This is a genomic window from Mycobacterium sp., from assembly GCF_049608025.1.
Classification (GTDB): Bacteria; Actinomycetota; Actinomycetes; order Mycobacteriales; family Mycobacteriaceae; genus Mycobacterium.
The window spans coordinates 1-56,785 of record NZ_JBMYXC010000013.1 but is presented as its reverse complement, the minus strand read 5'-3'; the positions used below and the strand labels follow the sequence as shown (position 1 = coordinate 56,785).

Genomic DNA, 56,785 nt, shown 5'->3' with positions numbered 1-56,785 from the left:
CAACAGCGCCGTCTACGGCCCCTGGTAAATCACTCGTCAGAACGTCAAACCGAACGGATACTTCGGTTCCGAAGCCGCGATTTCGATAAGACGGTTGTACTTTGCGACGCGCTCTCCCCGTGCCGGCGCACCGGACTTGATCTGGCCGCATCCCGAACCGACGGCAAGATCAGCGATGAACGTGTCGTCGGTCTCCCCCGAACGATGCGAGATCATCGCCGCATATCCTGATTCACGGCAAACGCTCAGCGCCTCTTGAGTTTCCGATACCGTCCCGACTTGATTGACCTTGATCAGCGCGGCATTGCCGATGCCGGCGTTGACCGCCGCGGCGATCAAGTCCGGGTTGGTGACGAAATTGTCATCACCGACCAGTTGCACGCGTTCACCGAGCGCGTCGGTGAGTTTCCGCCAGCCTGCGGTGTCGGCTTCGCCGAGGCCGTCCTCGATGCTCCAGACAGGGAACCTGTCGATGATCTGCGCGTACCGCTCGATCAGGTCCTCACTGGACAACGATTCGCCGCCCACCGAGTACCGGCCGCTGCGGTGGAACTCGCTGGCGGCCGGATCGAGGGCGATCGCGATGCCGTCCTTTCCGGGGGTATAGCCGGCATCACTGATCGCCTGCACCAGTAGTGCCAAAACTTCCTCCGGTAAGGCGATCTCGGGCGCGAACCCACCCTCATCCCCCAGCCCTGTCTCGAAGCCGCCGTCGGCCAAGAGCACCCGCAGCTTCTGATACACCTCAGCTCCGGCCCGCACCGCTTCAGGTAGCGACGGCGCCCCGATCGGCGCGATCATGAACTCCTGAAAGTCGAGCTCATTGGCCGCGTGCACCCCCCCGTTGACGACGTTGAAGTGGGGTACCGGCAGGCGCGGAGGCACTCCGTCCGGAGTCAGCCACCGCCAGAGCGGCTTTCCCGACTCGAGCGCAAACGCCCGGGCAGCAACTATCGACGCACCCACAATCGCGTTTGCGCCCAACCGCGACTTGTCGGCGGTACCGTCCAACGCCCGCAGGGTGTCATCCACCTGGCCGAGGGACGCGAAGGTACGACCGGTCAAGGCGTCCGCAATCGGTCCATTGACGTGCCCGACCGACTGCTGGACGCCCTGGCCCGAGTATCGGCGCGCGTCGTGGTCGCGCAACTCCACCGCCTCCCGGCTACCCGTCGAGGCCCCCGAGGGCACCCCCGATCGCACGGTCCGCCCGTCCGGCAGGGTCGCCTGCACCCGCAGGGTGGGCCGACCACGCGAGTCGAGAATCTCAATCGCCGACATCGACGAAATGGTCATGGTCATCTGCACTCCTTTGATTCATGTCCGACCGGACACAGCCGATGCTCCCCAGAAAGAAGATCGGCCGTCGCGTCGTTCAAATTGCGTTGCGCCCCTGGCGTCAAACCCATTTCGAGTTCGAACTCGAATCCCCTGATCGCTAGGACGTGCACCTCCGGCACCCGATCGAAGCACTGCTGACAGGTCGCCATGATGGCGGGTATCGAGATGGCGTGTGAGGTGAACGTGAAGTCCATCTTCGGCACCGCGCGCGCCCAGGTGAACGACGTGACCGTCTCGTCTTTGGTGGCATCGATGAACAACACGCGTTCCTTTGTGCTGATCAGTTCGGCGTCCTCGAGCAGCAGCTGATAGTTACGCTGCAGCTGGGCGTTCGGGCAGCGGCCCTGCGCCTCCAGCCAATCGATGAAGGCCCAGCCCAAGCCGTCGTCTTGACGACCCACGTTGCCGATCCCATAGATCAGGCAGGAGTCATCGTCGAACTCCGCGAGCCTCACCGGTGGCATGTCAACGCACGCGTTCGTTGAGCACATTTCCCGCCGAATCAAGCACCGTCACGATCAGCGGCATCTGCCCAAAGGCGTGGGTCGCGCAGCTCAGGCATGGATCAAAGGCGCGAATCCCCACCTCGATGGCGTTCATCATCGCCTCGGTGATCTCACCGTGACCCACCAGATAGTCTTCGGCCACCGAACGCACTGTGCGGTTGAGGATTTGATTGTTCTGGGTCGTGGCCACAATCAGATTAGCGAAGGTGATGTCGCCTTCGGCGCCGGCGCGGTAGTGGTGAAGCAGCGTGCCGCGCGGGGCTTCGACGACACCGACACCTTCACCCACCCACGCTCCCGGCGCAGCAGTGACGACAAGATCCTGCTTCTGCAAGTCCGGATCTCGCAGCAACTCTTCGATCAGTTCCGCAGCATGGAGAACCTCGATGGCCCGCGCCCAGTTGGTATGCAGCGTCATGTTGTTCGATGCACCGTCGGTGTAGGCGTGGAACTTCTCCAACGCCTCTTGAGCGAGCGGTGTCGACAGCGAATTCGTGACGTTCATCCGCGCGAGCGGGCCCACCCGAACCGAGCCCCTCTCCCGTCCCAGATCTTTGAGAAAGGGGAACTTCATGTAGCTCCACGGTTCGACGGCTTCGGAAAAGTGGTCGAGGTAGTCGTGATAGTCGATCTCGCGGACCACCTTCTTGTCCTCGCCCACGATCCGCAACGCGCCGTGGTAGTAGTCCACGTTGCCGTCGGCGTCGGCCAGCGACATGCTCAGGACGGGAACGTTGGCAAAGCCGTCCACCTGACTTCGGTTCTTGGCGTGGAAGTCGTGGAACAGGCGCAGCCCGTCTTGTGCGTAGTCGATGACCTCGCTGATCGACGGGAGCCCCTCTTCGCCATTGAGCAGCCGATCGCGTTCGGCGACGCTCACGTTCTTGTCGACGCCTCCCGGCACCGAACTGATGCCGTGCATCCTCTTCCCGAAGACCGTCTTGATCACCTCTTGACCCCATTTGCGCAGCATGATCACTCTGCGCATCAATTCGGGGTCCGCCTGGATCAGACCCAGCAGATTGCGCTGCTCGGGTGCGGTATCCATCCCCAACATCATCTCGGGGACAACCAAGTAGAAATACGCCGTCACATGGGACTGCAACATCTGCGCGTAGTGGCCGAGACGGCGGATCTTCTCCGCGGTGACCGTCACCCCGCTTCCTGAGCCGGCACCGACGCCGATGATGTCGTCGAGCGCTTTCGCGCCGCCCAGATGGTGACTGACGAAGCAGATACCGCAGATGCGTTGCATCAACATCGGCGCCTCCCAGAACGGGTGGCCCTGAACGAACTTCTCGTAGCCGCGAAACTCGACGACATGCAGCCTGGCATCGAGGACGTTGCCGTCGTCATCGAGATGCACGGTCACCTTCCCGTGGCCCTCGATGCGGGTCACGGGATCGATGACGAGCTTTCTGCTCACGCGAAACCTCCGGGTTCAGTCATAGTGGGTCAGCGGGCGGGGCAGCGCGACCGGGCGGCCGTTTATCAGATCATCGAGCACGGTAAGGATCGCGTCCGCCTCGGGTGGACAACCGGGCAGGAAGTAGTCCATGTGAACCACTTCATGGCAGGGGTGGACCTTGGTGGTGAGTACCGGGATGTCCGGATGCAACGGAATGACCGGTGTGGCACCCGGAACCGCGGTGGGCGAGTCGAGGTAGGCCTCTTTCAGACAGTCATCCACGTCGTAGACGTTGCGCATCGCAGGAATGCCGCCCCAGACGGCGCACGCTCCGACGGAGATGAGGATGTCGCAGTTTTCCCGAAAGTGACGGAGCGTCTCGATGTTGTCCTCATTGGCAACGCCGCCCTCGATGAAGCCGATGGCGCATCGCTGCGTGATCCGCTTGATATCGGTGAGCGAGGAGCGGCGAATGGTGATCTTGTCCAGGAGCGGCAGGATTCGCTCGTCGATGTCGAGAAACGACAATGTGCATCCCCAGCAGCCGCACAGACTGATCATCGCCACGTTGATCTTGCCGTCCTGGCTCGCCGAGAAAGCCGGGTCGGTAGCCGTTGCCGGTAGTTCGTGCGAAGCGATTTCGTCCGTCACGGTGTGCCCGCCTCATCTGTGGTGCCGAGAGTCCGGTCCCGGACGGACTCGATTTCGTACTTGCGCTGACCGATCGGAACGTCGAAGCCGACCCCTTTCTCGAGGATGGCGCCGACGGGGCAGATCTCCACGGCATAGCGGACCTGCTCGGGCGGCATGGCGTTCGCGCGTTCGGCATCGATGTCGATCTGTGACTCGGTCCCGCGCGCACTGATGCTGAAGATCTTCTGTCCGGTCGTTTCGTCGCGGACGAACTCCACACAGCGTTGACAGAAAATACAGCGATCCCGCTCCAGCCAGATCCGTTCGGAGGCGTGGTCCCGTTCTCGGGTCGGGAACCGGTACGGGAAGCGCGAGACGAGCATGTCCACCTCGTAGCCGACCGCCTGCAAGGTGCAGCGACCACTCTTCTCACAACTGGGACAGTTGTGATTGCCTTCGGCGAACAGCAGTTCTACCAACGCTTTCCGTAAATCAGCCGTCTCGGGTTCGTCGACCTCGACAGTCATTCCATCGGCGACGCGGACCGTGCAGGCCGCGACCACCGCACCGTCGACCTTCACCGTGCACACCCGGCAGGTCCCGAGACACGGCTTACCTTTCAGGTAGCACAGCGTCGGGATGTATACACCCGCCTCCGCGGCGACGTCGACAAGGATTCGGTTCTCCTGAGTCGACACCGAAATCCCATCGATCTCGATCTGGATGCTCATTTCGTCCCGTCCGTCTCGAACTTGGTTTCCACCGTGCCTGATTCAGCCAGGGCCGTGCCGTATTCAGCCAGGGCCGCCTCCGCATCGAACGAGGGCAGCAGGGCGTGCTCTTGAGTGCGCAACCTGTCCCGATACAACTCGGGAAACTTCTCCCACGTCGTCAGTAGGGGATTGGCTGCCGTGGCCCCGAGACCGCACCTGCTGGTGTCGCGCACCAGAGCGCCCCAACCGGACGCGTCGTCGAGATCCTGCTGGACCCCGTTGCCTGCCCGGACGCGTTCCACCTTGTCGTGGAGGTCGATGGTGCCGGCCCGGCAGGGAACACATATGCCGCAGGATTCGTCGACGAAGAACTTCGTGTAATCCTTCACGCAGTCCAGCAGGTCACGAGTGTTATCGAAGATGGTGACCGAGCCGTTGCACGGGATGTCCTCATAGGCGATCCGGCGCCGGCCGTCCTGCTGCACCGACAGACACTCCCCCGATGGGCCGCTGATCTGGACGGCCTGGGCATTGTGTGCGTCGACCATCTCCAGCACTTCGTCGACGGTGATGCCCCACTGCACCTCGTAGACGCCCGGTCGGCGGCAATCCCCAGCGACACTCACCAGGCGGGTCCCTGCCGAGTCGGATGTACCCATCCGCCTGAACCATTCAGCGCCTTCGGCCGTGACCCGAGTTGCCGCGGCGAAGGTTTCGACGTTGTTGACGCAGGTGGGATTGCCGAGGTAGCCCTGCTGGATCGGGTAGGGCGGCTTCAGCCGGGGCGTGCCTCGGTTACCTTCGCACGACTCGATCAGCGCGGACTCTTCGCCGCAGACATATGACCCGGCTCCCATCTGGATACGGATGTCGAAAGCGAATCCGGGTAGGCCACCGATATCGGATCCCAGCAGCCCGTCGCGCCGGAGTTCCTGGAGTTGACTCTCCAGATAGCTCTCGAGGTAGGCGTATTCTGCTCGGAGATAGACGATCCCGTGCCTGCTGCCGATCGCGTATGCCGCGATGACCATTCCCAGGAGAACGTCCTTGGGCGAGTGCGTCAGCAGAGCGCGATCCTTGAACGTGCCGGGCTCCCCCTCATCGGCGTTGCAGATGACGTACTTGTCATCGCCGGATGCTTCCCTGCCCAGCCGCCACTTCAGCCCGGTGGGAAACCCGGCGCCACCGAATCCGCGCAGACCGGCCTCGGTGATCGTGGCGATCGTCTGCGCCGGCGTACCGGCGAGGCAGCGCTCGAGCAAGCCCCGGTGATCCACGTCGTCACAGAAGAACACCGGTCCCCGGGTACGGACACTGGGTTCCACCAGGTTGTCGACGTAGGCGATGCCGTCCCGCGGGAGCCCCGCCGGATTCGCGATGTCGGCGCCGACTTTCCCGGCCTTCAGCTGCGCGATGACCTCTGCGACGGTATCGGGAGTGAGTCGGGTGAACGCCACGCCGTCGAGCAGCATCGCCGGTTCCTGATCACTGAGTCCGATGCACGGGGTCTCGAACAGTCCGAACATTCCCGTAGGGTCGGTCTCTCCGAACCCGACCCCCGTCTCGCGCACCAGCGCGTCGTATACCGCCTGGTACCCGTTCATCTTGGCAATCACCGTGTTGCTCAGATAAATCCGGTGCCGCCCCGAGGGCTTGGAGTGGAAGAAGTGATAGAACGAGGCGGTCTCCACAATGTCGGGCACGGACCGGTCCAGAGCGCTCGCCATCTGCGGGAGGTGCTCGTCGGGAATGTGGCCGAACAGATTCTGGACGTCCCACAGAATGTCGATCAACCGGGTTCCGTCGTAGCGGTGCCGCCGGAGGACCGTCTCGATGTCTGCGTTCAACCAGGTACTCCCGTCAATCCTCAATCGCCTGCTCCCCCGCTCGTGGACCATTATCCTCCACGGGCGCGGTCGAAACAGGGCAGTTTGTCACCATTGCGGGCCTATCGGCGCTGACCGGGAAATCCTGGGCGGTTTCTTCAGCCCGGGTCACTGCTGGGGCGGGGCCGGCGGAGCGGCGTAACGTTGCTGACGCTGGACATGCACCGAGTATGACGAAGGAGTTTCGATGAACAAGATCTCGCTGACGGCACTGGCTCGCGAGCAGGTGGCAGGCGCTGAACGTGCATCCAGCGGACGTGGCGCGCACACGGTGTACGGAGGTCACGAACACGTACTGCGTCAAACCGTGATCGCGTTGGTGGCCGGCCAGAGGCTCGACGAACACGAGAACCCCGGCGAAGCGACGGTGCACGTTCTGCGCGGACGCGTTCGGCTGATCGCAGGCAGCGACAGCTGGGAAGGCTCGGCCGGCGATCTCATCAGCGTGCCGGATGCGCGCCACTCGCTCGAAGCCCTGGAAACCTCGGCGATCCTGCTCACCGTCGCGAAAACCGCCACAAGACAGAACGGTTCGTAGTCATGACGCGCCGGACTTACTGATCTCTGCGAGCGGCTGACCGCCATGAGAATCGTGATCGCACTCGGGGGAAACGCGCTGTTGCGTCGAGGTCAGCCCATGACCGCAGACAATCAGCGGGCGAACATCCGGGTCGCGGCCGAGTGCATCGCCGCCATCACCCCCGGCAACGAGATCGTCATCGCGCATGGCAACGGCCCCCAGGTGGGTCTGCTGGCGCTGCAGTCGGCCGCCTACCACGACCTGGCTGAAGGGGTAGATCCCTACCCCCTGGACGTGCTCGGCGCCCAGACCGACGCGATGATCGGCTACGTCATCGAGCAGGAACTGGGCAATCTGCTGCCGGCCGACCAGCCGCTGGCCACCCTGCTGACGATGATCGAAGTCGACCGCACCGACCCTGCGTTCGACCACCCCACCAAACCCATCGGACCGGTCTATGACCGGGAAACCGCAGAACGCCTCAAGACACAGAGCGGCTGGACCATCGCACCCGACGGTGACAATTTTCGGCGGGTTGTCGCTAGCCCAAAGCCCAAGCGGGTGTTCGAAATTCGGCCAATCCGCAGCTTGGTCGAACAGGGTGTGATCGTGATCTGCGCCGGCGGAGGCGGAATCCCCACGCTGTGGGGCGAACACGGCGACCTGCGCGGCGTCGAGGCGGTCATCGACAAGGACCTCGCATCGGCCCTGCTGGCCGAGCAACTTGACGCCGACCTGCTGGTCATCGCCACCGACGTCGACGGTGTCTACGTCGACTGGGGCACCCCCCAGCAGGTCCGCCTGGGCCGAGTCACTCCCGACGAGTTGGCCGGTCTGGACCTCCCCGCGGGGTCGATGGGCCCGAAAGGTCAAGCCGCCTGCGACTTCACCCGCAACACCGGAAACGAAGCCGTCATCGGAGCCCTCGCCGACATCACCGAAATCGTCGACGGCACGGCGGGGACGCGGGTCCACGCTGGCGCGGATCAGACTGTCCCCCAACAAATTTCTTGAGCCTGCTTGACGACCTCGACCAGTGGCCTGCCGGTATCGAGATCATGGGCTTCGCGCCCGTCGCCGCCGTCGGCGGCAAGGGCAGCGGCGATGTCCGGTGTCGCGTCCGAATAGGACCGCTGTCTGCGCTGGATTCTGGCCGACGCCTCGGCAATCGGCACAGAGCAGTTGAACTCGACGATCGGCACCGAGATCTCACCACAGAGTTCTTCGGCCTTGGCGCGTTGCTCTGAATCCCTCCACGTGCCATCCAGGATCACCGACTGTCCGCGACTCAGCCAGTCTCCGGCCTGTCGCAACACCTCGTCATACACGATGGCGACGTTTCTCGGCGAGTACAGCCCAGCGTTGAGCTCGCCGGCGACCCCGGACACCGAGCCGGCATCCTGTAAGTGTCGGCGCACCTCGTCGGTCGAGATCACGCGGGCTCCCAACGGTCGGGCCAACGCTGTTGACAGAGTGGTCTTTCCGGTGCCGGGCCCACCCCCCACGATGATCAGCCGCACCGTGCCGGCCCTGAGGTGCCCGAGAGCAAGATCGAAGTGTCGTCGTGCGTCGGCAGCAGCTTCGGGGTGGCCTTGCGAGACGCGCACGCAGTCCACCTTGCCGCGCACCACCGCCCGGTAGGCAATGTAGAAGTCCACCAGCGATCGCGGTGCCGGATCATCGCCGCACTTCGTGTATTGATCGACGAAGTAGTCGGCGAGGTCTCTCCTGCCGAGAAATTCCAGGTCCATCGCCAGGAATGCGGCATCGTCGATACCGTCGACATACCGAAGCTGATCGTCGAACTCCAGGCAGTCGAGCAGCGCGGGCCCCTCCGGGAGGCAGAAGATGTCGTCGGCCAACAGGTCGGCGTGCCCATCGACGATGCGACGTTCAGCGATGCGTTGGGTGAACAGCGCCTGACGCCCGGCAACGAACTGCGCGGCTGTGCGCCCCACTTCACTCAGCACGTCACGTGGCACCACGTCGTCGGCGTATTTCTCTAGTTCGTGAAGGTTTTGCCGCCACCGCGCCCACACGGCATCGACGCCGGCCTGGGCGTCGATTGCCGTTCCCCGCTCTGCGACGCCATGAAAGCCCGCCAGCACACGGGCAATGGAGAGCAGGTGTTTCTCGACCGGTTGGCCACCCTTGACCAGGGATGCGAGGCGAGTGGCATCCGCATAGCGGCGCATCACAATCACAGGTTCGGCGGGACCGCCCGCTGGATCTGAAAAGTAGGCCACCCCGAGATAGCTGTCTGGGGCGAGGCGCTTGTTCAGGGTGATTTCATGTTGGCAAGCGCGCTCCCGCTGAGCAGTCGTGCTGAAATCCAGGAAGTCGGTGACCACCGACTTCTTGGCTTTGTAGGCCCGGTCCCCGAGCAGCACGACGATGCCGGTGTGCGTCTCCCGCACCTGCGCGGCCATGTCACCCGCGGCGGACCTGGGTTGTTGCTGCCCGCCCGGGTGCGACGACGTGCCGTCCATGACCTCAAAGGTCTACCACCGGCACCGGCGCCGCCAGAGCACTAGGCCCCCACGCCGAGGACCATTGGCCCTGGCCCGGACCCGACGGCAGCAGCCGGTGGGACAGTGCCGCCGGCACGGAACGTAGGGTAGGTACTTACCCACCCTCTAGTGGAGGCGATCTCGTGGTGAAAGTTTTTCTCGTCGATGACCATGAGGTGGTTCGACGGGGGCTGATCGACCTCCTGGGCGCCGACCCCGAGCTCGAAGTCGTCGGCGAGGCGGGATCAGTGTCACAGGCGCTGGCGCGAATTCCAGCACTTCAACCCGACGTCGCAGTTCTGGATGTTCGCCTGCCCGACGGCAACGGAATCGAACTGTGCAGAGATCTCCTGTCCATGCTTCCCGATCTGCGTTGCCTCATGCTGACCTCGTTCACCTCTGACGAAGCGATGCTCGACGCCATCCTGGCCGGCGCCAGCGGCTACGTGATCAAGGACATCAAAGGCATGGAGCTCGCCGCAGCGATCAAGGATGTCGGGGCCGGCCGATCATTGCTCGACAACCGGGCGGCGGCAGCCCTGATGGCCAAGCTGCGCCACGACGCCGACCATTCTGATCCGCTGTCGGGACTCAGCGATCAGGAACGGGTCTTGCTGGACCTCCTCGGCGAGGGCCTGACCAACAAACAAATCTCGGAACGAATGTTTCTGGCCGAGAAAACCGTCAAGAACTATGTCTCGAGGCTGCTGGCGAAGCTCGGAATGGAACGCCGCACCCAAGCGGCGGTGTTCATTTCCAAGCTGGACCAAACTCGCTGTCACTCGGTGGAGTGACGACCGGCACGGTGCGGGTCGGCGCAGGTGGCGTTCGTGCTCGCGCCGCTAGATCCGCTGCGCAGCCGCCCTGATGAGACTGTTGCCACAGTGACAACAGTGACAAATGGGTACAGAATGACGGATGGGGTTCAACAGCGGCTCCAGGCCACGAGAGGCTCGGATCGAGGAGGCGGTGACCATCAGCAGCACCCACCGCGGGAGTCCAACGACTTCCGCCGCAGTTCGACGCATCCGCGTTGCGATCGCCGCCGCGTTGTCGGCGCTGGCCCTCACGGCTCTCGCCGGTCTGGGCGCGCCGACCGCTGCCGCGATACCTAAGTGCAATGACGTCGAGGTGGTGTTCGCCCGGGGCACCACCGAGCCCGCTGGCCTCGGCGCTGTCGGCAAAGCACTGATCAACACCCTGAGGCCGATGATGAAGGGCCAGTCGGTTGGCGCCTACGCGGTGAAATACCCGGCCTCGTGGGACTTCACCCAGGTGGCGACCGGAGCCAACGACGCGAGCAAGCGCATTCAGTCCATCGCTGCCACCTGCCCGAACAGCAAGATCGTGCTGGGCGGCTACTCCCAGGGCGCCGCCGTCATCGACGTCGTCACCACCTCACCGATCGCGGGACTCGGCTATACCGAGCCCCTGCCCGCGGCGGTTGTCCCGCACATCGCGGCGGTCGCCGTCTTCGGCAACCCGTCGGCCCGACTGGGCCGGCCACTGACCTCCCTGAGTCCCGACTTCGGTCCGCGCACCGCCGATTTGTGCAACACCAATGACCCAATCTGCTCGACCGGAAAAGATCTCGAAGCCCACAGCCGATATCCGCAGTCCGGCCTGGTCAAGCTCGCCGCCCAGTGGGTCACCAAACAGGTGAGGCAGAGCGAACGGTCAACGGCGAACTCGTAAGCGTTGGCGAACGCCCAACTCGTCGAGCCTGGCCCGGTAGGCCTCGATACTGATGATCTGTATCGCGTCGCCGGACTGGCCTTGGTAGTACCGGGAGTCGAGCGCACCACGATGTCGGTAACGATGCACGAGATGGCCGCTTATCGACCCGGTCAGAGCGTGAGGAAGCCGAGACGTCCTGCCGCCGTGTCAATTCGGATCGCGAGGCCCGGGTGGGACAGCGGTAGGGAGAGCGCAGGGCGGCGCGGCATCGCCGTGGTAGCCGGGGTGAACAGTGCGACGCACGGTTGGCCGGCGAAGCGGCTGTTGTAGTGCAGACCATCGAGGGCGGGGAACGCCTCGGTGATTCGACGGGCCCAACGCTGGGTGATGGAGTGGGGGCCGGTCGAGAGTGCGAAGGTGCCGCCAGCTCGGGTGGGCCAGGAGCCGGCACTGTCGGTGGCGAGGTCGAGCAGCTGAAGGTCTCGCCCGAACCCCACCGCGGTGAGGTAGGGGTCACCGCGGTGCCGGTCGATGGTGCGCGTGGCTTGGAAGGCTTCGGCCAAGCACGCAAGCGGCCCACAGGCTCCGTACCAGACGCCCACCCCCGGATGGATGCGCGCTGGTGGCGGGTGTAGGTCGAAGCGCAGGTGCGGGCCGTGTTCACGGAAGCCGTTCCATGCCAGCACATGAGGCCCCGTCGTGCGGTGGACTCGCCACCACAGTTCCTCGGTGGGGAGAGTGCGGTACTCCTCGGCGCGAATTCCGATCGCAGTGAGGTCGGCAACCGAGGGCGGGCCTGGCAGCCGTACCGTCACGCGGTGTACCAGTCGACGGCGGCAGCTGCGGTAACTGCGCGATCGATGTCGCCGCCGCCGCGCAGCCACTCGATCGGGGTCATCGGGCGATCGTGGAACAGATCGGGTTGGGGGGTGCGCAGGAACCCGGCTACTGCGATGGGATGCAGATTGCCGGGAAGGGCCTTGAGCACCTGGTCGAGACCGCGGACCTGACGGGCGGGGACACCATTGTCGCCGGTCTCGAACTGCAGGATGGGGAAGATCCAGGTCTGCCCGTCCGGGATGGCCCACAGTTCGCCGGCGAGGCGCTTCTGGCGCACGCGTGAGGCGCCGATGCCCAGTCCGTTGGCGACCTCTTCGGCGGTGAATGCGGTGACGGCGAGGTGGGCGGTATTCCCGGCGATCTCGGCGCCGGCCGCGACGAAGGCGTCGCGGTCCTCGGGGAAGTCGACGCCGTCGAGCAGGTGGGCTTCGGTTTCGGTGAGTGTTGCAGCCCAGGGCCGCGACGCGGGCAGATGCCTCAGCGCGGCGGCGAAGTCGGCCGGCGTGATCTCGAAGCGGTCATGAAGCAGCTGCTCCAGCTCGTGCTCTACAGACATCCACGTCACCCTAACGCTATTTGGCACCATGCTACTGACGTTAGCGTAGTGCGTCTAGGGTCGGTCTCAGCTGGTCAGTCGAGACTGCGGGGGGGTTCAGGTAGTTGGAGGAAGTCGTCGAGCCAGCGGCGAATGGCGGCTAGGCAGGTGTCATCCACTTGGCCGGTGGTGTTGAAGATTCGCCGTCTGCTGATGGTGCGGGGTTGTTCGGTCATGGCGTAGCTCTGGTGGGCCAGTTCAAGCGATGGGCCGCTCAGCGCTACGTGGTGAGGCCAGCCGCGGTCGGTTGTCGTGGCTGGCACGACAATGACCAGTTCGGGTACCGCGGCCAGGTAGCCCGAGGATGCGACCACGACCGCGGGCCGCCGGCCAGCTTGTTCGCGTCCAATCGTTGGGTCCATGCTGACCCAGATGACCGTGCCGGGTTCGAGTCCGACGGTCATTCGTTGTTGTCCTCGACGCTTTCCCATTCGTGGGTTTCGTCACGCCAGTCCCCTAGCGTGACCGCGCCAGCACTGCCGTATGCGTCGGCGACGCTGGCCAGCCGTCGGCGACGCTCGCGTTCGGCAAGAAGCCCGTCAAGGAAAACCTGGACGGTTTGGTGCTCTTCGGAGGCCGCCGCCGAAATTCTGTCGCGTAGGCGCTTCTCGACCTTGATTGTCGTCTTTCCGCCCGATAATGACATGCGGATAGTATGTCAGATAATATGCCGCTATGGGATACCCGGTGGTGGCGGTGGCGCATCTGCCCGGACTGGCCGCCGGCGGCGCCCTGGTCGCCACTTCGCGGTGAGATCTCAATGATGGTGATGGAGTTGATGGTTTCTACCTCGTCGCTGCGCTCGGCGTCGCCGGTCCATTCGACGTGGTCGGCGATGAGCGGCTGCTCCGTGGCGTGTGCGGTCGCGTCTGCCACGCCGGCCCGAGCACTGTTGGAGCAGCTGACACACGGTCAGTGAAGATCCTCGGAACTCCCCCGATACACGGCTGCCACGTTCAGTTTCGGTGGCGGAGAAGCTCAGGTGGTACAGCTCAACAGCAGGCGTCCGCGGTATCGGCGGCGGTGTCACCACAGCACACGCCCGCCTCGGCATGTTCGGAGCTGGCACCGAAGGTGTCGGAGTCGGTCAGCACCGTATAGACCTCCCACTTCTCACCGGCCGGACCGGTGACCCACACCTTGTCCTGGGTGGCGAAGCAACACGTGGTGTTCATCTCCTCCTCGGTGAACAGGCCCGCGGCGCTCAGCCGGTCGATCTCGGCATGCACGGTCTCTGTTTTGGCTACCTCGACGCCGAGATGGTTGAGGGTGCCGCCCTTGCCCGGATTCTCGATGAGCACCAGCTTGAGGGGTGGTTCGGCAACCGCGAAGTTGGCGTAGCCGTCCTTGACCTTCGCGGGCGCGGTGTTGAAGAGCTTGGAGTAGAACGTGATGGCCTGGTCGAGATCGTCGACATTGAGGGCGAGTTGAACTCTGGACATGGGAACCTCCGGACCTGTGAGACTTATATCGAATTGGCGTGCTACCGCCACCATGCCACCTTTTTGATATATGTCAACACCGTGGCAGAATGGTGCCGTGCCCAAGACCTTGCCGACCATCGACATCTCCGCGCCGGTGTGCTGTGCACCCTTGGCCGCCGGACCTATGAGCGACGGCGATGCGCTTGAGGTGGCGCTGCGGCTCAAGGCACTCGCCGACCCGGCGAGGGTGAAGATCATGTCATTGCTGTTCAGTTCCTCGGCCGGCGCGGAGAACAGCGGCGACCTCGCGGCCGCGCTCGGACTCAGCGAATCCACCGTGAGTCACCATGTGGCACAACTGCGTCGGGCCGGCTTCGTCGACTCCGATCGACGCGGCATGCACGTCTACCACCGACCGGCCCCCGATGCAGTCGGCGCCCTGTACGCGGTGTTGAACCCCAACTGCTGCAGTTGAACAACGGCGGACGGTGATCGCTGCCCGGCTTATCGCTCAGATGCAGCTGGAAGCATTCCCGCCGGCCTGTTTGACAGAATTCATCGCTGACTCCGCCCGCGTCTTCAGCGACGCCACCGACTCGCCGGGAACGGCCAGGGTGACACCGATACTCAACGTGGCGTGAATCGTCACGCCCGCATGATGGATCGGCTCTTCGGCGCGGCCACGAATCTTCTCCGCGACCTGAGCGACATTGTCCAGGCTGTGGACGCCGGGAAGCAGCACCAATGCTTCGTCCCAGCCGAAGCGCCCAACGGTGTCGCCTTGGCGCACACATTGCCGGAACCTCATGGCCAGGGTGGCGAGCACGACGTTTCCGAAGGCCTCACCCCAGGTTTCGACGATCGTCCAGAAATCGTCGATGCCGCAGAGCAAGACGCCCAGGTGAGGTCCATGACGCCGGGGGCTGTTGAGCGCGAACTCAAGGCGTGCGCGCGTCTCGGTCATGGTCGTCAGTCCGCTGAGACCTTCCAGGGAGCGCGTTCGGAGCAGGTCGACCTCGAATTCGGCGACGGCATCCAGGACGTCGAAGAACATCTTGCCCACCGGTTGGGTTGGGTCGTAGACCTGTCCGCCCAGTGACAAACTGATGCCGCGCTTGGCAAGTCCCTCGCCGATGGCGCAAGCATCGGGTACCGATCGGGCGAGCCGGTCCAGCTTCGGCGACACCAGCGTGTCACCTTTCCGCACTGCGGCCAGCGCCTGATCCAGGCCCGGGCGTTCTGTGTCGGTGCCGGTGAGTCCCTGGTCGAAATGGATTTGATCATCAGCGACACCCAGTTCGCGAAGTCGTTGTTGCTGCGCAGCAAGGTCCTGCGGATCCAGGGAGCAGCGCGCGTATCCAACGAGGGTGCCGTCAGCAGCCATTGTTGAAGTCGCCATTGGTGAAATGTAGCCGACGGCCGCACGGCTCCCCCGCCCATGAATCGGCGTGGCGCCGCGGCGTGCGGTGGCGCAGCCCGAAGCTAGACTCCGCGCTCGACCGGCAACCTCCCGATATCGACAGCCGCCACCAACGCCGCGTGGTCAGCTTCGGTTTGGTCGGCGTAACGACGCGCGAACAGGCACAGTGCGTCGTCCACCCGTTCTGAGTGGCCGAGATAACCGGCGATCATCGAGGCACCGCTGGTCCGCGCATGACCTTTGGCCAGCAGTTGACCGACCACGCCCGCGTAGTCGATCAGCGCCTTGGGGTCCATGGCATCCAGCGGGATCGTGCCCTTCATGTTGCGAAACTGGCGCACGTAGTACTGCAACCCATCCACGGTCGTCCAACCCAACAGCGGGTCGCTGACCGTCTGCAGCGCTTGTTGGTACTCAACAACCCGCTGGCCCTGATGCGCGTGCAAGGCGGACTCGCCGTGCACATAGCGCGCCAGCACCGAGCGGCGAGCTTGCTTGAGTTGCAGGAAAACCACATCCTCGGCCGAAGAGCCTTCCAGCAGAGCCACATACGCGCGCAAACCGACGCTGCCCACCCCGACCACCTTGTGCGCGACATCGAGCAGGGTGTAGCCGCCCAGTACGCGGCGCCAGTGCGTGGAAAGTGTCTGCAGATAGTCGTCGAGCGCCTCGGCCAGGGCGTCGGCTTCGCGCCAAGGCACCCGCGTGATCAACGGTGGCTCTTCGACGATCCTGCGGATGCCGTCGACCTCCTGGGTGAATCTGGGTAGCGCACGGTCGCTGGTGCGGTTGCGCGCACGCTTGGCCGACCGCCGCACTTCGTCGGCCAGCGGCCCCGCCGTCTCACCGGCCAACCGGTCGACGTCCAGCCGGGTGAAAGAGCGCGAAAACAGCGGCTCTTCGGCCAGCCGGCGCACTTCCACCCGGTACGCCGAGACGCAGGAGCGCACCGCTGCTGCGCACTCGTCCTCGCCTGCACCGTTCTGGCGTCCCGCGACCCAGATGCTGGCCACCAACCGCCGCAGGTCCCACTCCCAACCACCCGGGTGCGCTTCGTCGAAGTCGTTGAGGTCGATCACCAGGTCACGTTGCGGCGATGCGTAAAAGCCGAAGTTGCCCAGGTGTGAATCGCCGCAAACCACCGGCGTGATCCCGGTCGACGGCAGGCCCGCCACATCGTCGGCCATGACCACCGCGGTGCCTCGCAGAAAGCCGTACGGGGAGGCGACCATTCGGCCCACCCGAATCGGGATCAGCCGGTCCAGGCGACCACGATGACTGATGTTGATGAGCTGGATGGGATCCGGCCGGTTCGGCGGCGGCGCCCATTCCGCCAGCGATCGCCGCGGCACTCGTTGTCGCAGGCCCTTGCCGAGCGCATAGCGCTCGGCGCGGGTAACCGGCCGTTGCCGCAGCGAGTGATAGGCGCCGCTGTCCGCCTCGGCCAGCACGGTATGTCTGGTCGGCTCGAGACCTGTCGGAGCACTGCTCACCCTGCGAACGCACCTCTCCACGTGCTTGCGGTGTCGGTTCCCATGTTGCGCCGACCGGCAGCGCCGCGGGCTGACTTGAGGGAATCGCAGCCGACCGAGGCCTATCGGGGCGCTGATCGACCAAACTATGGCCATGACGGAATCCGGCGCGACCCTCGTTGCGGTGTACCTCGACTTCGACAACATTGTGATCTCGCGGTACGACCAGGTGAACGGCCGCAACTCCTTCCAGAAAGACAAGGCGAAGGGCTTGGCCGACGACCCCGGCCGACTCACTCCTGCCACCGTCGATGTCGGAGCGATCATCGACTTTGCGTCATCGTTCGGCACGTTGGTGCTGACTCGCGCCTATGCCGACTGGTCCGCTGAGGTCAATGCCGGATACCGCGGGCAACTGGTGGGGCGTGCGGTCGATCTGGTGCAGCTGTTTCCGGCGGCGGCATATGGCAAGAACGGGGCCGACATCCGACTGGCCGTTGATGCGGTCGAAGACATGTTCCGGTTGCCCGACCTGACGCACGTGGTGATCGTCGCCGGCGACTCCGACTACATCGCGCTGGCCCAGCGGTGCAAGCGCCTCGGCCGCTACGTGGTGGGTATCGGGGTGGCCGGATCATCGAGTCGCATGCTTGCGGCGGCCTGCGACGAGTTCGTCACCTACGATGCGCTGCCCGGCGTCCCGGTGTTCGAGCCCATTCCCGGCCCCGGCGACGCAGCCGAGGAGAAACCCACACCAAAAAGACGTTCCAGCCGGACCAAGGCCGCGGAGCCCGAAATCACCGGCGAGCCCGAGCCGCCGGATCCGCAGGCCGCCGCGACCGGTCTGCTCACCCGCGCACTGCGAATCGGCCTGGAGAAAGACGACGCCGACTGGCTGCACAACTCCGCGGTGAAGGCGCAAATGAAGCGGATGGACCCATCGTTCAGCGAAAAGTCTCTGGGCTTCAAGTCCTTCAGCGATTTCCTGCGCTCCCGATCCGATGTGGTGGAACTGGATGAGAGTTCGACGACGCGACTGGTGCGGCTCCGCGACTGAGGGGCGTGGAATCCCTGTCGCAGAAAACACGTGCATCCCGAGATGCGTTCTCCCAGATAACAATTCACCGCTACGGAGTTCATCCGGGCAAAATGACCCGGTAGCAGCAATCTGGGGGCAGGATGTGGCGGATGCGCTTCGGAAACTTCATAGCTCCCTTCCATCCGGTCGGACAGAACCCAACACTGGCCATCGAGCGAGATCTGGAGCTGATCGTCGCCATGGACCGCCTGGGCTTCGACGAAGCGTGGATCGGCGAGCACCACTCCGCCGGGTTCGAGATCATCGCTTCGCCGGAGGTCGTCATAGCCGTGGCAGCGGAGCGCACCAAGCACATCAAGCTCGGTACGGGCGTGAGCTCCCTGCCCTATCACAACCCCTTGATGCTCGCTGATCGCATGGTTCTGCTCGACCACCTCACCCGCGGCCGGGCCATGCTCGGCTGCGGGCCAGGACAACTCACCTCTGATGCGCACATGCTGGGAATCCCCGCCGACGAGCAGAGGCCGCGAATGGAGCAGTGCCTCGACGCGATCATGCGACTGCTGCGTGGCGAGACGGTCACCATGCACACCGACGGGTTCACCCTCCAGGACGCACGCTTGCAGCTGAAGCCCTACAGCCAACCGTGTTTCGACGTGGCCGTCGCCGCGTCGTTCTCCCCCACCGGGCCCCGGGGAGCAGGCACCCACGGCGTGGGCATGTTGTCGATCGCGGCGACCGCGAAACAGGGCATGGATCTGCTTGCCCAGCATTGGAAGACGTGGGAGGAGGTCGCCCGTGAGCACGGCCACGTCGCCGACCGGTCGAAGTGGCGGCTCGTCGGTCCGATGCACATTGCCGAAACCCGCGAGCAGGCCGAACGCGATGTTGAGTACGGAATCGCTGAATTCTCACGCTATTTCAGCCACATCCTGCCCGCAGGGCCGGTACAGGGAGACACACCGTCAGAGATCATCGCGAACAACCGGGCATCCGGCTTCGCGGTGATCGGCACCCCAGAAGACGCGATCGCCAAGATCTCCGAACTCGTCGACGCCAGCGACGGCGGCTTCGGCGCCTTTCTTCTCTTCGACCATGACTGGGCGCCGCCCGCCGCGAAACTGCGCAGCTACGAACTCTTCGCGCAATACGTGATGCCACATTTCACCGGCCAACTCGCGGCTCCGGCCGCGTCCAGCGATTGGGTGACCGCAAGCGGGACCGAGTTCATCGACCGTGCCGCTCATGCGATCGGCAAGGCGATCGAGGACCACGCCGCGGAAAAGGAGGCCAAAAAATCGCGGCGTTAGCGAGGAAGCAGAACAGTCGACGTAGATTGGACAAGAACAACCTGGTTGGCGGAATCCCGATACTTTCGGCCTGACACCGGGGAGGCGATGACGTGCCCGAGGCTTTCGCCAATCACCCTCCTGGGCGATTGGAAGCGGTGCTGGCGTGGTGGCCGCGCGCCGCCGTCGGTGTGGTGCTCGTCATCGCAGTGGCGAATTGGCTGGGCTGGGCGACCGGCATCGACCGGTTGACACGGTTCTTTTCGTCCTGGCCACCGATGGCGCCGTGGTCTGCCGTGCTCGTGGCGGTGTTGGGGATCGCGATCCTGGCGCAGTCAGGGCGCCCGTCACGCGCCCGGGTGGGTGTCGGGTGCGGTTTGGCCGCAGCGGCCGGCGCCTTGGCCTTGGTGTTTCTCGCAGAGCACGCGACCGGTAGTTCGTTCGGCCTGGATCAGCTGTGGTTCTCCGAAACGGTGCGAGCGGCGCAACCGTACCTGCTTGGCCGTCCCAGCCCCCAGACGGCATCCTCGGTGCTGCTGCTGTCACTGGCAGTTGGGCTTACCCGTCTGGATCGTCGGTGGGCCCCGGCGGCATGGACGCTCAGCCTTCTGGCCGCGACGGCCCTGCCGGACTTCATCGTCGCGAGCTACATATTTGAATCTCTGTCGCTCGTCAGTGCCACGCGATCAGCCGGCATGGGAATCTCGACGGCTACCGCCATGATGCTGCTGGTAACTGCTGCATTCGCGACTCGCGCAGACCGCAATCCGCTCGCCTGGCTGCTGGCCCGACCCGATCGGAAGACACTGGTTCAGATGGTCGGCATCCTCGCCGGGCCTCCCACCCTCATCGGGTTGTCACGAGCGGCATTCCTGAACCTCGGCCTGAGCGACGATGTGGCGTGGGCCCTGGCGATAGCGGTAAGCACCATCCTCGTCGGCGTGGGCACCTTCTACCTGATCCAGCAGGAGCAGAAACGTCTATTGGAAGCCCAAGAGCGAATCCGATTGATAGTGGCAAATGTTCCCAGTGCTATCTCGATACGAGACTGTGAACATCATTACGAACTCGTCAACCAAGCGTTTTGTGACCTCGTCGACGTCAATGATCCGGGCGAGGTCTTGGGCCGAACCGCAGACGCGTTGCTTCCGTCGGATGTGCTGGCGGAGTTGGGGGACGCCGACGAGCGTGCGTTGGGCGGTCAGAGCACGAGGTTCGAGCACGAAGCGACTATGGACGGTAAGCGGTTGACCGTCGATGCCCAGGTGTTCCCGGTCGACAGCGGGCAGGGCCAGATCACCGGGATCGGCATGATCAGCACCGACATCACTGAGCGTAAGCGCCTGGAAAACCGCTTGCGTGAACAACTTGAGTTCGAAGATTTCCTTTCACGGGCGATGAGCGATGGACGCCTTGTCGCATACGCTCAGCCGATCGTCGATGCGCGCACGGCAATGTTGATCGAAGAAGAACTGCTCGTCCGGTTAGTCGGGTCCGACGGCGAAGTGATGGCTCCCGACAGCTTCCTGCCGCAAGCACAGCTGTTCGGCATGATGCCACTCATCGACAAGTTCATGGTGGCTCGGGGCATCGAGTTGGCACAGGCCGGCCGTCATGTCGCAGTCAATCTTTCGGCCAACTCCATCGGCGATCGGTCGACAATGGACGCGATCACCCGCGAACTCCGGCGGGCGGGTGATCTCACCGGGCGGGTTTCCTTCGAGATCACCGAGCATGCCGCGCTGGCATCGCTGGACATCGCCGAACGCTTCTCAGACGAGATGAAATTGTTGGGATGCCAAGTGGCCCTTGACGACTTCGGCACTGGGTTTGGCACATTCACCGAGCTGCGCAGGATTGCTCTGCACAGTCTGAAGATTGACATCAGTTTCGTTCGCGGCCTCCTGACGAACGAGCGAGACGAATCGGTGGTGAAGATCATCGTCCGCATCGCCAAGGAATTCGGGCTGGTCACCACGGCCGAGGGCGTCGAGAATGCCGAGACTTTAACTCGGCTCATCGAACTGGGGGTCGATCAGGTGCAGGGATATCTGATCGGGGTGCCAGCACCGGCCGCGGCCTGATTGGGAGACCCCCGCCTGTCCGGTGCTGTGCGGTACGCCCGAACTGCGCCGTGTTCCAGGAGCCGGGTGCGTGCCCCGGGAGGAGGTCATCCAGCTTCGGCGCCCTGCGCCGCGGCCGCCCGCCCCGAGAGGTCCGCCAAAGTCAGCTGATGCGCGGGCGGATCCGGCAAGATCATCGATGTCGTCACCGCCAGCGACGCATCCACGTGCACAAGCACCCCGGGGTCCAGGAGCTGCCAGCCGGGGTCGTCATCCATGGGCTCACTGGCGAACACCACCGACGGCCGCGTGTTCAGTTGCCCGGAGCTGGCGTGGATCCGCGGGGTCTGCATCTCGAATTCGGTCAGGCCGCGGTGCCGATTCAAGATATAGAGCTCATGGGTATCCGGGTAACGCAGGGCCCACATATCGGTGGCATCGGCGAGCAGCACGTTCAGGGCGAAGATGGGAACATTGGCGGCCAACCACTTCACGGCGTCGGTAAGCCCCGCCCCCACGTCGCCCCCACGCGCCCTGACTGCCGAGGTGACCAGCGCGAACACCCGTTCGCTGTCGGTCTGGCCGGCCACCAGACCTGCCACGCCCTGCTGGGCAAGCCGCGCATCGAGCGTGTCTATCCCCTCCACCACCCCGTTGTGCGCGAATAGCCGGCCATCCTGCAGGAAAGGGTGGGTATTGCGTACGTCGAGATTGCCGGTCGTCGCATACCGCACATGAGCCAGGAAAGTCGTACCGCTCAAGCTCTTCGCCTCGGCCGCGAACTGGGCGTCCTTCCAGGCCGCGATCGGTTGCTTGTCCAGCACCGGCTCACCGGTGGCGCCGAAAACCCCAATCCCGGCGCCGTCCGGGTTGCGCTTGCTCTGAGCGGCGAGACTATCGGCGGCATCCAGCAGCCAGAAGCTCGCCGTCACCACATTGCGACCCGCGTGTAGGCCAAATAGGCGGCACATGCGTGACGACGCTACGGCGTTCCCGGCGGAGCCGCGGCGTTCTTGGCGGAGCTGCGGCGTTGTTGGGCTTCTCGATGTCTCGAGGCGCCGGAACCGTCCCCTCGATCGATAGGATCTCGACCGATGTCCTGGATAGCGGAGCTGTTGCACTTCCGGCGCGACGGCGATGCGTTCGTGGTGCCCCAACCCACCGGCGGTCCCGGCGATCGATTGTTCGGGGGTCTGATCGCCGCACAGGCACTTGCGACCGCGGGAGCAACGGTCGACTCCGACAAGCTGCCGCAGTCGCTGCACCTCTATTTCGTTCGCGGCGGGAAGTACGGCGCCGACGTGGAACTGAAGGTGGAACGCACCCGCGACGGCCGATCGTTCGACACCCGGCGGGTGACCGCTACCCAGCACGGCGCCGTAATCCTCGAAATGATCGCGTCCTTTCACCGACCTGAGCCAGGTGCCGACCAGCATCCCGACGTGGCACCGAGCGTGCCGTTCGACGACGCGAAGCCAAAGCCCCCGGCCACCGATTTCGCCGCGCTGTTCGAAGTCCGCACCGGACCCGCCGACACGTCGGCCTTCGCAGTACCGCCGTTCTGGATCAGGACCCGCGAACATATCGAGGACGACGCCCTGATCCGGGCCTGCACGCTGACGTTCATGTCCGACTTCGGTCCGGTGCCCGTCGCACGGCCGCCGGGCACACCGATTCGGCCCCACCTCGGTTTCGCCGCCAGCCTGGATCACTCCGTGTGGTTCCACCGGCCGTTCATTCCGCACGACTGGCACCGCTACGAGGTGCACCAACTCAACTCCAGCGACTCCCGCGGCCTGGTCGCCGGCGCAATCTACGCCTCGTCAGGTTCGCTGATCGCCAGCACCACCCAGGAAGCCCTCTGGCGGTTATAGCTGGGTGACGGACCGATCCCGGCTAAAGCCTCTCCTTGACCGCCGCGGACAGGCGGGCGCCGTCAGCCTTGCCGGCCGCGATCGCGGTGGCCGCCTTCATCACCTGCCCCATCTGTCGCATGCCCGGCCGTTCCCCGATGTCCTCGGCGACCTGAGCGATCGCGGTGTCGGCCACATCTGCCACTTCGGCGTCGGTGAGCGGTGTCGGCAGGTACTCGTCGATGACCCGCAACTCGGCGTGTTCGGTGGCGGCCAGTTCGCCGCGGCCGTTCTGGGTGTAGATCTCGGCCGACTCGACGCGCTTCTTCGATTCGCGAGCGAGCACTTTGACAACTTCGTTGTCGGAAAGGTCACGCGCGGACTTGCCCGACACCTCTTCGGTCTGGATCGCCGACAACAACATCCGCAGCGTCGCAGTTCGCAACTTGTCCTGCGATTTCATCGCCGCGGTGAGATCTGCACGTAGCCGTGCTTTGAGTTCCGACATGGCGCAAACGTTACCTGGGCGTAAGGGCGCCACTAGTATCCGCACGCTGTTCCTTTCGAAGCCACGTCAACAAAACAACCGACACTCGCCACCAGAGCACCGTGTTCAACCATTAAGACGTTCAACTATTAGTACGAGCTTTATGGATTAGGGGATTCCGGTGCTAATGAATCGGGTTCGCCCGGTGCTATTTCTGGCGTTTCCGGCAATTCAGCCGGTCCAGGGAGAGCGGGGTTACCGCCCTCGGGCGGAACCCCTTCGTCGAGACGCACCGGCTCAGAAAAAGGCCCAGCCGGTTCCATATGGTCTGCACAGGCATTCGGCTGAGGGACCATGTAGTCCTTCCACGCGCCGGGAGGATTCGGTGCCGGTGCGGGCGTGTTATCAGGGCATCTCCAGGAACAACTCGCTCCGCCAACGCCGACGCCACTCATGTCCAAGCTACCTGAGTCCCCACCGCCGAAACCGAAACTGCCGAACTCACAGTGCAAGTGGCTGCCATTGATCTCGGTGGGAAAATTGCAGAAGGAACCCCTCCCGGCAATCACGTTCGCGGCAATGCCGACAGCGGGATACTCGCAATATTCGGCTTCAGCGGTTGGCGCCGACAGTGTTACTGCGGGAAAAACAGCCGTCATCGACAATAAGACAATTGATGCCGCCCGCTTTTTGGTCACCACTAGCAGAACCTTCCTTTAACTCAGAATGGATTCTTCGACAAATTGCCTTCGGCTTCAGCGAAACCGAAATCTCCGTTCAGGAACCCCCTCAACCGAACCAGTACACCAGATGGGCCCGCACCTACCGATCAAGGGGTGTCCGTCGCACCTGCACACCGCGCGCGCAGCACGACCTCTCGAAACCGGGGTTTTGCGTACCCCCGCACTGGTAACCGACATCGAACGCTCCGCTGACGGTGTTCCTCCTGACGGTGTTCCTCCGCCGGGCATCCTGAGCGACCATTCCTGCCTCGGATCGCGGACAAAATGTGCCCACAAAGGAAACAGGCCAGGGTGAAAATTCGCCCTGACCTGCTGTTTCCTTGCATATTCTGTTGTGGAGCTGCCGGGAATTGAACCCGGGTCCTACGGCATTCCCTCGAGGCTTCTCCGTGCGCAGTCCGCTAGGTCTCTACTCGGATCTCCTGCTCACGCGAACAAGTCAGGATGACGATCCCAGTCGCTGTTTGATGTCCCGATACATCCCGCGACCGGACGTATCGGTTTGTCCCTCTAGCTGATGCCAGGGTCCGGGCCGAGGGCACTCCCGGTCTGACAGACTCACCGTCGCTTAGGCAGCGAGAGCGAAGTCGCGCTGATTGGAATCGGCGCTTAATTGGTTGCAACGACGCTTACGGTGGTCAGTTGCCTGCACCGGCACGCTTCCCTTGATTCGATGCGCGAAGTCGAAACCGTTCAGCCCCTCGCACCCCCGCCGAACTTCGGCAGGAAACCCCATACTACCGGGCGTTCCGACACCGCCCAACGAATTAATAGTCCCGGGTGCCTCCGAACAGGTCAGATCACGTACTTCAGGTGCTCGACGACCCGGCGGCCCACGGCCTCGTCGCCACCGTAGGTGATCGCGGTTTCGTGGGCGCTCGGCGTCGTGCGCCCGCCCGCAATGCGGCTGAACAACACACCGTCCATGGTGATCGTCGACGTCGGCCCCTCGGCACCGAAGTCCGGCACGACCCGGCCTCGGCCGTGAATCGCGACGTTGATGTCCCGGCGAAGCGGGCCCGTCAACTCGATCCTGACCCGGGCACCGTCGGGTGCGCCGCCGAGCTTGCCGACCACGAAACCCATGCTGGCCGCCATCTCATCAAGCGCCTGCGCCGAGTCCGGGCCCATCAAGTCCTCGGCGTCGGGAGGCCGCGCGACAGCATCGCGGATGTCGAGTTCGTGCATCCAACAGTCGAATACCCGCACCCGCATGAACCGCCCGTAGCTGTCCGGACCCGCCGGCGTCGCGGTGATATCGCTCCACTGCTCGGCAGTCAGTTCGGACAGCTCGTCTCGGCGCTGCCCGGTCACCGCGTGGAACATTTGCCGGAGCTCCGAGGGGCTGAGTCCGCGCAGCTTGCGGACCCAATGCTCGTTCATCACCCCGATGTCATTGCGCACATGCTCGAGGGCCGAGACGTCGACGTCCGCCTCGGGCGTCGCAACGCCCGCCAGCATCGACTCGGTTCCGACCATGTGTGCGACGACGTCGTGCACCGTCCATCCGGGCAGCGACGTTTCGGCGGCCCAGTCTGCGGAGTCCAAGGTCTGCAGTATCGCGCCGATGTCGCGCCAAGACGCGAAGAGAGCGTCGAGCACGTCGGACTTCTCAAGGTGGGTGACCGGACGGGAGGAGCTGTTCACTCGGCAGAACGTAGTGCGTTTCCGGCTCGCGCGTGCCCGAACGGGCGCAGCGGCGCCCTCAGATCAGCGCGCCCTGCGTCTTTGGGTCAAGAGTCAGTTCCGAGATGGGTACAGCGCTCCCGAAGAGGTGCCCCTGCGCCAGTCGGCATCCAGCGCTGAAGAGCGCCTCTGCCTGGGGCGCGTACTCGACGCCCTCGACGACCACGGCCTTTCCCAACTCGTCGCACAGTCGGATGATCGATCGATACAGCGCGAGATCCTGTTCGGGGTCCACCCCAGCGGCGAATCGGCGGTCGAGCTTGACGACCTGCACCGGCAGCGAATGAAGATACATCAACGAGTTGCACCCCGCACCGAAGTCATCCAATGCCACCTGTACGCCAAAGGCATTCAGCCTGGTGATCTGGTCGGCAGCAGCGGCAAGGTCGACGATCGGCACCGTCTCGGTGATCTCCACGACAAGCCGGCTCGGCTCGACTCGATGCCGGGCCAGGGTTTGGCGGACGAACTCCTCGACGTAGGGGTTGCCCAGCCGCGCCGCGCCGATGTTCACGTGGAAGTCGATGTTCATACCGGCCGCTTGGATCTCACTGCACGCCAGATCGAGCACCAGCGCATCGAGATCGGCCCCGAGCCCAGCCGCTTCGGCAGCGGCCACGAAGGTCTCAGGTGAGATGTCGATTCCGTTGGGCGCCGTCCATCGCGCCAACACCTCGACCGCCATCGGTGCGCCGTCGGGAAGTCGCACGATCGGCTGGTAGACCAGGCTGAACCCGGCAGGGATGCCGTCGCCGGCCGCACGCAGCGCATTCGGGAAATCCCCCCGGACATCCGAGGTTGGTTGATAGATCACCGCGGCGTCCTTGCCGATGCGTTTACCCGCGTACATCGAGATGTCGGCCTGCCGCAACAGGTCGTCGGATGTCTGGGACAGCCCGTCCGCCCCTGGACGGACCAGGCCCATGCTGGCCCGCACCCGCACCGAGGAGCCCTGGACGGGGAAAGGAACCCGAAGCGCCACCCGCAGCCGGTCGGCAACGACATCGGGTTCCTCCTTGCTGCCGTCGATGAGGATCGCGAACTCGTCACCGCCGACGCGTGCCACCGTGTCGGCGTCTTTCACGCACCGCGCAAGGCGCTGTCCCACCGCACGCAGCAGATCGTCACCGGCGGCATGCCCGAACCGGCTGTTCACATCCTTGAAGTCATCGAGATCGACAAAGATCAACACGAAGCGGCCGTCGCGCAGGGCTTCATCGAGCCGTTGGCTGAACGCCAGGCGATTGGGTAGCCCGGTCAGCGCGTCAGTGTGCAACTGATGCTCCAGGGCGCGCTGGGCGGCGTAGAGCCGTTGAGTCAACAGCTGGTGGGAACGCATCGCCACCACCTGGCGGACGGCGACCAACAGCGCCATCACCACCGCCATGTAGATCACGAAACCAGTGATCGGCCGACCCATGAACAGGTGGAACGCCAAGAGCAGTGCGATCCCCAGCAAGCCGATGTAGGGCAGGGCGAGCTGCGCCCAGTCCACCCCGGGGCGGGGGCGATCCGGCGCCTCGGCCGGCCGTGCGGCCGGCGGGTCGAGCATCGCATAGGCGAACATCAGGGGGCCCAGAACGAAACCGATGGCAGCCCACCGCTGACCGCCCTCGGAACCGATGAATTCGAAGTAGGCCACGAGCCGATCTGCCGAGGCCAAGGTCACGATGCCGGCGGCCAACAGAAGCACGTTCCCCCGGCCCGGGCGGTCTGTGCGGTAGTTCATCGTGATGACCACCGCCACAACCACAGCGGTCAGCTCCACCAGTGCGTAAACAAGCTCCACCGTCGAGCTTCCCGAGCGGGGCAGTGCGACCGTCGATCGGGCGCTGAAGTCACCCAATGAAATGAAGACCACGAACGACGCAGCCGCCAACACCCCGTCAAGAAACGTCGTGGCTGCGGAATTCTGCGTCGCGGTATCGCGCTGTCTGCGCGCTCCCCCGGTGGACCGCACCAGGAAATACATCGACGCGAGAATGAACACCTGGCATGCCAGATACGCGACCAGCACTGCCGGCGCCACCAAGCCGCCATCCGCCTCATCGCCGCTGGACCACCAGAGAAGATGGCCGACCAGGAAAGTCGCCAACGCCACCACGAGAAGCAATCGCCACCAACGCGCCGGTCCGCTGACCCGCAGCGCGACGACGACGCCGCACACCACCGCCCCCAGTCCTGCACCGAACTGGAGTACCGTCTCGGCGCGACGAGCGGCTTCGTCCCCCCACAGTGCCAGCGCGTTGACCCAGGCGACCAGCGCGACAACGGCGAATAGCCAGTTGCGTAGTCGAAATGCCTTGATCTGCCACCTCCTCCCGCCTGGCGCGCCGCAACGGCGCGGGCGCGATGTTGACCGTAGCTATCCGGCGGCGATCATTCCAACAGCCGCCAGCGCCAGCACCATGCCAGTTGCCTGCCAGCGGGTTACCCGTTCGCGAAGTGCCACGATCGCCAACAGGACTGTCGCCGCTGGGTAGAGCGCGATCAGCACGCCTGCCAGCGACAACATCGACGATTGCAACGCCAGCAACGTCGCAACGTTGGCAATGGTGTCGAGCACCCCCGCGAACAAGGCAAGCCGCAACGGCACACCCCGTTCGAGCACCAGATTGGCCGTGACCGCCGCCGCCAGCAGCACAATCGCCGTTGCCGCAAGCCGCCCGAAGACCAGCGGCCACAGCTCAGCCTCGACCGGCACCTGGTCCAGGATCACGAAATTCATCCCGAAGGCCACACCAGAACCGAGAGTCAGCCAGGCCACCTTCGGCGTGAACTTGTGCGGAGTGACGTCCTCGTCGGTGGCCTCGCGGCTCACCAGCACCACGGCAGCGAGTGCCAACAGCACTCCGAGGAGGGCAACCTTGCCGGGCCGTTCGCCCAGAGACAACCCGACGCCGACCGGGATTCCGGCAACCAGGATCGCCGTCAACGGCGAGACCACCGAAATCGGTCCGGACCCCAGTGCCGCATAGAACCACCACACGCCGAATGCCTGGGCCACGCCGGACAGCAGGCCCCAGCCCACCGCGAGGCTGCCGACCTGGCCGCCGAACGGCGCCGCGACGACGATCAGCAGCAGCAGCGCCACCGGGTAGGAGACCAGGACCACTCGCAAGGCGGCGACCCGACGCGACGCAAGGCCGCCGACGAAGTCGCTGACGCCGTATCCCAGCGCCGCGATCAACGCGCTGAGGACACCCGTCAGGAGGGCATGCCTTTGACGCGCCGGCCCATCTCGCGGGTGACCTCGCGCTGTGCATCGCGGCGCGCGATGTCCTGGCGTTTGTCGTGTGCCTGCTTACCGCGGGCCAGCGCCAACTCCACCTTGACCCGGCCTCCGGTGAGGTACAGCGACAGCGGCACCAGCGTCAGGTTGCCGTCACGGATCTTGCCGACCAGGGCGTCGATCTCGCGCCGGTGCAGCAGCAGCTTGCGATTGCGCCGGGGCGTGTGGTTGGTCCAGCTGCCGTGGTGATATTCGGGGATGTGCAGGTTGCGCAGCCAGATCTCGCCGTCGTCGATGGTGGCGAATGCGTCGGCCAGCGACGCCTGGCCCTCGCGCAGACTCTTGACCTCGGTACCCATCAGCGCGACCCCGGCCTCGTAGGTCTCGAGAATTGAATAGTTATGCCGCGCTTTGCGATTGGTCGCCACAATCTGGTTATTGCTGTCCTTGGTGCCCTTTTTTCCAGTGGCTTTGGCCATCAGCTACCTTCGCACGTACAACCGCAGCGTGATGTATGAAGTGACACCAGCCATCGCCATACCCAGGAAAAACAGGATCGGTGCGATGTAGAGGATGTCGGCGTAGTCGATGCGCGCAATCAGATTGGCTTGGTAGAACTGGTCGAGGGCGTTCTCCAGGAACAGCGCGCGCACCGCGATCAGTCCGCCGATGGCAATCAGAACGCCGACGAAGGCCGCAAGCATCGACTCGACCAGGAACGGCAACTGGGTATACCAGCGGCTCGCGCCCACGAGTCTCATGATTCCTATCTCGGTCCGTCTGGTGTAAGCCGCGACTTGGACCATGTTGGCTATCAACAGCACCGCACCTATCGCCTGCACCAATGCCACGGCGAAGGCCGCGTTCGACAACCCGTCGAGCACCGCGAAGAGCCGGTCGATCAGATCCTTCTGGTTCAGGACGTTGAGCACACCGGGCTGCCCGACCATGGCGTCGTCGAATTCCTGGTGCTGCTCGGGATTGATGAGTTTGACGACGAACGACGCCGGGAACGCGTCGCGGCCCGCCACATCCTCGTACTGCGGAAACTTCTCGATGGCGTCGTCATAGGCGTCGTCGCGGTTCAGGAAGCGAACCGACCGGACATCATCGCGCCCCTCGATCTGCGAGCGCAGCGCCATACACGGGTCGGCATCGCACGTCGGGTCGCTGGCCGACACGTCGTCGGTCAGGAAGACCTGGCTCTCCACCCTGTCGAGGTAGATGGCGCGGGACTGGTCGGCCAGACGCACGACCAGCATCCCGCCCCCGAACAGGCCGATGGAGATCGCGGTGGTGAGGATCATCGCGACCGTCATGGTCACGTTGCGGCGAAGCCCGGTCAGAACTTCGTTGACGAGAAATCCGAAGCGCACTTAGCGATCCATTCCGTAGACGCCGCGCTGTTCGTCGCGAACCAGGCGGCCGAGTTCGAGTTCGACGACACGTTGGCGCATCGAGTCGACGATGTGATGGTCGTGGGTGGCCATCAGCACCGTTGTGCCCGTGCGGTTGATCCGCTCAAGCAGGTCCATGATGTCTTTACTGGTATCGGGGTCAAGGTTGCCCGTCGGCTCGTCGGCCAGCAGCACCAGCGGCCGGTTCACGAACGCGCGGGCGATGGCGACGCGCTGCTGCTCGCCGCCGGACAGTTCGTCGGGCAGGCGGTTCGCCTTGCCGGACAAGCCGACCATCTCCAGCACGTCGGGCACTACCCGGTTGATCACGTCGCCGCGTTTGCCGATCACCTCGAGCGCGAAGGCCACGTTCTCGAACACCGTTTTCTGCTGCAACAGGCGAAAGTCCTGGAACACGCAACCCAACACCTGACGCAGGCCGGGGACGTGGCGACCGGACAGCTTGTTCACGTGAAACTTCGACACTCGTATGTCGCCCGAGGACGGCTTGTCCTCGGCCAGTAGTAGTCGCATGAACGTGGACTTGCCCGAACCCGACGGCCCGATCAGGAAGACGAACTCCCCCTTGTCGATCTTGACCGAGACGTTGTCAAGCGCTGGACGTGCCGAGGACTTGTACTGCTTTGACACGCGGTCGAGAGTGATCATCACGGCACGCCAGTGTAGCGGCAGGACACAGAATTACCTCGGCATTACCTTCGTAGTCGCCTGCGTGGTCACCTTGGTCGTCGTCTTGGTCGTCGTCTTGGTCGTCGCCACCGTCCGGTTACCGCGGGGGCACCGTCGTCGGCGTCGTCGGCCCCGCTGGCTTGGTGGCGGGTGTGGACGTCACCGGAGGTACCTGGGTGAAGGTCTGCGGTCCCGACCCGCCGGGGTCGAGCACGGTCGTGATCGGGCTGGGCCCGGAGGTGCTGGTCGGGGTCGTCTCCGCACTCGGCGAGGTTGATTCCGTCGGACTCGTCGTGGTGCTGCTGGTGGTGGTGCTCTCGGATTCCCCGGTCTGAACGTTGGTCCGCGGTACCCACGTGTACTGCGGGTCGGGAACGAAGCCGGGGGGAACAATCGCCGTCTCGGGGGTGGGAGCCGGGGCCGGTGGTTGGTAGGCCTGGTGCAACCACGACGCCGCGCCGAACAGGATCACCATGACCACGGTCGTCGTGCGGAGGTGTCCGCCCGGCAGGTACTTCGGCCAGCGGTGTTCCGGTCGTCTCAGTTTTCTGAGCCAGTTCACAGTTCTGGCTCGTCCCCGCCGGGCGCGGCCTTCACACTGCCGTCGGGCCCGCTTGTAGTAGGCAGGACGGCCGCGACGGCGGGGCCGTTTCCGGTCATGGTCTCGATTCCCGAGGATGCCAACGCGGCGATGATCCTGATCCGTAGCCGGCGACCCACGTCGAACTGTTTACCGGGCAGCGTTCGCGCCACGATCCGCACGTTGACCTTGTCGACCTCGATACTCTCCACGCCCATCAGGGCGGGCTCGTCGAGCAGCAACTTCTGCAGGCTCGTGTCCTGCCAAGCCTGGCGGCACACCTCGTGCAGAAGATCGTTGACGCGGTTGAGGTCGGCGTTCACCGACACCGGGATGTCGATGACCGCGCGCGCCCAGTCCTTGGACATGTTCAACGAACGGACGATGTTGCCGTTGGGGACCGTGAAGACCTCACCCTCGGCGGTGCGCAGCTTGGTCACTCGCAGTGTCACCTCCTCGACGGTGCCCTCGGATGCCTCCGGGGCACCGAGCATGTTCAACTGCACCAGATCGCCGAAGCCGTACTGCCGCTCGGTGATGATGAAGAATCCGGACAACAGATCCTGGACCAGTTTCTGGGCGCCGAAGCCCAGTGCGGCGCCCAACACCGCGGCGGGCGCCACCAGCGAGCCGATCGGAATAGCGAGCACGTCGGTGATCTGAACGGCGACCAGGACCAAGAGCATCGCGATCGCCACCCACGAGATGACCGAGGCGACGGCCTGGCGGTACTTGGCGCTCTCGGTGCGGACGAGCTGATCGCTCTCCTGGTATTCGGCGTCGATGCGGCGGGTGACCTTGCGCGCGCTCCAGCCGATGAACCTTGCCCCCAAGGCGCCGAAGAGCAGCAGCATCGCGATCTGCAGCCCGCTGGAGCGAAGCCATAGACCGATCTCGCCCTGCCAGAAATCGTGCCAGCGGACGGCCGCGTCGAACGCAAGGTAAGTGTTAGTCGTCATCTTTTCTGTTGCGCCACCGGATGCCGGCTTCCAGGAAGCCGTCGATGTCACCATCCAGCACCGTTGCTGGGTTGCCGACCTCGTACTCGGTGCGCAGATCCTTCACCATCTGGTAGGGGTGCAACACGTAGGAACGCATCTGGTTGCCCCAGGAGCTGCCGCCGTCGCCCTTGAGGGCGTCCATCTCGGCGCGCTCTTCTAAGCGCTTGCGTTCCAGTAGTTTTGCCTGAAGCACGCGCATTGCCGATATCTTGTTCTGCAACTGCGACTTCTCGTTCTGGCAAGTCACAACGATACCGGTCGGAATGTGGGTGAGTCGAACCGCCGAGTCTGTGGTGTTCACCGATTGGCCACCCGGGCCGCTGGACCGGTAGACGTCGACCCGGACGTCGCCGTCCGGGATATCGATATGGTCGGTGGTCTCGGTGACGGGGAGCACCTCGACTTCGGCGAACGACGTCTGACGCCGACCCTGATTGTCGAACGGGCTGATCCGCACAAGTCGGTGGGTGCCCTGCTCGACAGAGAGGGTGCCATAGGCGAAGGGGGCATACACCGCGAAAGTCGCGCTCTTGATACCGGCTTCCTCCGCGTAGGACGTGTCGAACACCTCGACACGGTATTTGTGCTGTTCAGCCCAGCGGATGTACATCCGCAGCAGCATCTCGGCCCAGTCGGCGGCGTCTACTCCGCCAGCCCCGGAACGGATGTTGACCAGCGCCTCTCGCTCGTCGTATTCACCCGAGAGCAGGGTGCGGACCTCCATCGCCTGGATGTCCTCGCGGAGTTTCTTGAGCTCGGCGTCGGCCTCGGCGAACGCTGACGAAGCTTCTGCACCGTCGGCTTCGCCTTCTTCGGCGGCGAGTTCGTACAGCACCGGCAGATCCTCGAGTCGCCCACGCAGCTCCTCGACACGCCGTAGCTCGCTCTGGCTGTGAGACAACTCACTGGTGACTTTCTGGGCGCGCGACTGGTCGTCCCACAGGTTCGGGTCGGAGGCCTCCTGCTCGAGCTTGTCGATGCGATCGCGTAGGGCCTCGACATCGAGCACACGCTCCACAGTGGTGAGCGTGGAGTCAAGGGCTGCGATATCGGCTTGACGGTCAGCATCCACGGGAGTTCAGGGTACTCACCTCGCACACGGTCACGGCCGTCGCAGCCTCGATGCCGCCCGCGAAACACGCACCGGATTTCTCCGTGACCGTCGTCAATTGCGATCGCCGCGATCTAGCATCGGTTGCACACCCCGTCCGGCCACGTCGCGAGAGTCCTCGCACGCGGCCGGGCAGCAACAGAAGGCAGCGCTAAATGCCCCCTATGCGGCCCTACTACGTGGCCATCGTCGGCTCAGGACCTTCGGGTTACTTTGCCGCCTCGTCCCTGCTGAAATTCGCCGCCTCCGGTGACGGCGACGTGCGTGTCGACATGCTCGAGATGCTCCCGACTCCGTGGGGCCTGGTTCGTTCCGGGGTCGCTCCCGACCATCCGAAGATCAAGTCGATCAGCGCCCAGTTCGAAAAGACGGCGATGGATCCGCGGTTCCGGTTCTTCGGCAACATCGTTGTCGGTGAACACGTACAACCCGCCGAGCTCGCCGAGCGCTACGACGCCGTCGTCTACGCCATCGGTGCCCAGTCCGATCGGTCATTGGGCATCCCGGGCGAGGATCTCGCGGGCAGCGTGCCCGCAGTCGACTTCGTCGGCTGGTACAACGCACACCCCAACTTCGGGGAGTTGATGCCCGACCTGTCGGGCCGGCGCGCTGTCGTCATCGGCAATGGCAACGTTGCACTGGACGTCGCGCGGATGCTCGTCAGCGACCCCGACGAGCTGGCGGCCACAGATATCGCCGACCACGCGCTGGACTCGCTGCGGGCCCGCGGCGTGGAGGAAGTATTGGTCATCGGCAGGCGGGGCCCCCTGCAGGCTCCGTTCACGACGCTGGAACTGCGTGAGCTCGGCGTGCTGGAGAGTCTCAAAGACGTCGATATCATCGTCGACCCCGCCGACCTCGAGGACATCACCGAAGAGGATCTCGAGGCCGGCGGCAAGACTGTGCGCAACAACATCAAAGTGCTGCGCGGGTACGCCGAGCGCACGCCGACCGGCGCCCAACGTCGCATTGTGTTCCGCTTCTGCACATCACCAGTCGAGATCAAGGCGGCGGACGGAGAGGACGGAAGGGTGGGCTCGATCGTGTTGGGCCGCAACGAACTGATTCGCGGCGCCGACGGGCGGGTCGCCGCGAAGGACACCGGCGAACGCGAAGAGATACCGGCCCAACTGGTGGTTCGGGCGGTCGGTTACCGCGGCTTGCCGACGCCGGGGCTGCCGTTCGACGAGCGTGCCGCCACCATTCCCCATGTCGAGGGCCGGGTGGCCGGTAGCCACAACGAGTACGTGGTCGGCTGGATCAAGCGGGGTCCCACCGGGGTTATCGGCAGCAACAAGAGCGACTCCCAGGACACCGTCAATACGCTGCTGGCGGACTTGAGCGCCGCCGAGTTGGCCGAGTTGGCCGCCGACCACGCCGATCAACTGGCGGGATGGCTGGTGGAGCGACAGCCGAAGGTGGTGACCGACGACCATTGGAAACTGATCGACGAACACGAACGCGCACGCGGCGAGGGAACCGGGCGGCCGCGGGTGAAGCTGATCACGGTTGCCGAACTACTGCGGATCGGACACGCCTGAGTCAGCCCATCGGACACGCCTGACTCAACCCATCAGACACCGCTGACGACGAAGCGGTGGTTTCAGGGGGCCTGCACCGGCGGCGGCGCCTCGGGCGCGAACGCCCATTTCTCGGGATTGCCCGGCGAGTACACGACCGGCAACAGCTGGCCCATCGTCGGCCAAGCGTTCGCGTCGACGGCCATCCGCGTGTACACCGTGTACTCGTTGACGTTGGGACCGTTGATCACTCCGGTGATCGTGACGAACTGTTCGCCGTCCGCGTCAGGTCGCGGGCTCACCCCGGTGACGAGCATGGTGCCGGGCACCCAGTCTTTGCCCGCGCCCCGCCTTCGCATGATCCACGGCCCCGCAAGAAGCACCAGCGCACCAACGAGCAGAAGAATGATCGCGAATTCGGCCACCCCAACATGGTAGGACCACACCTATGAGCACCCTGGCAAATGACCTAATCCTGGCGCGTGAGCTAGCCGACGCGACGGACTCGCTGACGATGAGGCGTTTCGGTGCGGTCGACCTGCGTGTGCAAACCAAGCCCGACATGACGCCGGCGACTGACGCCGACCTCGACACCGAGACGATGCTGCGTGGCAGGCTCGCCGAGCAGCGGCCTCAGGATTCGGTGTTTGGCGAGGAGTTCGGCGGCACTCGAGAACTGAGCGGCCGACAATGGGTGATCGACCCGATCGACGGCACCAAGAACTTCGTCCGCGGGGTGCCGGTGTGGGCGACGCTCATCGCATTGTTGATCGATGGTGTGCCCGTCGTTGGCGTGGTGAGTGCACCCGCGCTGGGCCGTCGGTGGTGGGCCGGCCAAGGTGAGGGCGCGTTCAGCTCGTTTGGCGGCGCGACGCGGCGGATCTCAGTGTCCGGTGTCGACGATCTGGGCTCGGCGAGCCTGTCGTTTTCAGACCTGCAAACCGGTTGGGAAGCGGGCCGGTCCCGGTTCGTCGAGCTCGCCGACGCCGTCTGGCGGATGCGTGGCTACGGAGATTTCTGGTCGTACTGCCTGGTCGCCGAGGGTGCGGTCGACATCGCCGTGGAGCCCGAGGCCAAACTGTGGGATCTGGCGCCGCTGGACGTCCTGGTGCGGGAGGCCGGCGGCCGGTTCACGAATCTGGCGGCTGAGCCCGGGCCGCACGGCGGCAGCGCGCTGGCGACCAACGGGTTGCTGCACAACGCGGTTCTGGCCCGACTCACCGTGTGAGGTGCATTACAGATCCATAGACCTTACTCAGAAGTCAGTTCCCGTACCTTACTCTGGAGTCAGTTGCGCAATCGCGCTTCCCGAACCACCAGACGAGGGCAGCTGCCATGACGAACACTCTGCCGTCCCAGCGGAGCGAGCACGAGAGCGCCGTTGGGCAACAGAAACACAAGCGCTCGGCGATCGATATCGGGATGGCGCTGCTCACCCCGATCATGGGCCAAGAGTTCCTGGACAAATACCACCTGCGTGACCCGCTCAACCGTGGCATCAAGTACGGCGTGAAGCACGGTTTCTCCGCTGCAGGCGCCTCCACGCGGCAGTTCAAGCGCATCAAGGGCCTCGGCAAGCCGGCGACCCGACTCAAGGCCATCGACTCGGCGAAGGGTTCTGACTACTTCGACCTGACTCCGGACGACGATCAGAGAATGATCGTCGAGACGGTCAAGGAGTTCGCCGAGGAAATCCTGCGGCCGGCAGCGCGCGACGCCGACGACACCGCCAACTACCCGCCTAGCCTGATCGCCAAGGCTGCCGAGCTCGGCATCACTGCGATCAGCATTCCCGAGGACTTCGACGGCATCGCCGAGCACCACAGCACGGTGACCAATGCGCTCGTCGCCGAGGCGCTGGCATACGGGGACATGGGGCTGGCCCTACCGATCCTGGCACCCGGCGGCGTCGCGTCTGCGCTCACCCATTGGGGCAGCGCCGATCAGCAGGCCACCTACCTCAAGGAGTTCGCCGGCGAGAACATCCCGCAGGCGTGCGTGGCGATCTCCGAGCCCCAGCCGCTGTTCGATCCGACCGCACTGAAGACCACCGCGGTCCGTACTCCCAGCGGCTACCGACTCGACGGGGTCAAGTCGCTGGTCCCAGCCGCCGCCGCGGCCGAGCTGTTCATCGTCGCGGCCCAGCTCAACGGCAAGCCGGCGCTGTTCATCGTCGAGGGCTCCGCCAAGGGATTGACCGTCAAAGCCGATCCGAGCATGGGCATCCGCGCCGCAGCACTGGGCCGGGTCGAGCTCGACAAGGTCAGCGTGCCGCTCACCGCACGCCTGGGCGAGGAAGATGGCGCAGCGGCCGATACCGCGCGGATCTACTCTCAGGCGATCGCGCTGTCTCGGCTCGGCTGGACGGCGCTGGCCGTCGGTACCTCGCACGCGGTACTGGACTACGTCATCCCCTACGTCAAGGAACGCGAAGCCTTCGGCGAACCGGTCGCCCGCAGACAATCGGTGGCCTTCATGTGCGCCAACATCGCGATAGAGCTGGACGGGCTGCGTCTGATCACCTGGCGCGGAGCGGCGCGAGCCGAGCAGGGGCTGTCATTCGCCCGCGAAGCGGCACTGGCCAAGAAACTCGGTACCGACAAGGGCATGCAGATCGGCCTCGACGGTGTCCAACTGCTCGGCGGCCACGGCTTCACCAAGGAGCACCCGGTTGAGCGCTGGTACCGCGACCTGCGGGCCATCGGCGTCGCCGAAGGTGTTGTGGTCCTGTAACTCTCACCCGCTGTCCAAGAGACGGAGAAAACTGACATGGCGATCAATCTGGAAATGCCGAAGAAACTGCAGGCGGTCATCACGAAGGGGCACCAGGGCGCGGCCGAGATCCTCCGCCCGATTTCTCGCAAGTACGACCTCAGGGAACACGCCTACCCCGTCGAGTTGGACACCGTGGCCACCCTGTTCGAGGGCATCTCCGAGGCCAAGACCATCTCCTTCGCCGGCGCTGAGGCATTCCGGGACGGGGAAGACGGTCCGAAAGGAAACATCAACGGGGGCAACATGTCCGCCGTGCTCAACATCATGGAGGTCAGCTGGGGCGACGTAGCGCTCGTGCTGTCGATCCCCTTCCAGGGTTTGGGCAACGCGGCGATCTCCGGGGTCGCAACAGACGAACAACTCGAGCAGCTCGGCAAGGTGTGGGCCGCGATGGCCATCACCGAGCCGGGATTCGGCTCAGACTCTGCCGCGGTGTCGACCACCGCGAAGCTCGACGGCGACGAGTACGTGATCGACGGCGAGAAGATCTTCGTCACCGCCGGGTCCCGTGCGAGCCACATCGTGGTCTGGGCAACCCTGGACAAGTCGAAAGGGCGAGCGGCGATCAAGTCGTTCATCGTGCCTCGGGACCACCCGGGCGTCACGGTGGAGCGCCTTGAGCACAAGCTCGGCATCAAGGCCTCAGACACCGCCGTGATCCGGTTCGACAACGCCCGCATCCCGAAGGGAAACCTGCTGGGCAGTCCGGATATCAACACCGAAAAGGGTTTTGCCGGAGTCATGGAGACCTTCGACAACACCCGTCCGATCGTCGCGGCTATGGCCGTCGGTATCGCGCGCGCTGCTCTCGAAGAGCTTCGCAAGATCCTGACTGATGCGGGCATCGAGATCTCCTACGACAAGCCGGCGCACGCCCAGAGCGCCGCCGCCGCCGAGTTCCTGCGCATGGAGGCCGACTGGGAGTCCGGCTACCTGTTGACGCTGCGGTCGGCGTGGCAGGCGGACAACAAGATCCCCAACTCCAAAGAAGCATCGATGGGTAAGGCCAAGTCTGCGCGCGTCGCGAGCGACATCACGCTGAAAACCGTCGAAATGGCCGGAACAGCCGGCTATTCCGAGGAATTCCTGCTGGAGAAGTGGGCACGCGACTCGAAGATCCTGGATATCTTCGAGGGCACGCAACAGATTCAACAACTGGTGGTGGCCCGCCGCCTACTCGGTCTCTCGTCCGCCGAACTGAAGTAGCCAGGGCGCCGACGACGCGCCGTGTACGCACTGACCGGGACCACCGGTCCCCTCAAGCCGCACTGATGGATTTCAGCACTTGCGACGTAAGCGCGCCATATCTGGATGCCTTTCTCCATACTGGTTGGAAGACCCACTGCGATATTCCTGAGGAGACCCCCACATGGGCAGGACTGCGGCTTCGCGGACCGCGGAAAACTCCGGGCCTCCCACCGGTCCGAGCCCGCATCGTCGGGGCGCAAGGGAGGCTCGGGCGCTATCGAAGGCGCATGTTTGGGGTCACGCGGGTCGGGTCGGTGCGTGGGCTGTCGCCCTGGGTGTGGGTGCGGCGATAGCGTCGATGCCGTCGGTGGCGTTTGCCGATTCCACGGGTTCGAGTGCGACGGGTTCGAGTGCGACGGGTTCGAGTGCCACGGGTTCGAGTGCGACGGGTTCGGATTCTGCGGATTCAGGTTCAGAGTCGGGCCGCTCTTCGCCAGAGTCGAGCGCCACGTTGGCAGATTCCGGTAGCAATGCGCCTTCCGATGACGAAGCTTCGACGGGAGGCGCAAGTACCGGGATTTCGAATGTCGGCGAGAACGTCGAGGCTGACGAGGACGTCGAGGCCGACGAGGCCGACGAGGCCCTTGACGCCGACGCCGACGATCTCCCTGACGAAGACTTCGCACCTGACTTCGATGCCTCAGTTGACCATGTCGACGTCGATGCAGCCGTTGGCCAGGACGTCGATGCCGCCGTTGGCCAGGATCAAAGCCAGGACGTTGGCGAGGACCAAAGCGAGGTCGCCCACGACGGTGAGACTGCCGTCGGGGCCTCGGCTGCCGAAGAAGATTCGGTTGCCGATCCGGGCTTGAACCCCGGCGGGGGCACCGTTCCGGATTCAGATGCCGAAGAGGACTCGGCGAGTTCCTCTGGTGGAGAGGATATTTCGGGGGCAGAGCTCCTGGCATGGACGTCAGCGGCGGTTGCCCGCAGCGACGGCGGTGACCCGGACAGCGAGGCCGACCTGGCAACCGACGAAGCCATTGGCGCCCCGTCACTCGATCCCGCCGTGGCCGAAGCGGGTTCGGCGTTGGGTGGAGGCTCGATTCTCCGGATCTTCTTCGGCAACGGCACCGCCGAGAATCCCCATGGCGGGATCCTGATAGGCGACGGCTTCAGCTATGACGCAGAGACCTGCCCTGGTATCGCCGCCTGCGCCGGCGGTAACGGCGGCCTGTGGGGTAATGGCGGCAGTGGCTACAACGGCGGCAACGGCGGGGCGGCTGGATGGTTCGGCGTCGGCGGCAGCGGCGGCGCCGGAATCCCCGGCGGGGATGGTGGAGCCGGCGGCAGCGGCGGATTGTTCATGGGTAACGGCGGCAATGGTGGCGTCGGTGGAGCCGCGGTCATCTCCGGTGGCAGCGCCGGCAGCGGCGGGGCCGGCGGCCACGCCGGTTTGCTCTCGGTGCTGGGTGCGGGCGGCCACGGCGGTGGTAGCGGTGGTGCCGGCGGAAACGGTGGGGCCGGCGGTAACGGCAGCTATGTGTTTGGCTCCGGCGGTAACGGCGGCGCCGCTGAAACGGGCGGGGTCGCGGGCGAGGCCGGCAAGGCTCGGGTCCTGTTCGTGCTCCCCAACAACGGCGCCGACGGCGCCGTGCTGGACAACTTGCTGGTTTACTTCCTCGGCGAAACCGGTCAGACACCGAATACGCCTGCGGGCTACGGCCTAATCGGTGAGTACACCGCCAGCGAGCGTGGCACTCTCACGGCAACTGGCCGGATTGTGGGCGAGTCGGTGGCGCTCAAGAACAACAGCCCCGATGAGGACGGCTACAGCCTCTGGCCGCTCATTGAGGACCTCTTCAAATCCTCGGAACCGGTGGCCCCGGGCGACAAGATGGAGCTGGCACGAAACATTCTTTCCCGAGTGCAGGTCTACCCAGGGCTTGGCCCGACGGACGAATTCCCCAGCCCCGCGGAGGGCACTCCGACGGACAAGGGCGGTTACGTAATGTGGACACAGGATTTCGAATTTGCCCCGGGTAGAACGTCGACCGACGGGGCCTATGCAGGTGTGTTGGCCGTCATGTGGGCGGGCAAGCAGATCCTCGAAGACTCCGTGAAGATTTACCCGGTACCGTCGAGCAGCATCTTCAAGACCCTTGGCAGCCCTACCGACGGAGCGTACAACTCCAGTCACATCATCAACGGCGACGGAACGACGCACTACCTGACGTCGCTGGGGTTGACAGCCCTTCCACCGAATCCGGCTGCGGGTTCCAACGGCGAATGGAACTTCCTGTCGCTCGCCTACGCCAATAACCTGATCGATGGATTCTTCGGCCAGCAGTACAATTCGAACTACACGGGTGAAGTGACCCCGGACACGTTGCCGTTTTATTCAGCCGATCTGCCCTACGCCTTGATGTCTGCGTATGCGGATCCTTCACAAGTAGCTACCGGCGGCCCATGGAATTCGGCCTACTTCGGCGATATCCCCTTTCATGCAGGTGTCTACTGGCCGTATGACGTCGATCCGACGTGGGGCCAGCCGGCCTCAACCAACCAGAAGCTGAAGCCGACGCCTGTTCCGTTGCCGACATCGTCCTGACCTCTCAGGTCAGTACACACCGGCCACGTTTCTGGCGGCCCAGGCTTTGAAGCCACAAGGCCTGGACCTCGACCAAGGTGCCGGCAACCAACGCTTTGCAAAAGCGCTCACAATTTGGCCGATGTCACCGTGGTCGCCGATGCCGACCCACGGCGGATCGAAACTCGGATCAGAACCCGTCCTGCACAATCACGCGGGTGCGCCCGGTGATACCGCCGCCGATGATGCTCCCTAGTGCGCCGGCGACTTCCCGCACCGGCACATCCTGGGTGATCCGATCCAGATGGCTTGGCCGCCATCCCGAGTCGATCTGCGCCCACAGCTCACGGCGCTTCCCGACAGGCAACAGCACCGAGTCGATGCCGACAAGTGTCACACCGCGCAAAATGAACGGCAAGACGGTGGCCGGCAGGTCTGGTGAACCCGCAAGTCCCGAAATGGCTGCCACTCCAGCGTATTTCATTGTGCTCAGCGCGTAGGCCAGAGTCTTTCCGCCGACGCAGTCGATGACGGCGGCCCACTGCGCCTTGCCCAGCGGGCGCACTTTGTCCTCGGGGCCAGGGATCCGGCCGATGACCTCGGCAGCCCCGAGGTCGCGCAGCAACTGGTGCGCATCGGCCTTCCCGGTCGATGCCACTACTTCGTATCCCAGTCCGGCCATCAGATCGACGCTGACGCTTCCCACGCCGCCGGTGGCACCGGTGACCAACACCGGACCGTCGGACGGGGTGACGCCGTGCGCGCGCAGTGCATTCACGCTCATAGCCGCAGTGAAGCCCGCGGTTCCGATCGCCGCCGCCTCGGCTGCGCCCAGGGTGGACAGCCTGACCAGGAACTCGGCGGGATATCGTGCCACCTGCGCGTAGCCACCGTGCCGGCCGGTCCCGATGTCTTGGCCGTGCGCGATCACGGTATCGCCGACCGCGAACTCCGGGGAGCTACTCGCGGTGACCGTGCCCGAGACGTCGATCCCCGGAATCAACGGATAGGACCGAGCCACTCCACCTTTGGCGGTGACAGCCAACGCGTCCTTGTAGTTCACACTGGAATATTCGACACGAATCTCCACGTCGCCCTCGGGCAGAAAAGATTCGTCGACCACCTCGTGGCGCAGTCCGATTCCGCCCTCGGCGTCCTCGTGAGCCACCATCGCGTTGATTGCCGTCATGACAGTCACAGTAGCCGCCAACGACGAAGCCCCCGACCGCCGAGCGGCCGGGGGCTTCTATCGTCAATTCTTTACCCGATGAGGTTCGCCTGCAGGTCAGGCTTCATGGCCTGCAGTTCCCGACCCCAGTACGCCCAGTTGTGCGTGCCGTTGTCCGGGAAGTTGAACACACCGTTGGCCCCGCCTGCAGCGAGGTAGTTGTCACGGAAGGTGATGTTGGTCTTGATCGTCAGACCCTCCAGGAACGTCGCCGGCAGGTCACCGCCGCCGAGCTCGTTGGGTTGACCGTTGCCGCAGTAGATCCAGATCCGGGTTCCGTTGGCCACGATCTTCGGGATCTGCACCATCGGGTCGTTGCGCTGCCAGGCCGGGTCGCTCGACGGGCCCCACATGTCCTCGGACTTGAAGCCACCGGCGTCACCCATCGATATGCCGATCAGGAAAGGCCACCATCCCTCGGAGGGGTTCAGGAAGCCCGACATCGAGCCGGCGTAGACGAACTGCTCGGGGTGATACACCGACAAGATCAGCGAAGCCGAGCCGGCCATCGACAGACCGATCGCGGCGCTGCCGGTGGGCTTGACCGAACGCTCCGAAGCCAGATAGCTGGGCAGCTCCGAGGTCAGGAACGTCTCCCACTTGTAGGTAACGGTGGGCCCACTGTTGCGGGCCGGCTGGTACCAGTCGGCGTAGAAGCTGGACTGGCCACCGACGGGCATCACGATCGACAGACCCGAGTCGAGGTACCACTCGAAGGCCTGGGTGTTGATGTCCCAGCCGTTGAAGTCTTCCTGCGCGCGCAGACCGTCGAGCAGGTAGACAGCGGGCGAGTTCTCACCACCGCTCTGGAACTGAATCTTGATGTCGCGTCCCATCGAGGGCGAAGGCACCATCAAATACTCGACCGGCAGTCCCGGTCGGGAGAACGCTCCGGCGGTCGCCGACCCTCCGGTCAGTCCGACCAACGCGGGCAGTAGTGCGGCCGCCATGGTGGCGACGCTGATCCGGCGCACCCATTGCCCGCGAATCCTGTTAAGAAGTCTCATACCGTCAATCCATCCATCTTCCGGTTACCGCCTGATGCGATTTGTGCTGCAAAAATCTCGGCCAAGTCGTCCGTCCTAAGACTCCGCAGCGATGTCTTCGCTGTGTTGTCACACCACCGCGCAGCGGCCGATCGGCGGCGCGTTGGATCGAGATATCTTCATTTGTGGCGGTTGCAGTAAAGCATGTGACCAGCACCTGAGAAAGTCCGGCCACACCGACCGACACACTACCGGTATCAAATCGTAGACCTAGTTCGGGGCGAATCGACCGCCAGAAGGTTGCGAAATCACTGGAAGTCCCCCCGATCAGGGGGGCAGATGCCGGTATGCCCCGGGCGTCATGGTGACTGCCAACACACCGAATACGGCCGGTCGGGACGGAGTTGTTCCTGAGGAAACGTCCTCAGGAACCGGTGACGACCAGTTCCTCTGTCGGCAGGTCCGCGTTGGTGCTGGTCTTCTTACTTGCGCCGGCGTTGGTCCTGGTGACCGGAGCAGTTCCCAGTGATTCCAACAACGGCACGACGGCGACCAACAACAGGGCCCCAACAGCCATGACCGGCCACAACGCACCGGCCACGACAGCGACCAGTACCCGCGTCATCGGGGTCACTGGAGTGCGCACATCGGAGAACCGGAGGCTGCCGCCGATCGCCGCCACCGCAGTAATGAGCGCACCGCACAAATACATCGTCAGCATTTGGGTCACACCTTCCTGTTCGTGGCCTATTCCTGGCTAGTTCGTTCCAGTGTGCGCAAGGACGCTAAGGAGCCCCTGTGGGCCCGGTAACGGAACCAGCACAAACTCCTACCGAAACCAGCACGGGGCCCGCGCTCCCGCCACCGACGGGTTGAGCGGGGGCCGCGACAGCGTGCCGTCCGCGATGCCGAACGGGCGTCCGGGAGGTCCGAAGGGATTCGCGTTGACCGGCGACATAGGTAAAAGTAATGTCAGTTTTACTTTTTGTTGTCGGAGAGAGCGCAGCCTATGGAATCGTTCGTCCACCTTCGCAAGGGCACCACGCCCCGGCGATTACACGCTGATCTGGAGGGCCTCAAGGACGACGAACTGGGCCGTGGCGGCTTCACCGGCCGCACGGCCAACCTGTATCGCCGCCACGACCCCACGGCATACCGGTCGGTGGGGCCGCTACGGCCCGTCGATGTGTTATCCAGCGAACTGAAGCCCCGGGACGCCATGGACGCGTACGGCAGTCCCCTGCTGATGTTCTCCAACGCCGACTGCGAGGTGCTGCTGTCACGCCGCGGCGCGCCGATGCCGTTCTTCGTGCGTCACATCGACGGCGATCTGCTGTGCTTCGTACACGAGGGTTCGGGGTTGATCGAGACCGAATTCGGACCGTTGCGGTACCGCAAGGGTGACTGGGTGTATCTGCCGAAGGCGTGCACCTGGCGACAGGTCCCCGACGACCAGTGCACGTGGCTGGTGATCCAGGCAACCGACGAGTTCCGGGTTCCCCCGCCCGGACCACTGGGGCGTCACTTCCCGTTCGACCCTTCCCAGGCGATAATCCCAGACCCGGTGCCGTACGACGACGCTGCCGGACCGCAGATCGACGGCGAGTTCGAGGTCCGACTCATGCATGCCGGCGGACCCACCACCCTCTACTACCAACACCATCCGCTGGACGTCGAGGGTTGGCGTGGCGACAATTTCGCCTTCACCTTCAATATCGCCGATTACAACGTGGTGACATCTGACAGCGTGCATCTGCCCCCGACCGTGCACCTGTTCATGCAGGCCACCGGCGTGTACGTGATGAACTTCCTACCCAAGCCCGCCGAAGGGGTGGCCGGTACCGAGCGCACACCCTGGTATCACCGCAACGTCGACTTCGACGAAATCGCGTTCTTCCACGGTGGTTCGCTGTACGGAATCCCGATGCCGCCCGGCTTGGTCTCACATGTGCCTCAGGGCGTTCACCACGGCGCGCCGGAGAAGGCTCGCGAGAGAGCACGCCGCAAGTTCGACGACTATCAGTCCGTCGACTGGCAGGTGATCGCGATCGACACCCGTTCGCGGCTGATGCCGTCGGCGGAGGTGTTGGCCAACGACCTGGGGCAGCATTGATGAGCGCTTGCGCGAAGAAACGGAAACGCCGATGAGCGCTTGCGCGAAGAAACGGAAACGCCGATGAGCGCTTGCGCGAAGAAACGGAAACGCCGATGAGCGCTTGCGCGAAGACAGCAGCGGCCAAGCACGAATACGATCGAATTCCGTATCTGGTTGCTTACCAAAACAACTCAGCTGTCCGTGATGTCTACGGCGGCGTCGCCGAGTTGGTGGTGCTGGAAAGCTATCTACTCAAGCCGTCAGCGCCTGCGCACACCGGACCCACCGCGGCGGCGGCATCGGACACCGTCCTGGTGTTCATGCATCCGATCGGCGGGGGTGCCTACCTGCCCATGATCAACGCCCTGGCCCGAGCCGGTCACCATGTCATCTACTGCAACAGCCGATTCCGCGGAACCGACTCCGCCCTGCTCATGGAGAAGGTCGTCGAAGACCTGGGCGAGTGCATCAAGGATGCCAAGAACCGGCTCGGCTATGCCAAGGTCGTGCTTGCGGGCTGGAGCGGCGGGGGCTCACTATCGATGTTCTATCAGCAGCAGGCGCAGCGCCCCACGGTGCGGGCGAGCCCATCTGGCGACGGTCCCGACCTGACCAAGCTGGGACTGATCCCTGCCGACGCCATCATGCTGCTCGCCGCCCACGTCAGCAGGCACGGCACGATGACGGAGTGGATGGACGCGTCAATCCTGGACGAGAACGACCCCACCAAGCGGGACCCCGAGCTCGATCTCTACGACCCCGACAACCCCAATCAGCCGCCGTACACGCCGGAGTTCCTGGAGCGCTATCACCAGGCCCAGATTGCTCGGAACCGGCGTATTACGGCCTGGGTCAAGACCAAACTCGCCGATTTGCGGACAACTGGGCGTCCCGGCGCGGACTCCGCAGAGTTCGCGTTCGTCGTACACGGCACCATGGCCGATCCGCGCTGGCTCGACCCGACCGTCGATCCCAACGAACGCACCCCCCGAACCTGCTACCTGGGCGATCCTGAGGTAGTGAACATGGGTCCGGTCGGCCTGGCGCGGTTCTGCACGCTGCGCAGTTGGCTGTCGCAGTGGAGCTATGACGACGCCAACGCCGACGCCGTGAAGTGCGGACCCGACATTTCCGTGCCCGCATTGGTGATCGGAAATCTCGCCGACGACGCATGCACGCCGAGCCACACCCGCCGGATCTACGAGGCGATCGGCAACTCCGACAAGGAGATGCACGAGATCGCGGGGGCGAACCACTACTACGCCGGGCCCGGACAGCGCGACAAACTGAACGAGGCCGTCGGCATCGCCACCGACTGGCTGCGGCGCCACGACTTGGCGGTCACACCGTGACAGACCCGCTGGGCCCGCTCGACGGCATCCGGGTCATCGAGGTCGGAACACTGATATCCGGCCCCTTCGCCGGTCGCCTGCTGGGCGACATGGGCGCGGAGGTGATCAAGATCGAGCCGCCCGGCGCCCCCGATCCACTTCGCACCTGGGGGCAGGCCGAACTCGACGGGCACCACTTCTTCTGGACGGTCCATGCGCGCAACAAGAAGGCCATCACCCTTAACCTGCGTGAGCGCCGAGGGCGCGACCTCTTCCTCGACCTCGTCGAGCGCAGCGACGTCATCGTCGAGAACTTCCGGCCTGGCACCTTGGAGAAGTGGGGTTTGGGCTATGACGTTCTCCGCCAGCGCAATCGCGGAATTATCCTGGTCCGTGTCTCTGGATACGGCCAGACGGGACCGGATGCGCACAAAGCCGGTTACGCCTCGGTCGCCGAAGCCGCCAGCGGACTTCGGCACATGAACGGGTTTCCCGGCGGCCCTCCCCCACGGCTGGCGCTGTCGCTGGGAGACAGCCTCGCCGGCATGTTTGCCGCGCAGGGCGCACTGGCTGCACTGTACCGCCGCTCGGTGACCGGCGAGGGGCAGGTGGTGGATGCGGCATTGACCGAATCATGTTTGGCGGTACAGGAATCCACCATCCCGGACTACGATGTTGGCGGCGTCGTGCGGGGTCCGTCGGGAACCAGGCTGGAGGGCATCGCCCCGTCGAATATCTACCCGACTGCCGACGGCAGCTGGGTGGTGATCGCGGCCAACCAAGACACCGTCTTCCGCAGGTTGTGCGAGGCGATGGGCCAACCCGAACTCGCCACCGATGAACGGTTCGTCGATCATGCTGCCCGGGGCCGTAATCAGGACGGACTCGACACGATCATCGGAGACTGGGCGGCCGAGCGTAGACCTGATGACATCATCGCGACCCTGTCCGAAGCCGGGGTGATCAGCGGTCCGATCAACACCGTCGCCGAAGTCGTAGAGGACCCTCAGCTACAAGCTCGCGGCATGATCGCTGATCACTGGGATGAACGCATCGGACGAAACGTCAAGGGCCCCGGCGTCGTACCGGTGTTATCCGAGACACCCGGAACCATCCGGCGCGCCGGCTCATCGCGGCCCGGTCAGCACAACGATGAGGTGTACCGCGACCTGCTCGGTGTGACCGACACCGAAATCAGGACGCTTCGATCGGAGGGCGTGTTGTGACAGATCTACCCGATCATGTTGATATTCGAGACGTGTCGTTGCGCGACGGCCTGCAGATCGAAGACCCGATTCCGTTGGCGGCCAAGCTCGATCTGATCGCCGCTATCGCCGCCACCGGAGTGCAGGAAATGGAGGCGACAGCCTTCGTCTCGCCGTCGAAAGTGCCTGCCCTGGCCGACGCGGCCGACCTCGCCGCCGAGCTGCACAACTTCCCTGGTATCGAATTCTCCGCACTTGTCGCCAGCCCCAATGGCGCGAAGCGCGCAATCGCCGCAAAACTAGGCTCCATCGAATACGTGGTGTCGGCAGCCGACGGGCATAGCCGGGCCAATGTGGGTCGTAGTTCGGCCGAAGCCACCGAACGGATCCGCGACATCGTCGCGATCGCCCACCACAGCGGCGTCACCGTCGAAGTCATCATCGCCACCGCATGGGACTGTCCATTCGACGGACCCACAGCCCCACAGCGGGTGGTGGATATCGCCCAAGCCGCCACTGAGGCCGGTGCCGACCGGCTCGCGATCGCCGACACCATCGGCACCGCCACTCCGCCGCGGGTCAGCAGCCTGATCGACCTCGTCCGGCCCAGGGTCGGCGATATCCCGCTCGGTGCACACTTCCACAACACCCGCGGAACCGGGTTGGCCAGTGCCTACGCCGCCGTCAGCGCCGGCGTCACCCGGCTGGATGCCTCCGTCGGAGGCCTGGGCGGCTGCCCGTTCGCCCCGGGCGCCAGCGGCAACATCGCCACCGAAGACCTCGTGTACCTCCTGCGCGACAGCGGAGTTCACGTTGACGTGGACCTGCAGGCATCGATCGCTGCCGCCCGCGTCGCACAGAGTGCGGTGGGACACGAACTTCCCAGCGCCCTGCTCCGCGCCGGCGACCGAATGCTGGGTTAGCGGCCAACATGCCCGCCCGCCAGCCACGAACACTGAGCGCCAAAGGCCAATTGACTCGGCAGGCAATCGAACGGTCGGCCCGGAAGCTGTTCGCCGAAAGAGGCTTTCACGGCACGACGCTCAGCGACATCACCGCGGCCGCCGGTAAGTCACCGGCAGCGTTCTACCGCTACTTCACCGACAAGGAAGACCTGCTGCAAGCGCTCGCCCAGTCGTTCCTGCGAGAGGTGGTGACACCGTCGGGACTGAGCTTGAAGCTACCTGAGTCGCCTGATGACGCAGCCTTTTTCACCGGCGTGGTAGCGAGATACTGGACGATGTTCAAGCAGAACTACGGGATCATGATCGCAGTGGCCCAGTTGGCGACCGCCCAGCCACGTTTCGCGGCCGTGCAGGACGAGTTCCGCCGCTTCGGCATGGACATCGTCGCCGCGTCAGTGCGGCGGGCCCAAGACCAAGGCTATGGCGGTGAACTGAATCCCCAGTTCACCGCGGCCGCGATCGCACTGCTCTTCGAGAACTTCACCACCGTGTTCGTCGGGAGCTCTGGGCTCGGACTCGGGCTCGAACTCGACGACGACGACGCCATCGCGACGCTTTCTCGGATTTGGCAGAAGACTCTCTACGGAACCTGAGACCGGGTTTCCACCGATGCTGGTCCGGCGGTTACCGTGCCCGCGGCGATGGCTCGATCAGATGTTCGCGCAGTTGGGGGTGGTCGCCAGCCCGTTGAACCGGTCGGCGATCCACTGCATGCCGCGCTCGCCGTCCACGAAGTACGCCAACCCGTGATTGACAACGAGCTTGTTCAAAAACGGGGGCTGCTCGTTGGTCCAGAACTCGACATCGGCGCCCTGGGCACACCAGTCGATGGCCATCTGGCGGCTCGGGGCATACGGCACCAGCGGGTCATATCGGTTGTGGTCGACAAAGACTGGAGCCTGCGGTCGGAGCCGGCCCAGCCGCTGCTGCTCAAAAATCGATTTCATCGGCTCGCGCGTGAGGAGCTCGAACGGATCGACGGTGAAGTATTCCTCGAGGCGGTGAAACGCGAAGTTCAGAAATGTCTCGATGACGCACTGATCTCTGGTCTTGTCCAGCAGATCCTCACCGTAGATCGTCAGAACGTGGCGAACGGACGGTTCGATCTCCGGATAGGCAGCGATCGCACCATTGATCGCGTAGCCGACAGCGCCGACGAGCGCGCTGCCGTCGGCGAACGGCATCAATTCGACGAGGTCAGCCGGCGGCGCGCCCGCGTAGGCGCCGACGACGTCGAGTTCGGGAGCGTAGGAAGGCGCGAGCTCAGCCGCCGATGCCGAGGCGGCACCACCCTGGGAATACCCCCAGAAGGCCACCGGCCCGTCGACATCAAGCGAGGTGTCGGGGAGCTTCTTTGCCGCACGAGCGGCATCGAGGACAGCCTGACCCTGCGCGATGCGGTTGACGTAGGTGTGCACACCGGGGGTACCGAGGCCGTCGTAGTCCGTGACGACGATCGCGAAACCACGGGCCACCATGGTGGCGATGAACATTTCCTCGTAGCCGAAAGTGATGTCCAGGCCGCTGGAAAAATGTATCCCCTGGTTGAAAAGCCGAGACGGAGCACATTGATCACCCTGCCCGTAGGTGCCTACCGCGAACGAGATCAAAGGCCGCGGTCCTTGCCCCGGCCAGGGGTTGTCAGGTTCGAAGTAGGTGCCGGTGACGGCGGTAGGGTTCCCGCGGGCATCGGTACTGCGGTACATGATCCGCGTCCCCGTGGCCACATATGCGCCCAACTCACCGGAGGGCTCGAGGACCAATCGGGACGGTTCGGAGCGAATCAGGTCCCCGGGCTGCCCAGCGGGCAACGGATCGGGCGGGGTGTAGAACTCCCCGTAGCGATAGCACTGAAACTCATTTCGGTAGATATCGTCGGGTGCGAAGCCGCAGTTCCCGGTGACCGGGCCCGCAGCAGCCGGTGCGGACACCAGGACTCCTGCAAGCAGGGCCAGGCCGGCGACCAGGGCGACCGAACGGCGCAAAAAATCCATTGCCGGATCATGACACTCGACCGGCCGCTTCGGCGAGGAATTGCCGGCCTGCCCGATGACCGCAGAGCCGATGTGGTGGGGTATTTGAGAAAATCGGGACGCAGTGCTCACCCTGAACCGAAGTTGAGGTCAACCGGATGTCTGACGCCGATTCAGCAGCGATCACCGAGCTTGCCGACCGGCTCTTCGCTGCTATCGAGAACGGCGATATCGCAGCCGTGGAACAACTGTTCAACGCTGACGTGGCGGTTTGGAAAATCGGCGACGAGCATCCGACCGGTCGCGACCGGTCGGTACGGATCATCGCCTGGTTCGTCAATGCCACCGTCGACCGTGAATACCAGGTGCTAGATCGCCAGCTGTTCGACGGCGGCTTCGTCCAGCAGCACATTCTGCACGCCAAGGGCCGTACCGGGGCATCGATCGCGATGCGCGTCTGCATGGTGATCAGATTGGGTGCCGACGGTCTGATCAGCCGCATCGACGAGTACTTCGACCCGGCAGAGATCACGCCGCTGCTCGCCGATCGTCAAGCCTGATCGGCGAGGCCACAAAGCAGACGTCTCGGGTACGTCGCATTCATGCCGGGCTACCATCGCGCTGTGCCATCCCCGACGCCATCCCCGATGCGGTCATCGACGAACCCGCTGCGGATATTGGTCTACAGCGATAACCCGAGGACCAGGGAGCAGGTACAGCTCGCACTGGGTAGGCGGGTGCGTCCCGAGCTCCCGGAGCTGAGCTACGTCGAAGTTGCCACCGCCGCGATGGTGATCCGGCACATGGACGCAGGCGGCTTCGATCTGGCGATCCTCGACGGTGAGGCCAGCCCTGTCGGCGGAATGGGCGTCGCCAAACAGCTCAAGGACGAGGTCGACCCCTGTCCGCCCGTGTTGGTGCTGACGGGACGGCCCGATGACGCATGGCTGGCCAGGTGGTCCCGTGCGGAAGCGGCGGTTCCCCACCCGATCGACCCGATCCGGCTGGGCGATGCGGTCGCGGCGCTGTTGCGTACCGCCGCGTAGCCCATTGGATGCCGAAAACTGCTGGTGCACTATCCTTTTCGGGCCGCTGAAGGATCGCTGAACGGCTCTCCCGGCGATACTGACCCTCAAGTTTGGCTCGCATCGAAAACGGGCTAGGCTGTGGGGCAGCTCATAGCGACAGCCCCAAGGAGCGCCTGCTCAGTATGAATTTGTACACACCGATTCTGGTGCTTGGGGCGATCGCAGCTGCGTTTGCCGTCGGGTCGGTCGGAATCGCCCTACTGATCGGGCCCAGGCGCTACAACCACGCCAAACTGGAGGCCTACGAGTGCGGGATCGAGCCGATGGATGCCTCCGATCCCGCCGCGGCCGCCACCGGCCGACGATTCCCGATCAAGTACTACCTGACGGCGATGCTGTTCATAGTGTTCGACATCGAGATCGTCTTTCTCTACCCATGGGCGGTGGCGTTCGACAATCTGGGCGCCTTCGGTGTCATCGCCGTGGGCTTGTTCCTGTTCAATGTGTCGGTGGCGTACGCCTATGAATGGCGGCGGGGAGGTCTGGTGTGGGATTAGAGGAACGACTGCCCGGTGGAATTCTTCTATCGACGTTGGAGCAAGTCGCCGGCTACGTACGTAAGGGGTCTTTGTGGCCGGCCACCTTCGGCCTGGCCTGCTGCGCGATCGAGATGATGGCCACCGCCGGGCCCCGCTTCGATATCTCACGTTTCGGCATGGAGCGGTTCTCGGCGACGCCGCGCCAGGCCGACCTGATGATCGTCGCGGGACGGGTGAGCCAGAAGATGGCCCCGGTGCTGCGCCAGATCTACGACCAGATGGCCGAACCCAAGTGGGTTCTGGCGATGGGCGTCTGCGCGTCGTCCGGCGGGATGTTCAACAACTACGCGGTTGTCCAGGGCGTCGATCACGTGGTGCCGGTCGACATCTATCTTCCAGGCTGTCCCCCGCGACCGGAGATGCTGCTACACGCGATCTTGAAACTGCACGACAAGATTCAGGAGATGCCGCTCGGCGTCAACCGCGAGGAAGCGATCCGGGAAGCCGAGAAGGCCGCGTTGGCGGTCCAGCCGACGATCGAGCTGAAGGGCCTGCTGCGGTGACGGCGAACTCGGGCGACGGGCAGAGCACCAACGCGGCTGCCGAGGATCCGAACCCCGAGGTCATCGGCGTTCGCCAAGGCATGTTCGGCGCCGAGGGCAGCGGCGACACGTCGGGTTATGGCCGTCTTGTCCGTACGGTGGCTTTGCCGGCCGGATCGCCGCGGCCCTACGGCGGCTACTTCGACGAAGTCGTCGACTCACTGGCGGCCGCCTTGGGCGAAGACGCCTCCGCGGCAGCGATCGAACGCGTGGTGGTGCACCGCGATGAGCTGACCTTGGAGGTCAGTCGCGAAGCACTCCCCACTGTGGCACAGGCGCTGCGCGACGAACCGGATCTGCGTTTCGAACTCTGCCTGGGCGTCAGCGGCGTGCACTACCCCGACGAGGCCGGGCGGGAATTGCATGCGGTCTATCCGTTGATGTCGATCACCCACAACCGTCGTATCCGTCTGGAGGTGGCCGCTCCTGATGCCGATCCCCACATCCCGTCGCTGTTCCGGGTGTATCCGACCACCGATTGGCACGAGCGCGAAACCTACGACTTCTTCGGGATCATTTTCGACGGCCACCCATCCCTGACCCGTATCGAGATGCCCGACGACTGGGTCGGCCACCCGCAGCGCAAGGACTACCCGCTCGGCGGGATACCGGTGGAGTATCACGGTGCCGAGATACCCCCGCCCGACGAGCGCAGGGCCTACAACTGATGACCACGTCACACAATGATCCCGGCCCGGCTGATCGTGTCGTCGTCGTCGGCGGCCAGGACTGGGACGAGGTCGTCACCGCAGCGCGGCAGAACGCCGGCGAACACGCAGGCGAACGCATCGTGGTGAACATGGGTCCCCAGCACCCGTCGACGCACGGCGTATTACGCCTGATCCTTGAGATCGAGGGCGAGACCATCGTCGAGGCGCGATGCGGGATCGGCTACCTGCACACCGGCATCGAGAAGAACCTGGAGTTCCGCAACTGGACGCAGGGCGTGACCTTCGTAACCCGAATGGATTACCTGTCACCGTTTTTCAACGAGGCTGCTTACTGTCTCGGAGTCGAGAAGTTGCTCGGCGTCACCGAGGCGATACCCGAGCGAGCGTCGGTGATCCGGGTGATGCTCATGGAGCTCAATCGGATCTCGAGTCATCTGGTCGCACTGGCCACCGGCGGCATGGAACTAGGTGCGATGACGGCGATGTTCCTCGGCTTCCGAGAGCGCGAACTCATTCTGTCAGTGTTCGAATCCATCACCGGACTTCGGATGAACCACGCCTACATTCGACCCGGCGGGGTCGCGGTCGACCTTCCGGACGACGGAATCAGTCAGGTACGGGACCTGCTCGAGTTGCTACCCACGAGATTCTGCGATCTGGAGGATCTACTCAACGAGAACTACATCTGGAAAGCCCGCACCCAAGGTATCGGCTACCTGGACCTGACCGGGTGCATGGCGCTCGGCGTCACCGGCCCGGTGCTGCGCTCGACGGGCCTGCCGCATGACCTGCGCAAGGCGCAACCCTATTGTGGTTACGAGACATATGATTTCGATGTCATCACCGACGACGGCTGCGACGCCTACGGCCGCTATCTGATCCGGGTGAAGGAGATGCGTGAGTCGCTCAAGATCGTTGAGCAATGCGTCGAGCGGCTTGAGCGGCTCGACGGTCAACCCGTCATGATCGAGGACAAGAAGATCGCGTGGCCCGCCGATCTGAAACTCGGCCCCGACGGGCTCGGCAATTCACCCGAACACATCGCCAAAATCATGGGGCACTCGATGGAGGGCCTGATCCATCACTTCAAATTGGTGACCGAAGGTATCCGGGTTCCCGCCGGCCAGGTCTACGCCGCGGTCGAATCCCCCCGCGGCGAACTCGGCGTGCACATGGTCTCCGACGGCGGCACCCGCCCCTACCGGGTGCACTACCGGGATCCTTCGTTCACCAATCTGCAGGCAGTGGCAGCGATGTGCGAGGGAGGAATGGTCGCCGACGCGATTTCTGCGGTGGCATCGATCGACCCGGTGATGGGTGGGGTGGATCGGTGAGCATCTTCATCGAGCTGGGACAGCGACCCGATGAACCCGGTCCCCCGATCCACGGGCGGAGTGCCTATCCCGCCGACGTCGAGTCGCGCCTCGAGGCCGACGCCGCGTTGATCATCTCGCGCTACCCTCAATCACGCTCAGCCCTGCTGCCATTGCTGCACCTCACCCAATCCGAGGACGGCTATCTGACGCCCGCTGGGATCGCCTTTTGTGCAAGGCAATTGGACTTGACGCACGCCGAGGTCGCAGCAGTCGCGACCTTCTACTCGATGTATCGTCGTTCCCCGACCGGTGAGTACCTGGTCGGCGTCTGCACCAACACGTTGTGCGCGATCATGGGCGGTGACGCCATTCTCGACACCCTGCGGGGCCACCTGGGCGTCGACGCAGGCCAAACCACCGCCGACGGCAGCATCACCCTCGAGCACGTCGAGTGCAATGCCGCCTGTGACTACGCGCCGGTGGTGATGGTCAACTGGGAGTTCTTCGACAACCAGACGCCTTCGTCGGCACGAGATCTCGTCGACGCATTGCGCGCCGGCGAACCACCGACGCCCACCCGCAGTGCGTCGCTATGTACTTTCCGGGACGCCGCGAGAGCCCTTGCCGGCCTGCCGAACACCGGTAGCCCAAACGTGG

The 56,785-nt window shown here is 64.4% G+C and carries 58 protein-coding genes, 1 other RNA gene and 1 pseudogene (1 of these 60 cut by a window edge); 28 read left to right on the top strand and 32 right to left on the bottom strand.

The window, feature by feature from the left end:
• Positions 1-28: the end of a dihydroorotate dehydrogenase-like protein gene (locus ACPGXI_RS06970; protein WP_526651181.1), read on the top strand. The gene continues 983 nt to the left of window position 1, outside the view; the window shows 28 of its 1,011 coding nt (coding positions 984-1,011); the start codon falls outside the window, past its left edge; it ends in the stop codon at positions 26-28.
• An 8-nt stretch (positions 29-36) separates the two neighbouring features.
• Here the strand turns inward: ACPGXI_RS06970 and eno are convergent, their stop codons facing one another.
• The 6 genes from eno to ACPGXI_RS06940 are packed head-to-tail and all read right to left on the bottom strand — an operon-like array spanning position 37 to position 6,448.
• Positions 37-1,302, bottom strand: a complete 1,266-nt coding sequence (gene eno, locus ACPGXI_RS06965; RefSeq protein WP_526651179.1) for a phosphopyruvate hydratase — start codon at positions 1,300-1,302, stop codon at positions 37-39.
• The gene (locus tag ACPGXI_RS06960; RefSeq protein ID WP_526651177.1) at positions 1,299-1,796 is read right to left on the bottom strand and encodes a hydrogenase maturation protease; all 498 of its coding nucleotides are present in this window, start codon (positions 1,794-1,796) and stop codon (positions 1,299-1,301) included. Before ACPGXI_RS06960 ends, eno begins: the two co-directional genes overlap by 4 nt.
• Before the next feature lie 10 nt (positions 1,797-1,806).
• Complete coding sequence (locus ACPGXI_RS06955) at positions 1,807-3,273, bottom strand: Ni/Fe hydrogenase subunit alpha (protein ID WP_526651175.1); 1,467 nt, start codon at positions 3,271-3,273, stop codon at positions 1,807-1,809.
• A 15-nt stretch (positions 3,274-3,288) separates the two neighbouring features.
• On the bottom strand, positions 3,289-3,906 hold the full coding sequence (locus ACPGXI_RS06950; protein WP_526651173.1) for an NADH-quinone oxidoreductase subunit B family protein: 618 nt from the start codon (positions 3,904-3,906) through the stop codon (positions 3,289-3,291).
• A complete protein-coding gene (locus ACPGXI_RS06945) occupies positions 3,903-4,619 on the bottom strand; it encodes a 2Fe-2S iron-sulfur cluster-binding protein (RefSeq protein WP_526651171.1) in 717 nt (238 codons plus the stop codon). Before ACPGXI_RS06945 ends, ACPGXI_RS06950 begins: the two co-directional genes overlap by 4 nt.
• Positions 4,616-6,448, bottom strand: a complete 1,833-nt coding sequence (locus ACPGXI_RS06940; protein ID WP_526651170.1) for an NAD(P)H-dependent oxidoreductase subunit E — start codon at positions 6,446-6,448, stop codon at positions 4,616-4,618. The genes ACPGXI_RS06945 and ACPGXI_RS06940 overlap by 4 nt, the downstream gene beginning before the upstream one ends.
• 226 nt (positions 6,449-6,674) lie before the next feature.
• Between ACPGXI_RS06940 and ACPGXI_RS06935 the strand changes: the two genes are divergently transcribed.
• Positions 6,675-7,025 (top strand): cupin domain-containing protein, encoded by a 351-nt coding sequence (locus tag ACPGXI_RS06935; RefSeq protein ID WP_526651168.1) that lies wholly within the window; start codon positions 6,675-6,677, stop codon positions 7,023-7,025.
• 45 nt (positions 7,026-7,070) lie between these two features.
• Complete coding sequence (gene arcC, locus ACPGXI_RS06930) at positions 7,071-8,021, top strand: carbamate kinase (RefSeq protein ID WP_526651166.1); 951 nt, start codon at positions 7,071-7,073, stop codon at positions 8,019-8,021.
• On the opposite strand, the gene ACPGXI_RS06925 is transcribed toward arcC, so the two are convergent.
• Positions 7,994-9,496, bottom strand: coding sequence for a bifunctional aminoglycoside phosphotransferase/ATP-binding protein (locus ACPGXI_RS06925; protein ID WP_526651164.1), 1,503 nt, complete (start codon positions 9,494-9,496; stop codon positions 7,994-7,996). The two genes, arcC and ACPGXI_RS06925, sit on opposite strands and share 28 nt — an antisense overlap.
• 164 nt (positions 9,497-9,660) lie before the next feature.
• Here ACPGXI_RS06925 and dosR point away from each other — a divergent pair, with 164 nt between their 5' ends.
• Together dosR and ACPGXI_RS06915 are read left to right on the top strand one after the other, a co-directional pair.
• Complete coding sequence (dosR, locus tag ACPGXI_RS06920) at positions 9,661-10,311, top strand: hypoxia response regulator transcription factor DosR/DevR (RefSeq protein ID WP_526651162.1); 651 nt, start codon at positions 9,661-9,663, stop codon at positions 10,309-10,311.
• Between the two features lie 232 nt (positions 10,312-10,543).
• Positions 10,544-11,212: a cutinase family protein gene (locus ACPGXI_RS06915; protein WP_526651227.1), complete on the top strand. Its 669-nt coding sequence runs from the start codon at positions 10,544-10,546 to the stop codon at positions 11,210-11,212.
• Between the two features lie 152 nt (positions 11,213-11,364).
• On the opposite strand, the gene ACPGXI_RS06910 is transcribed toward ACPGXI_RS06915, so the two are convergent.
• The 5 genes from ACPGXI_RS06910 to ACPGXI_RS06890 all read right to left on the bottom strand — a co-directional run bounded on the left by ACPGXI_RS06910 (position 11,365) and on the right by ACPGXI_RS06890 (position 14,071).
• On the bottom strand, positions 11,365-12,009 hold the full coding sequence (locus ACPGXI_RS06910; RefSeq protein ID WP_526651160.1) for an RES domain-containing protein: 645 nt from the start codon (positions 12,007-12,009) through the stop codon (positions 11,365-11,367).
• A complete protein-coding gene (locus ACPGXI_RS06905) occupies positions 12,006-12,590 on the bottom strand; it encodes a hypothetical protein (protein ID WP_526651158.1) in 585 nt (194 codons plus the stop codon). Before ACPGXI_RS06905 ends, ACPGXI_RS06910 begins: the two co-directional genes overlap by 4 nt.
• Before the next feature lie 74 nt (positions 12,591-12,664).
• Entirely contained in the window at positions 12,665-13,033 is a 369-nt protein-coding gene (locus tag ACPGXI_RS06900; protein ID WP_526651156.1) for a type II toxin-antitoxin system PemK/MazF family toxin, read from the bottom strand.
• On the bottom strand, positions 13,030-13,275 hold the full coding sequence (locus tag ACPGXI_RS06895) for a hypothetical protein (protein WP_526651154.1): 246 nt from the start codon (positions 13,273-13,275) through the stop codon (positions 13,030-13,032). Before ACPGXI_RS06895 ends, ACPGXI_RS06900 begins: the two co-directional genes overlap by 4 nt.
• A 346-nt stretch (positions 13,276-13,621) precedes the next feature.
• Positions 13,622-14,071 (bottom strand): ArsI/CadI family heavy metal resistance metalloenzyme, encoded by a 450-nt coding sequence (locus tag ACPGXI_RS06890; RefSeq protein ID WP_526651152.1) that lies wholly within the window; start codon positions 14,069-14,071, stop codon positions 13,622-13,624.
• Positions 14,072-14,168: 97 nt separating this feature from the next.
• On the opposite strand from ACPGXI_RS06890, the gene ACPGXI_RS06885 reads away from it, so the two are divergent.
• A complete protein-coding gene (locus ACPGXI_RS06885; protein ID WP_526651150.1) occupies positions 14,169-14,528 on the top strand; it encodes an Rv2640c family ArsR-like transcriptional regulator in 360 nt (119 codons plus the stop codon).
• A gap of 36 nt (positions 14,529-14,564) precedes the next feature.
• Here the strand turns inward: ACPGXI_RS06885 and ACPGXI_RS06880 are convergent, their stop codons facing one another.
• Both ACPGXI_RS06880 and ACPGXI_RS06875 read right to left on the bottom strand, forming a co-directional pair.
• The gene (locus ACPGXI_RS06880) at positions 14,565-15,452 is read right to left on the bottom strand and encodes a recombinase family protein (RefSeq protein ID WP_526651148.1); all 888 of its coding nucleotides are present in this window, start codon (positions 15,450-15,452) and stop codon (positions 14,565-14,567) included.
• Positions 15,453-15,535: 83 nt separating this feature from the next.
• On the bottom strand, positions 15,536-16,966 hold the full coding sequence (locus tag ACPGXI_RS06875) for a DUF2252 domain-containing protein (RefSeq protein ID WP_526651146.1): 1,431 nt from the start codon (positions 16,964-16,966) through the stop codon (positions 15,536-15,538).
• Positions 16,967-17,099: 133 nt separating this feature from the next.
• On the opposite strand from ACPGXI_RS06875, the gene ACPGXI_RS06870 reads away from it, so the two are divergent.
• From ACPGXI_RS06870 to ACPGXI_RS06860, 3 genes are all read left to right on the top strand, one after another.
• The gene (locus ACPGXI_RS06870; protein WP_526651144.1) at positions 17,100-18,002 is read left to right on the top strand and encodes an NYN domain-containing protein; all 903 of its coding nucleotides are present in this window, start codon (positions 17,100-17,102) and stop codon (positions 18,000-18,002) included.
• A 131-nt stretch (positions 18,003-18,133) separates the two neighbouring features.
• Positions 18,134-19,294, top strand: a complete 1,161-nt coding sequence (locus ACPGXI_RS06865; RefSeq protein WP_526651142.1) for an LLM class flavin-dependent oxidoreductase — start codon at positions 18,134-18,136, stop codon at positions 19,292-19,294.
• A 92-nt stretch (positions 19,295-19,386) separates the two neighbouring features.
• Positions 19,387-21,357, top strand: a complete 1,971-nt coding sequence (locus ACPGXI_RS06860) for an EAL domain-containing protein (RefSeq protein ID WP_526651140.1) — start codon at positions 19,387-19,389, stop codon at positions 21,355-21,357.
• A gap of 86 nt (positions 21,358-21,443) precedes the next feature.
• Here ACPGXI_RS06860 and ACPGXI_RS06855 read toward each other — a convergent pair whose 3' ends face one another.
• Positions 21,444-22,307 (bottom strand): class II glutamine amidotransferase, encoded by an 864-nt coding sequence (locus tag ACPGXI_RS06855; protein WP_526651138.1) that lies wholly within the window; start codon positions 22,305-22,307, stop codon positions 21,444-21,446.
• Between the two features lie 123 nt (positions 22,308-22,430).
• Between ACPGXI_RS06855 and ACPGXI_RS06850 the strand changes: the two genes are divergently transcribed.
• Positions 22,431-23,210: an acyl-CoA thioesterase gene (locus tag ACPGXI_RS06850; protein ID WP_526651136.1), complete on the top strand. Its 780-nt coding sequence runs from the start codon at positions 22,431-22,433 to the stop codon at positions 23,208-23,210.
• A gap of 22 nt (positions 23,211-23,232) precedes the next feature.
• Here the strand turns inward: ACPGXI_RS06850 and ACPGXI_RS06845 are convergent, their stop codons facing one another.
• From ACPGXI_RS06845 to ftsE, 8 genes are all read right to left on the bottom strand, one after another.
• On the bottom strand, positions 23,233-23,697 hold the full coding sequence (locus tag ACPGXI_RS06845; RefSeq protein ID WP_526651134.1) for a GatB/YqeY domain-containing protein: 465 nt from the start codon (positions 23,695-23,697) through the stop codon (positions 23,233-23,235).
• A 1,054-nt stretch (positions 23,698-24,751) separates the two neighbouring features.
• Positions 24,752-25,120: a transfer-messenger RNA gene (ssrA, locus tag ACPGXI_RS06840) on the bottom strand.
• A gap of 94 nt (positions 25,121-25,214) precedes the next feature.
• A complete protein-coding gene (locus ACPGXI_RS06835; protein WP_526651132.1) occupies positions 25,215-26,066 on the bottom strand; it encodes a maleylpyruvate isomerase family mycothiol-dependent enzyme in 852 nt (283 codons plus the stop codon).
• 58 nt (positions 26,067-26,124) lie between these two features.
• Positions 26,125-28,275 (bottom strand): putative bifunctional diguanylate cyclase/phosphodiesterase, encoded by a 2,151-nt coding sequence (locus ACPGXI_RS06830; protein ID WP_526651130.1) that lies wholly within the window; start codon positions 28,273-28,275, stop codon positions 26,125-26,127.
• A 195-nt stretch (positions 28,276-28,470) separates the two neighbouring features.
• Positions 28,471-29,316, bottom strand: a complete 846-nt coding sequence (locus ACPGXI_RS06825) for an EamA family transporter (protein WP_526651225.1) — start codon at positions 29,314-29,316, stop codon at positions 28,471-28,473.
• Entirely contained in the window at positions 29,313-29,816 is a 504-nt protein-coding gene (gene smpB, locus ACPGXI_RS06820) for an SsrA-binding protein SmpB (RefSeq protein WP_526651128.1), read from the bottom strand. The genes ACPGXI_RS06825 and smpB overlap by 4 nt, the downstream gene beginning before the upstream one ends.
• 3 nt (positions 29,817-29,819) lie before the next feature.
• Positions 29,820-30,713: a permease-like cell division protein FtsX gene (ftsX, locus tag ACPGXI_RS06815; RefSeq protein ID WP_526651126.1), complete on the bottom strand. Its 894-nt coding sequence runs from the start codon at positions 30,711-30,713 to the stop codon at positions 29,820-29,822.
• Positions 30,714-31,403, bottom strand: a complete 690-nt coding sequence (gene ftsE, locus ACPGXI_RS06810) for a cell division ATP-binding protein FtsE (protein ID WP_526651223.1) — start codon at positions 31,401-31,403, stop codon at positions 30,714-30,716.
• A gap of 173 nt (positions 31,404-31,576) precedes the next feature.
• Here ftsE and ACPGXI_RS06805 point away from each other — a divergent pair, with 173 nt between their 5' ends.
• On the top strand, positions 31,577-31,759 hold the full coding sequence (locus ACPGXI_RS06805; RefSeq protein ID WP_526651233.1) for a hypothetical protein: 183 nt from the start codon (positions 31,577-31,579) through the stop codon (positions 31,757-31,759).
• A 53-nt stretch (positions 31,760-31,812) separates the two neighbouring features.
• Here the strand turns inward: ACPGXI_RS06805 and ACPGXI_RS06800 are convergent.
• From ACPGXI_RS06800 to prfB, 3 genes and pseudogenes are all read right to left on the bottom strand, one after another.
• Positions 31,813-31,986, bottom strand: a pseudogene (locus tag ACPGXI_RS06800) (Rv3103c transmembrane domain-containing protein); the annotation flags it as partial.
• Positions 31,983-32,963, bottom strand: a complete 981-nt coding sequence (locus ACPGXI_RS06795) for a mechanosensitive ion channel family protein (protein ID WP_526651124.1) — start codon at positions 32,961-32,963, stop codon at positions 31,983-31,985. The pseudogene ACPGXI_RS06800 and the gene ACPGXI_RS06795, both read right to left, overlap by 4 nt.
• On the bottom strand, positions 32,953-34,077 hold the full coding sequence (gene prfB / locus ACPGXI_RS06790; protein ID WP_526651122.1) for a peptide chain release factor 2: 1,125 nt from the start codon (positions 34,075-34,077) through the stop codon (positions 32,953-32,955). Before prfB ends, ACPGXI_RS06795 begins: the two co-directional genes overlap by 11 nt.
• A gap of 203 nt (positions 34,078-34,280) precedes the next feature.
• Between prfB and ACPGXI_RS06785 the strand changes: the two genes are divergently transcribed.
• Positions 34,281-35,657, top strand: a complete 1,377-nt coding sequence (locus ACPGXI_RS06785; RefSeq protein WP_526651221.1) for an FAD-dependent oxidoreductase — start codon at positions 34,281-34,283, stop codon at positions 35,655-35,657.
• A 62-nt stretch (positions 35,658-35,719) separates the two neighbouring features.
• Here ACPGXI_RS06785 and ACPGXI_RS06780 read toward each other — a convergent pair whose 3' ends face one another.
• Positions 35,720-36,061 (bottom strand): hypothetical protein, encoded by a 342-nt coding sequence (locus ACPGXI_RS06780; protein WP_526651120.1) that lies wholly within the window; start codon positions 36,059-36,061, stop codon positions 35,720-35,722.
• A gap of 23 nt (positions 36,062-36,084) precedes the next feature.
• Here ACPGXI_RS06780 and ACPGXI_RS06775 point away from each other — a divergent pair, with 23 nt between their 5' ends.
• From ACPGXI_RS06775 to ACPGXI_RS06765, 3 genes are all read left to right on the top strand, one after another.
• Positions 36,085-36,864 (top strand): inositol monophosphatase family protein, encoded by a 780-nt coding sequence (locus tag ACPGXI_RS06775; RefSeq protein ID WP_526651118.1) that lies wholly within the window; start codon positions 36,085-36,087, stop codon positions 36,862-36,864.
• A gap of 107 nt (positions 36,865-36,971) precedes the next feature.
• Entirely contained in the window at positions 36,972-38,369 is a 1,398-nt protein-coding gene (locus tag ACPGXI_RS06770) for an acyl-CoA dehydrogenase family protein (RefSeq protein ID WP_526651116.1), read from the top strand.
• Positions 38,370-38,405: 36 nt separating this feature from the next.
• A complete protein-coding gene (locus ACPGXI_RS06765) occupies positions 38,406-39,617 on the top strand; it encodes an acyl-CoA dehydrogenase family protein (RefSeq protein WP_526651114.1) in 1,212 nt (403 codons plus the stop codon).
• 279 nt (positions 39,618-39,896) lie between these two features.
• Here the strand turns inward: ACPGXI_RS06765 and ACPGXI_RS06760 are convergent, their stop codons facing one another.
• Positions 39,897-40,109: a hypothetical protein gene (locus ACPGXI_RS06760; protein WP_526651112.1), complete on the bottom strand. Its 213-nt coding sequence runs from the start codon at positions 40,107-40,109 to the stop codon at positions 39,897-39,899.
• Position 40,110: 1 nt separating this feature from the next.
• Between ACPGXI_RS06760 and ACPGXI_RS06755 the strand changes: the two genes are divergently transcribed.
• Positions 40,111-42,210, top strand: a complete 2,100-nt coding sequence (locus ACPGXI_RS06755) for a hypothetical protein (RefSeq protein WP_526651110.1) — start codon at positions 40,111-40,113, stop codon at positions 42,208-42,210.
• A gap of 169 nt (positions 42,211-42,379) precedes the next feature.
• Here ACPGXI_RS06755 and ACPGXI_RS06750 read toward each other — a convergent pair whose 3' ends face one another.
• The 3 genes from ACPGXI_RS06750 to ACPGXI_RS06740 form a co-directional block, all read right to left on the bottom strand.
• Positions 42,380-43,378: an MDR family oxidoreductase gene (locus tag ACPGXI_RS06750; RefSeq protein WP_526651109.1), complete on the bottom strand. Its 999-nt coding sequence runs from the start codon at positions 43,376-43,378 to the stop codon at positions 42,380-42,382.
• 71 nt (positions 43,379-43,449) lie between these two features.
• Positions 43,450-44,424 carry an alpha/beta hydrolase gene (locus ACPGXI_RS06745; RefSeq protein WP_526651107.1) on the bottom strand — a complete coding sequence of 325 codons (975 nt, stop codon included), beginning with the start codon at positions 44,422-44,424 and terminating at the stop codon, positions 43,450-43,452.
• Positions 44,425-44,827: 403 nt separating this feature from the next.
• Positions 44,828-45,124, bottom strand: coding sequence for a hypothetical protein (locus ACPGXI_RS06740; RefSeq protein ID WP_526651105.1), 297 nt, complete (start codon positions 45,122-45,124; stop codon positions 44,828-44,830).
• A gap of 288 nt (positions 45,125-45,412) precedes the next feature.
• On the opposite strand from ACPGXI_RS06740, the gene ACPGXI_RS06735 reads away from it, so the two are divergent.
• The 5 genes from ACPGXI_RS06735 to ACPGXI_RS06715 all read left to right on the top strand — a co-directional run bounded on the left by ACPGXI_RS06735 (position 45,413) and on the right by ACPGXI_RS06715 (position 50,592).
• Positions 45,413-46,516, top strand: a complete 1,104-nt coding sequence (locus ACPGXI_RS06735; protein ID WP_526651103.1) for a homogentisate 1,2-dioxygenase — start codon at positions 45,413-45,415, stop codon at positions 46,514-46,516.
• 95 nt (positions 46,517-46,611) lie between these two features.
• Positions 46,612-47,850, top strand: coding sequence for an alpha/beta hydrolase family protein (locus ACPGXI_RS06730; protein ID WP_526651101.1), 1,239 nt, complete (start codon positions 46,612-46,614; stop codon positions 47,848-47,850).
• Positions 47,847-49,055 carry a CaiB/BaiF CoA transferase family protein gene (locus ACPGXI_RS06725; protein ID WP_526651099.1) on the top strand — a complete coding sequence of 403 codons (1,209 nt, stop codon included), beginning with the start codon at positions 47,847-47,849 and terminating at the stop codon, positions 49,053-49,055. Before ACPGXI_RS06730 ends, ACPGXI_RS06725 begins: the two co-directional genes overlap by 4 nt.
• On the top strand, positions 49,052-49,957 hold the full coding sequence (locus tag ACPGXI_RS06720; RefSeq protein ID WP_526651097.1) for a hydroxymethylglutaryl-CoA lyase: 906 nt from the start codon (positions 49,052-49,054) through the stop codon (positions 49,955-49,957). The genes ACPGXI_RS06725 and ACPGXI_RS06720 overlap by 4 nt, the downstream gene beginning before the upstream one ends.
• 8 nt (positions 49,958-49,965) lie before the next feature.
• Positions 49,966-50,592, top strand: coding sequence for a TetR/AcrR family transcriptional regulator (locus ACPGXI_RS06715; protein WP_526651095.1), 627 nt, complete (start codon positions 49,966-49,968; stop codon positions 50,590-50,592).
• A gap of 57 nt (positions 50,593-50,649) precedes the next feature.
• Here ACPGXI_RS06715 and ACPGXI_RS06710 read toward each other — a convergent pair whose 3' ends face one another.
• The gene (locus ACPGXI_RS06710) at positions 50,650-51,993 is read right to left on the bottom strand and encodes a lipase family protein (RefSeq protein ID WP_526651093.1); all 1,344 of its coding nucleotides are present in this window, start codon (positions 51,991-51,993) and stop codon (positions 50,650-50,652) included.
• A 137-nt stretch (positions 51,994-52,130) separates the two neighbouring features.
• Between ACPGXI_RS06710 and ACPGXI_RS06705 the strand changes: the two genes are divergently transcribed.
• From ACPGXI_RS06705 to nuoE, 7 genes are all read left to right on the top strand, one after another.
• Positions 52,131-52,532, top strand: a complete 402-nt coding sequence (locus ACPGXI_RS06705; protein WP_526651091.1) for a nuclear transport factor 2 family protein — start codon at positions 52,131-52,133, stop codon at positions 52,530-52,532.
• A gap of 87 nt (positions 52,533-52,619) precedes the next feature.
• Positions 52,620-53,018: an Rv3143 family two-component system response regulator gene (locus ACPGXI_RS06700; protein ID WP_526651219.1), complete on the top strand. Its 399-nt coding sequence runs from the start codon at positions 52,620-52,622 to the stop codon at positions 53,016-53,018.
• Between the two features lie 164 nt (positions 53,019-53,182).
• A complete protein-coding gene (locus ACPGXI_RS06695; protein ID WP_526651089.1) occupies positions 53,183-53,557 on the top strand; it encodes an NADH-quinone oxidoreductase subunit A in 375 nt (124 codons plus the stop codon).
• Positions 53,548-54,102 (top strand): NADH-quinone oxidoreductase subunit B, encoded by a 555-nt coding sequence (locus ACPGXI_RS06690; protein ID WP_526651087.1) that lies wholly within the window; start codon positions 53,548-53,550, stop codon positions 54,100-54,102. Before ACPGXI_RS06695 ends, ACPGXI_RS06690 begins: the two co-directional genes overlap by 10 nt.
• Positions 54,099-54,809: an NADH-quinone oxidoreductase subunit C gene (locus tag ACPGXI_RS06685; protein WP_526651085.1), complete on the top strand. Its 711-nt coding sequence runs from the start codon at positions 54,099-54,101 to the stop codon at positions 54,807-54,809. The genes ACPGXI_RS06690 and ACPGXI_RS06685 overlap by 4 nt, the downstream gene beginning before the upstream one ends.
• Positions 54,809-56,146 carry an NADH-quinone oxidoreductase subunit D gene (locus tag ACPGXI_RS06680; protein ID WP_526651083.1) on the top strand — a complete coding sequence of 446 codons (1,338 nt, stop codon included), beginning with the start codon at positions 54,809-54,811 and terminating at the stop codon, positions 56,144-56,146. Before ACPGXI_RS06685 ends, ACPGXI_RS06680 begins: the two co-directional genes overlap by 1 nt.
• A partial coding sequence (gene nuoE / locus ACPGXI_RS06675; protein ID WP_526651081.1) for an NADH-quinone oxidoreductase subunit NuoE occupies positions 56,143-56,785 on the top strand: 643 nt, incomplete at its 3' end. The genes ACPGXI_RS06680 and nuoE, both read left to right, overlap by 4 nt.

Coding starts and splice junctions, on each gene's coding strand:
- ACPGXI_RS06935 (WP_526651168.1), top strand. CDS start 6,675: ATGAACAAGATCTCGCTGACGGCACTGGCTCGCGAGCAGGTGGCAGGC.
- ACPGXI_RS06850 (WP_526651136.1), top strand. CDS start 22,431: ATGTCCTGGATAGCGGAGCTGTTGCACTTCCGGCGCGACGGCGATGCG.
- eno (WP_526651179.1), bottom strand. CDS start 1,302: ATGACCATGACCATTTCGTCGATGTCGGCGATTGAGATTCTCGACTCG.
- ACPGXI_RS06925 (WP_526651164.1), bottom strand. CDS start 9,496: ATGGACGGCACGTCGTCGCACCCGGGCGGGCAGCAACAACCCAGGTCC.
- ACPGXI_RS06900 (WP_526651156.1), bottom strand. CDS start 13,033: ATGACCGTCGGACTCGAACCCGGCACGGTCATCTGGGTCAGCATGGAC.
- ACPGXI_RS06895 (WP_526651154.1), bottom strand. CDS start 13,275: ATGTCATTATCGGGCGGAAAGACGACAATCAAGGTCGAGAAGCGCCTA.
- ACPGXI_RS06705 (WP_526651091.1), top strand. CDS start 52,131: ATGTCTGACGCCGATTCAGCAGCGATCACCGAGCTTGCCGACCGGCTC.
- ACPGXI_RS06710 (WP_526651093.1), bottom strand. CDS start 51,993: ATGGATTTTTTGCGCCGTTCGGTCGCCCTGGTCGCCGGCCTGGCCCTG.
- smpB (WP_526651128.1), bottom strand. CDS start 29,816: ATGGCCAAAGCCACTGGAAAAAAGGGCACCAAGGACAGCAATAACCAG.
- arcC (WP_526651166.1), top strand. CDS start 7,071: ATGAGAATCGTGATCGCACTCGGGGGAAACGCGCTGTTGCGTCGAGGT.
- ACPGXI_RS06765 (WP_526651114.1), top strand. CDS start 38,406: ATGGCGATCAATCTGGAAATGCCGAAGAAACTGCAGGCGGTCATCACG.
- ACPGXI_RS06905 (WP_526651158.1), bottom strand. CDS start 12,590: ATGTCTGTAGAGCACGAGCTGGAGCAGCTGCTTCATGACCGCTTCGAG.
- ACPGXI_RS06740 (WP_526651105.1), bottom strand. CDS start 45,124: ATGCTGACGATGTATTTGTGCGGTGCGCTCATTACTGCGGTGGCGGCG.
- ACPGXI_RS06945 (WP_526651171.1), bottom strand. CDS start 4,619: ATGAGCATCCAGATCGAGATCGATGGGATTTCGGTGTCGACTCAGGAG.
- ACPGXI_RS06855 (WP_526651138.1), bottom strand. CDS start 22,307: ATGTGCCGCCTATTTGGCCTACACGCGGGTCGCAATGTGGTGACGGCG.
- ACPGXI_RS06870 (WP_526651144.1), top strand. CDS start 17,100: ATGACGGAATCCGGCGCGACCCTCGTTGCGGTGTACCTCGACTTCGAC.
- ACPGXI_RS06730 (WP_526651101.1), top strand. CDS start 46,612: ATGAGCGCTTGCGCGAAGACAGCAGCGGCCAAGCACGAATACGATCGA.
- ACPGXI_RS06680 (WP_526651083.1), top strand. CDS start 54,809: ATGACCACGTCACACAATGATCCCGGCCCGGCTGATCGTGTCGTCGTC.
- ACPGXI_RS06865 (WP_526651142.1), top strand. CDS start 18,134: ATGCGCTTCGGAAACTTCATAGCTCCCTTCCATCCGGTCGGACAGAAC.
- ACPGXI_RS06770 (WP_526651116.1), top strand. CDS start 36,972: ATGACGAACACTCTGCCGTCCCAGCGGAGCGAGCACGAGAGCGCCGTT.
- ACPGXI_RS06880 (WP_526651148.1), bottom strand. CDS start 15,452: ATGGCGACTTCAACAATGGCTGCTGACGGCACCCTCGTTGGATACGCG.
- ACPGXI_RS06700 (WP_526651219.1), top strand. CDS start 52,620: ATGCGGTCATCGACGAACCCGCTGCGGATATTGGTCTACAGCGATAAC.
- ACPGXI_RS06890 (WP_526651152.1), bottom strand. CDS start 14,071: ATGTCCAGAGTTCAACTCGCCCTCAATGTCGACGATCTCGACCAGGCC.
- ACPGXI_RS06845 (WP_526651134.1), bottom strand. CDS start 23,697: ATGTCGGAACTCAAAGCACGGCTACGTGCAGATCTCACCGCGGCGATG.
- ACPGXI_RS06750 (WP_526651109.1), bottom strand. CDS start 43,378: ATGACGGCAATCAACGCGATGGTGGCTCACGAGGACGCCGAGGGCGGA.
- ACPGXI_RS06775 (WP_526651118.1), top strand. CDS start 36,085: ATGAGCACCCTGGCAAATGACCTAATCCTGGCGCGTGAGCTAGCCGAC.
- ACPGXI_RS06695 (WP_526651089.1), top strand. CDS start 53,183: ATGAATTTGTACACACCGATTCTGGTGCTTGGGGCGATCGCAGCTGCG.
- ftsE (WP_526651223.1), bottom strand. CDS start 31,403: ATGATCACTCTCGACCGCGTGTCAAAGCAGTACAAGTCCTCGGCACGT.
- ACPGXI_RS06745 (WP_526651107.1), bottom strand. CDS start 44,424: ATGAGACTTCTTAACAGGATTCGCGGGCAATGGGTGCGCCGGATCAGC.
- ACPGXI_RS06785 (WP_526651221.1), top strand. CDS start 34,281: ATGCGGCCCTACTACGTGGCCATCGTCGGCTCAGGACCTTCGGGTTAC.
- ACPGXI_RS06735 (WP_526651103.1), top strand. CDS start 45,413: ATGGAATCGTTCGTCCACCTTCGCAAGGGCACCACGCCCCGGCGATTA.
- ACPGXI_RS06715 (WP_526651095.1), top strand. CDS start 49,966: ATGCCCGCCCGCCAGCCACGAACACTGAGCGCCAAAGGCCAATTGACT.
- ACPGXI_RS06795 (WP_526651124.1), bottom strand. CDS start 32,963: ATGACGACTAACACTTACCTTGCGTTCGACGCGGCCGTCCGCTGGCAC.